Origin of the sequence: Actinopolyspora sabaoui (assembly GCF_051225635.1) — a bacterium.
In the GTDB taxonomy this organism is placed as follows: domain Bacteria; phylum Actinomycetota; class Actinomycetes; order Mycobacteriales; family Pseudonocardiaceae; genus Actinopolyspora.
In genome coordinates, this window is the sequence record NZ_JBMIHH010000001.1 from 459,810 (window position 1) to 516,509 (window position 56,700).

Below are 56,700 nucleotides of genomic sequence, written 5' to 3' on the forward strand. Positions count from 1 at the left end.
CGGGCTGTTTCCCGTCGCCGGCATGTCCTCTCCCGACGTTCCCGCGGGCGTGGTTGCCCGGGTGTTGGACGTGGCCCACCACCTGGTGCTGCCGTGCCTGACGCTCGTGGCGGTGATCTACGCGCAGTTCATGATGGTCATGCGCACCTCGTTGCTCGAGGAGATGGGGGCCGAGTACCTGACCACCGCCCGTGCCAAGGGGCTGCGCGAGGATCTGGTGCGGCGCAGGCACGCCGTGCCGAACGCTCTGCTTCCCACCGTGACACTGATCTTTCTGCACCTCGGGTTGGTGGTTGCCGGGGCGATCACCGTGGAGACCGTCTTCTCCTGGCCCGGCCTCGGGTTGCTGACCTACGAGGCGCTGCGGGTGCCCGATCTGCCGTTGTTGCAGGGAACGTTCATTGTGCTGGCAGGGAGCGTGATCGTGATGAACGTGCTGGCCGAGCTGATCTACCGATTCCTGGACCCGAGGGTGCGTGACTCGTGAGCGCCCCGCCAAACCCCACCGGACTGCGGGGGCGGCGGCTCGCCGCCCTGGCCGAGGGATGGCGTGTCTACCGCGCCGATCGGGGCGGAACGTTCGGGCTGGCCGTGCTGCTGGTGGTCGTGGGGCTGGCGCTGCTGGCTCCGGTACTCACCCGATCCGGCGAGCTCGACGTCACCAGGGTGCAGGGGGCACCGCTGCGACCGCCGAGCGCGACGAACTGGTTGGGAACCGACGAGTCGGGGCGTTCGGTGCTGCTGCTGACCTGGTGGGGAGCCCGGATGTCGCTGCTGGTCGGGTTGTCCGCGGCCGTGCTGTCGATGGTGATCGGAACCGTGGTCGGGTTGCTGGCCGCCCACTTCGGTGGTTGGGTCTCCACTCTGCTGCTGCGAGTGACCGATTTCTTCCTGGTTCTGCCCGCCCTGGTGCTGGCCATAGCCCTGTCCACCGTGTTGTCGAGAGGCGTGTTCACCATTGTGCTCGCCATCGGGGTGACGTCCTGGCCGCAGACCGCCCGGTTGGTGCGGGCACAGACGCTCACGGTGGAAACGCGTCCCTACATCGAGCGAGCCAGAGCACTCGGCGGGGGGCATCGGCATCTGCTCGGGAAACACGTGCTGCCCGCCGTGCTGCCGCTGGTGTTCGCCACCACCACGCTCACCGTGGCCAGCGCGATCATCGCCGAGTCGACGCTCTCCTTCCTGGGGTTGGGAGATCCGTCCATGATCTCTTGGGGGGCGATGCTCAAGTCCGCCATGGACACCGGAGCTGTCACGGCGGGTGCCTGGTGGTATCTGCTGCCGCCCGGTGTGGGCATCGCGATCGTGGTGTTGAGCTTCACGTTGTGCGGCCGTGCGCTGGAAACCGTGCTGAATCCGAAACTGCGGGGAACACGCCGATGAATCCGAAACTGCGGGGAACACGCCGATGAATCCGATACTGCGTATGGACGAGGTTTCGGTCACCTACCGCGGTTCGGCACGGCCGCACGAGGCCGTGACCGACGCGAACCTGACGTTGGAACGCGGTGCGACACTGGGACTGGCGGGCGAGTCCGGTTGCGGCAAGACGAGCCTCGCCCTGGCGGTGCTGCGGCTGTTGCCGCGTTCGGCCGAGGTCGGCGGCACGATTCTGCTCGACGGTCAGGACATCGAGCGACTCACCTGGGGCGGGTTGCGCGCGGCACGGTGGGCGAGCGCCTCGGTGGTTTTCCAGGGGGCCATGCACGCGCTCAATCCGGTTCGCACCATCGCCGACCAGATAGCCGAACCGATCCGGTTGCACTCCTCCGAACATCTCTCGGCGGCGGTCTCGCGTGCCCGGGTCGTCGAGCTGTTGGAGCAGGTCGAGATCCCCGGTGGTCGTTGTGACGCCTATCCGCACGAGCTGTCCGGTGGGCAGCGGCAACGTGTGATGATCGCGATGGCCCTCGCCTGCGAGCCGCGCCTGATCATCGCGGACGAGCCCACGACCGCGCTGGACGTGGTGGTCCAGGCGCAGGTGCTGTCCCTGCTGCGGCGTCTGGTCGCCGAGCGCGGTATCGCACTTTTGATGATCAGCCACGACCTATCGGTGCTGGCGGCGAGCTGTCGGCGGCTGGCGGTGATGTATCGGGGACGGCTGGTGGAGGAAGGCCCCGCCCGCAGGCTCGCGAGCACCCCGGAGCATGAGCACACCCGAGCGCTGGCCGCGGCGTTTCCCACGATCGGGGATACCGGTTCCCGCTATCCGGGGGCCGGGGAGCCGCCCACCGGGGCGACCGGCTCCGCCCGGCGAGCGCTGCTCTCGACCGAGGGGGTGAGCGTGACGTTCGAGGACCGCTACCGCAACCGGGTGCCCGCGGTGCGGGGAGTCGATCTGGACGTGACCGGTGACGAGATACTCGCCCTGGTCGGTCAGTCCGGCTCCGGGAAGACCACGCTGGCCCGCACGCTGCTCGGGCTGCGCCGCCCGGATGCCGGGGTGGTTTACTACGACGGGCGACCACTTCCCACTTCCGGGCGGCGACTGCGGGACTTTCGCGGCAACGTGCAGCTGGTGCTGCAGGATCCCACGGGCGCGCTGAACCCCCGCCACACCGTTTACGAGGCGGTGGCGGAGGGAGTACGGGTGCACGGCGGGGCGGCCGACGAAGCGGTCCGTGTTCGCGAGGCGCTGGAGGCGGCCGAGCTGCGGCCCGCCGACGAGTTCATCGGGCGATTCCCGCACGAGCTGTCCGGTGGGCAGCGGCAACGGGTCGTCATCGCGGGCGCGCTGGTGCTGCGTCCGCGTGTGCTGGTCGCCGACGAGCCGGTCGCCTCGTTGGATGCCACGGTGCGCGGGGAGATCCTGGCACTGCTGCTGCGGCTGCGACGCGAGCGGGGTGTGTCCAGCCTGGTCATCACGCACGATCTCGGACTGGCCTGGAACATAGCCGACCGGGTGGCGGTGATGCGGGCAGGCGGGATCGTGGAGACGGGGCCGGTCGAGCGGGTTCTGCTCGAGCCCGAGCACGAGTACACCACGGAGCTGCTCGCGGCGGTCCCCTCGTTCGAGCGAAGCGTTTCCTGAAGGGGCCGTTGCGGGCTCGTTTCCGGCGTTTCCGCCGGGCGGCGAGGAACCGAGCTCCGGAACCGGTCTTCCCGCGGGCGGATGTGGAATCTCAGCGCAACGAGTCCACTATCGCGGGACGTTCCGGACGGTCCATCCGGACCAGGCGGTCCGCCAGCAGCTCGGGGCGGATCTCCCGCTGGTAGTCGTCGAAGGCGGGTAGCTGCCACTCGTGTTCCTCGGCGACCCGTCGCAGCAGTACTTTCCCGGACATCCAAAGGTGCACCGCGAAATCCGTTTCGAGTTCGCCGCCGAGCAGGAACGGGCCGTCGACGAGCACCACGCCGCCCTCGGTGAGGCGCACGCGGTCCATGCGCGGGGAACGGTCCAGCTCCGCGTCCCACAATGCCGGGAGCACGAGACCGCTGCCTCCCGGCCGCAGCGGCGCGAGGACCTCCCGGGTCAGGGCACCGAAGTCGAACCAGTCGAACCGGAAGGCGTCCGGGTCCTCGCGTCCCCGCTCCAGCCGGAGTGAGGCCGGCCGGACGTAGTCCCAAAGGCGGACCCGCAGCACGTGCCGTCCCCGCAGCCGCAGTTGTTCGGCGAGCGAATCAGCCAGCTCGTCCGTTCCGGTGAGTGGATGGCCGTCGAGTGCCACCCTGCACCACGGTTGTCCGGTGCCGTCGGGCAGCAGCTCGCTCAACTCGACCGCCAACAGCTCCCGGCTGGTGGTGCGTACCCGCATCCTCGTGTCGCCGCCTCTCGCGAGGTGGCCCGCCGTTGCGGGCCATGTTCAGCCCGGGCCGGTTCCGCCGATTGTGAGGGTGCCTGCCTCGGCGTCGAGCTCGGCGTTCACCCCGAGCGGCACCGTGAACTGACCGTCGCAGTGACCGAATCCCAGTTCCCACAACACCGGTATCCCGAGATCGCCCAGGATGTCGAGCAGCGTGGCGCGCACACCCTCGGCCGGTCCGCAGTCCTGCCAGGAGCCCAACACCACTCCGGTGGCGGCCTCGAACCACCCCGCCCGTTTCAGCTGGGTGAGGTAGCGGTCCAGTTGGTAGGGCTGCTCGGTCACGTCCTCCAGCAGCGCCAGCCCGGGTTTCGGTGGTGCGGGCAGCTCTCCGGAGCCGAGCAGACCGGCCAGCACACTCAGGTTGCCGCCGTGGGTGATCCCCGCCGCACGTCCGCTCCGCAGCGCTCCGGAGTTCGGGCTGCTCAGGGGACGCGTGTCCGTCGGCTCGAACAGGGCGCGGCGCAGGTGCTCCCGGGCGGTGGCGTCCTCGGTGAAGGATTTCGTGGCGATCATCGGCCCGAACAGGCCTGCCAACCCCAGCCGCGGGCCGATCGCTTCGTGCAGTGCCGTCGTGTCACTGGAGCCCACCAGGAGCTTGCCCGGGGCTCGTTCCATGGCTCGCCAGTCGAGCCGCGACAGGATCCGAACACTGCCGTAGCCGCCGCGTGCGCACAACACCGCGCTGACCTCGGGATCGCACCACGCTCGTTCCAGGTCTGCCGCACGATCGGTGTCCGAACCGGCCAGGTAGGCCAGCCGGGGATGTCGATCCGTCACGTGATCGCCGACTCTGACCCGCAACCCCCATGATTCGAGCAGCTCTACACCGACCCGCAGTTGCTCCTCCGGTACGGGGCCCGCGGGGGCAACCACCGCGACCGTGTCCCCCACGCGAGGCGGGGGCGGAACGGTGCGTGCTGCTGTGATCGTCGGCATGCTCTCATGGTGCACCGCTTCGGGCGTGGCGAACTGCGCACGGCTGCGATCACTTTCGGTTTCGATTTTGCTACGTTTGGTGAAAGCGGTCCTTCGTGGGAATATCCGAACTTCGTTCGGGTTATGGCCGTGCAAAAGGACGGCCGCTGTTCGCGGGCGGCGAACATCCTCCCGCTGGGGTGGTCGCGGCGCGTTCCGCCTCGGCGAGTGAGATCGATATCCACGCTGCCAGGAACGATCCCCTTCGCGCGCGAGTGGAAGGGGCTGCATGATCAGCACCGCTGTGACTTAGTGTCGAGGGTGTCATGGCTCGTGTCATCCACGTATTCCGTCAGCCCGACCGTTTCATCGTGGGAACGGTCGGTGAGCCCGGCGATCGCACCTTCTATCTGCAGGCCACCGAGGACTTGCGGACGGTGAGTGTTCAACTGGAAAAACAGCAGGTCTCGGTGCTGACAGAACGCATCGACGCCCTGCTGGAGGAGGTGCAGCGCCGGTTCGACACCGAACTGCCCTCCGAACCGCCGGACGAACTGGTCGACTCCGGCCCGCTGGAGGTGCCCGTAGAGGAGGAGTTCCGGGTCGGCACGATGGGGCTCGGTTGGGATGCCGAGACCGAGGCGGTCGTCGTGGAACTGCTCGCGGTCACCGAGGAGGAGGTCGACGAGTCCGTCGTGCTCGACGACACCGAGGAAGGGCCGGACGCCGTTCGAGTGTTCCTCAGCGCCGCGCACGCGCGTGCCTTCGCCGAGCGCGCGCAGCGAGTGATCGAGGCGGGCAGGAAACCGTGCCCGCTGTGCTCGGAGCCGCTCGATCCGGAGGGCCACATCTGTCCACGGCAGAACGGTTACCGCCGTTCGGAAGAGGAGTAGCGGTTCGTGCTCGCCGACGACGTCGCTGTCGAGCTGCTGCGCGAGGGGAGTCTGGAGGTCCGGGGACGTCTCGTCGAGGCCTCCAACGCCACCCTGCTGTGCACGGTGGAGAACGACGGGTTGCGGGCCGACTGCGTCTACAAGCCGGTGCGTGGGGAACGGCCGCTGTGGGACTTTCCGGACGGCACACTGGCCGGTCGTGAGGTCGCGGCCTATCTCCTTTCCCAGGCGCTCGGATGGCATCTGGTGCCGCCGACACTGTTACGGGACGGCCCCCACGGCCCGGGCATGGTGCAACTGTGGGTGGAGACCGAACAGGATTCCGAACTGGTCGACATCCGCACTCCCGAGGACGTGCCCCCGAACTGGCTGACCGTGTTGCACGCGCAGGACGATCAGGGTGATCCGGTTGTGCTCGCCCACTCCGACCACGACGAGCTGCGTAAACTGACCCTGTTCGACGTGGTGCTCAACAACGCGGACCGGAAGGGCGGTCACGTGTTGTGCACCTCGCGGGGCCGGGTGCTCGGTATCGATCACGGTGTGAGTCTCAACGCCGACGACAAGTTGCGTACCGTGTTGTGGGGCTGGCTCGGCCAGTCCCTCCACGGAACGGAGATCCACTCCCTCGAACGGTTGCGCGCCGAGTTGGACGGCGAGTTCGCCGCCGAGCTGGTCGAACACATCACCCCGAAGGAGATTCAGGCCCTGCGGGACCGGCTCGATCGGTTGTTGCGGGGTGGGGTGTTCCCGGCGCCCTCCGGCGAGTGGCCCGCCATACCCTGGCCCCCCTTCTGATGACGGCGCCGGCGGTTGCCTGCCTGGCCGGTTAGCCGTCACGTGAGTCGGCGCCTTGCTGTGTTGGGCCGGCTCTTGAGTAGCGGCCTACGCGGCGAGCGGCCCGGCCTCGCAATGCATCCGACTCACGCACCGGGGACACGCGCGCTGCTTACTCGCAGGGTCGCCTCCCGATGGAGCGGCACCGGGGGGGGGCGATTTCCGCTTCGCTTCAACCGGTGTGGGTTGCGTGGGTGGTGGGAGTTCGGCCTCCGTCGAAGCGGCGCGGCGATTTCGCGAGAAATTGACGCCGACCCTGCCGCACCGCCGTACTGGCGCGGCGATTTCGCGGGAAATTGACACCGGAGGCTTCGGCGCGGGAAAGCTCCGGCCCGTCACGGGTCACTCAACCGTGGCGGCTAGGGTCGGACTCATGCAACCCTGGTCATCGGTTTCCGTGCCCAGCCTGCCCGGTACTGCGCATCCGTTGCGACTGTTCGATACCGCCACCGGCGAAGTAAGACCGGTCGGTACCGGTTCCGGGGTGCGGATGTACGTCTGCGGCATCACTCCCTACGACGCGACCCATCTTGGTCACGCCGCCACCTACATCGCCTACGACCTGGTGCACCGCATCTGGTTGGACAACGGCAGCGATGTGCACTACGTGCAAAATGTCACAGACATCGACGATCCGCTGCTGGAGCGCGCCACGCACGACAACGAGGACTGGGTCGTGCTCGGGATGCGCGAGACCGCGCTGTTCCGCGAGGACATGGCAGCCCTGCGTGTACTGCCACCGCGGGACTTCATCGGGGCGGTGGAGTCGATCCCGGAGATCGAACAGGCCGTGACCAAACTGCTTTCCTCCGGCGCGGCCTACCGGATCGACGCCGAGTTTCCGGATATCTACTTCCGGCACGACGCCACCGGCAGGCTCGGCTACGAGTCCCGATACAGCAGAGCCGAGATGACGGAGGTGTTCCCGGACCGGGGTGGCGACCCGGACCGGCCGGGCAAGGAGCATCCGCTCGACGCCCTGCTGTGGCGCATGGCTCGTCCCGACGAACCCTCCTGGGACTCCGAGCTCGGCGCGGGGCGTCCCGGCTGGCACCTGGAGTGCTCGGTGATCGCACTGAACAGGCTCGGGATCGGATTCGACCTGCAGGGTGGCGGCTCGGACCTGGCTTTTCCGCACCACGAGTTCAGCGCCGCGCACGCGGAAGCGCTGACCGGGCAACACCCCTTCGCGGGCCACTACTCGCACGCCGGGATGGTGGGACTGGACGGGCAGAAGATGTCCAAGTCCAAGGGCAACCTCGTGTTCGTCTCCAGGTTGCGCGGCGATCGAGTGGACCCGATGGCCATTCGGTTGGCGTTGCTGAGCGGTCACTACCGGGCCGATCGTTCGTGGAACGCCGATCTGCTCACCACCGGTGCTGCCAGGCTCTCCCGCTGGCGGCAGGCGGCGGAGCTCTCGGCGGGGCCCGCCGCCGACTCGACGCTTGACCGGTTGCGTGAGCGGCTCAGTGACGACCTCGACTCCGAAGGGGCGTTGCGAGCCGTGGACGCCTGGGTCGACGAGGCGCTGTACGACGGGGGCGAGGACACGAGCGCCCCCACGACGATCCGCCGGGCGGTGGACGCCCTACTGGGTGTGACCCTGTAACCTCGCCCGCTCGAAAACCAGGGGAACGGAAGCACGTTCGGCGCCCCCGTCGTCGCGGGGGCGCCACTTCCCATTCCGGTCGAGAAATCCCCTCGGTCGCGGTGGTCGACCCGACCATCCACGACTGGCGAAATTTCGTCGCCAGGACGGTATTCTCCGTTTCCGGTGGCAATAGGAACCCCGTACCGTGTCCTTCCGGCGTTTTTCACGGCATTCCGTGGTTGTCGACTTCGGCGTGTGCGACACGTTTCCGAGAGTTTCCTCGGTCTCTCCTCGGTTGTCCTGTCCTGCGTGGATACCGCGCGGTGTAGTGCGGCCGTGCGGTGTTTTCGCCGCTCATCCCGGTGCTCCTCCCCGGCAGGCCAGGCCTGGTGAGGGAACGGTGATCACAACATTCGGTTCGGGGTTTTGTTCCGGTGAGCTGGGAAAATGCTCTTGATCGTCGAATTTTCGGTAATATGCGACAACCACCGGCCACCCCAACCGGCCAATAGGAACACCACGTAGACTTCCGCCAACCGATCTGATTGGATCTCGTGACACGAGTCCGCACGAAGCCCGGATCGGTAATAGGTGCTTTGGTTGCGAGGTGGGATGGTGAGTCGGGTATGGGAGATGCTCGAACGCTCGCGCAGATCGTTACGGGACGGTGCGGCGAGACAGCGGTTGGAGGGTTCGACCAGACAACTGCTGCAGCGTTCACGGGACACCGTGGCGCAGATTATCGGCCCTTCGCCGTCGCGTGAGCCGAGTTCGCAGGATGTGCTGGCAGGGGTCTGCTCCAGTGTCGCCCTGCGTGATCTGAACCTTGTGGACTCGCTGCTCGAACAGCTGGAACAGATGGAGTCCGAAGAGGACGATCCGGAGTCGTTGGATCGCCTCTATCGGCTCGACCACCTGGCCACCCGGCTGCGGCGCAACGGTGAGAATCTCCGTGTGCTGGCCGGGCGTGACGCAGGTGGTACGAAGCCCGAGACGGCTTCACTGGTCGACGTGATCCGTGCGGGTATGTCGTCCATCGAGCACTACAACAGGGTGGAACTCGGCAGGGTGACCGAGTTGGGTGTGGTCGGGTTCGCCGCGGACGATGTCAGCAGGCTGCTCGCGGAATTGCTGGACAATGCCACGGCGCATTCCCCGCCGAACTCGTCCGTGACCATCAGCGCGCATCTGACCGAACAGGGCAGCATGATGGTGCGTGTCGAGGACGCCGGTATCGGCCTCCCCGCGGCGAGGCTCTCCGCGCTCAACGAACGGCTCGCGAGCGCCCCGGTGCTCGACCGCAACGCGGTGCGTCACATGGGGCTGGCCGTGGTGCGCAGAATCTCGGGCAAGCACGGTATTCGAGTGTGGTTGGCGCGTCGTGCGCCCCACGGGACGACCGCCTCGGTGCTGCTGCCGAACTCCCTGGTGCACGAGTACGCGGCTTCCGGCGCCGGTGTGTCGAGGCAGCCTCCGGTGTCCGAGGAACCGGCGATCCCGAGCATGCGTTCCGCGCGGGCGAGTACGGAATCGCGGGCGAACGCGGAGTCGCGGGGAAGCACGGAGTCACGGGGTACCACGGAACCGGGGACGAACGCGGCAGCCGAAACCCCGTCCGAAACCACGGAGGCCGATGTGGACACTCCCGCGATCGCGGTCGAACCCGTTTGGCCCTCCGAGGAGCAGGCGGCGGCACAGCAGGACCAGTCACAGCCCGCCACCACGGCCAACGGATTGCCACGCAGGGTTTCGCAGAGTCTGAAGGGCTCCGCGGGCGGGAGTAGCCGGTCCGCCGCACCCGCTCCGGAACCCCATTCGGACGAGACGGAACGCGACATTCGCGAGAGCCATCAGCAGCTGCTCGCCGACCTGGGAGATTTCGCCGAGGGCGAGTCGGAAGCCAGGAAGCACAACGACACCGACGACGCCGAGAGGTCACAGCAGTGACGGCTGCAGAGAACAATGCCCAGTCCGCGAATTTCGACTGGCTGGTCGACGATTTCGTGTACCGGGTGCACGGTGCCACCCACGCGTTGATCCTGTCGGCGGATGGCTTGCCACTGGCTGCTTCCTCCTCGGTCACATCCGATGAGTCCGAGCAGCTCGCGGCGATCTCCAGCGGCATGCTCAGTCTGGCGCACCACGGTTCCTCGTTGTTCGAGAAGGGTGAATGCGAACAGATCATTCTCCGGCTGCGGCACGGGTACTTTCTGTTCATGGGGATCGGTTCCGGCGCAGGGTTCGCCGTGCTGACCTCGGCCGAGGCGCAGATGCGCGTAGTCGCCTACGAGATGACCCAGTTCGTGGAAAACACCGGGCACGCGTTGACACCGGAGGTCCGTGCCGACTTAAGGCGCGTCGTAACCGCGCGAAGGCCGCGTGACTGATCGGTTAAAGGAAGACCCATGGTCACACATTCACAGAACCAGCGGGAAAGCCGCAGTAGCCGGGTGCGGCCCTACGCGCTCACGCACGGACGGACCCGAACCCGGCACCAGCTTCTCGTGGAAACGATGATTTCGGTGTCCGACTACGACACCGAGGTCGCCGAAAAGCTGCTCCCGGAATCCCGGTCGGTTTACGAACACGCCCGACGGCCGATATCGCTGGCCGAACTCTCCGCCTCGCTGAACATCCCGCTCGGGGTGATTCGAGTGCTGGTCAGCGACTTGGCGACGGAAGGGGCGATCGTCATTCATCCCACCGGACAGGCTTACAGTTACGATCACAATATCCTCGAGAGGATTCTCGATGGCCTCAACAAGCTCTCCGCGTGACCAGTCCGAGCTGATGCTCTCGGCGAAGATCGTGGTCGCGGGTGGATTCGGAGTCGGCAAGACCACATTCGTATCGTCGGTGTCCGAGGTCGCTCCCTTGAATACCGAGGCGTGGATGACCGAGGCCAGCGAGGGCGTGGACGATCTCGATCCCGCCGGGGAGAAGACGACCACCACCGTGGCGATGGATTTCGGGCGTATTCAGTTGCACCCGGACCTGATGCTCTACCTGTTCGGGACCCCCGGTCAGTCCCGTTTCTGGTTCCTCTGGGACGACCTGGCCAGAGGCGCGTTGGGCGCGGTCGTGCTGGTCGACACCAGACGGATAGCGGAGTCGTTCGCCGCGATCAACTACTTCGAGCACGACTCGGACATCCCGTTCGTAGTGGCAGTCAACCTCTTCGAGGGAACGTTGACCCACGAGCTGGAGGAGATCCGCGAGGCGCTCGCGATCGCTCCGGACGTTCCATTGATCACCTGCGACGCACGTGATTCATTGTCCACTGTAGATGCTTTACGGACGCTGGTTACCCACACGATGCGGTTGAACGTGACACACGGCGCCGCGTGATCTGTCGCCGTGTCCCGCGGGGGACCGGCGTCGTCGTGGAAGGGTCTCGTCGGGTGAAAGGAAGGATGCGATGCGCAAGATCCTCATAGTCGGAGCCGGTCAGGCCGGTTTGCAGACCGGTCTGTGCCTGCTGGAACACGGCTATGACGTCACGATCATGTCCGCGCGAACGCCGGAGGAGATCCGTGGTGGCCGTGTCATGTCGACACAGGCCATGTTCCACACCGCGTTACAGCACGAACGGGACTACAAGCTCAACCTGTGGGAGGGACGCGCACCGCGGATCCAGGGGTTGGGTGTCTCCATCGCGGCCGAGGACGGCGCCAGGGCGCTGGACTGGGTCGGCATGCTGGACAACTACGGTCAGTCGGTCGACCAGCGTGTCAAGATGGCAGGCTGGTTGGAGCTGTTCGAGGACAACGGCGGCAAGGTCATCTTCCACGGGGTGACCACCTCGGATCTGGACTCGCTGACCAGGCACTACGAACTGGTGCTCGTCGCGGCGGGCAAGGGCGAACTGGTCCAGCTGTTCGGACGCGATCCCGATCGCTCGCCCTACAACACCCCGCAGCGGATGCTGTCGGTCAGCTATGTCCACGGTGCGGATCGCAGGCCGGAGCACCCGGACATGGACGCGGTGCGGTTCAACGTGGTCCCCGGTGTCGGCGAGCTGTTCGTCATCCCCGGCCTTACGTTGAGCGGGCCGTGTGAGATCCCGTTCTTCGAGGGCATACCGGGTGGTCCGTTGGACTGCTGGTCGGACAGGCCCGCTCCGGGCGAGCACTGGAAGCGCATGTTGGAGCTGATGCGGCAGTACATCCCCTGGGAGTACGAGCGCTTCAAGCACGCCGAGCTCACCGACTCGCAGGCCACTCTTTCCGGCGGTTACGCACCGGTGGTGCGTCACCCGGTGGGCGAACTGCCCTCGGGCGGCGTCGTTCTCGGTATGGCCGACGTCGTGGTGGCCAACGATCCCATCACCGGTCAGGGCTCCAACAACGCGAGCAAGTGCGCCGCGTCCTACCTCGAGAGCATCCTGGAGCGGGGTGACGAACCGTTCGACAGGGACTGGATGAGGCGAACCTTCGAACGCTACTGGTCCGAAGTCGAGCCCGTTACGACCTGGACCAACGCGATGTTGCAGCCGCCGCCCGCGCACGTGCTCGACATCTTCTCCCGTGCCGAGCACAACGCGACCATCCGCAGGCGCTTCGTCAACGGATTCGACGATCCGGCCGATTTCGGCAACTGGTTCCTCGATCCGGAACTGGCGGAGCAGTACCTGCGCGAGGTCGACGGCTGAGCGGTCTCCGCGCCCGATGCGACGGCTCGGCCGGGTCCTCACCCGGCCGAGCACGCGGCCCGGATCCGGCTAAGGATTCTTGCCGGGCCCGGTGGGTCCTTTACCGCGTCCTCCACCCTCCCCGGGGCCACCGGGGCCCCTGCGGCGCAGGTAACGCTCGAACTCCGCCGCGATCGTCTCACCGCTGGTCTCACTCAGCGTGTTCTCGGCGTCACCACGCTCCTCCAACGCCCGCACGTAGTTGCGGACGTCCTCGTCCTCCTCGGCCATCTCGCTGACGGTGTTCTCCCACTCCTCCGCCTGCTCGGGGAGGTTGTTGAGCGGGACCTCCAGGTCCAGCGCCTCCTCCACGCGGTGCAGCAGCGCCAGGGTGGCCTTCGGCGAGGGTGGTTGCGAAACGTAGTGCGGCACCGCGGCCCAGAACGAGATAGCCGGGATGCCGGCCTGCACGCAGGCGTCCTGGAAGATGCCGAGGATGCCGGTGGGGCCCTCGTAGCGGGAACGCTCCAGGCCGAACCGGCTCGCGGACTCGGCGTCGTAGGCGCTGCCGGTCACCGGGATCGGCCGTGTGTGCGGGGCGTCGGCCAGCAGCGCCCCGAGACTGACCACGGTACTGGCGCCCGCTTGCTCGATGTGGGACAGCAGTTCGGAACAGAACGCGTTCCAACGCATGTTCGGTTCGATGCCGTGTATCAACACCACGTCCCTGCTGCAACCGGGTGGGCGGCACACCGAGAGCCTCGTGGTCGGCCAGGAGACTTCTCGCGTCACACCGTCGACCAGCTTGACGGTGGGCCGGGACACCTGAAAGTCGTAGTAGGGATCCGGATCGATCTCCGTCCAGCTGGTAGCGTCCCAGGTGAGCTGGAGGTGTTCCACGGCTGTACTGGCGGCGTCGCCGCCGTCGTTCCATCCCTCGAAGGCACAGATTACGATGCTGTCCTCGAGGGTGAAACCGGCAGGTGGGGCAGGTACGGACACACGGCGAGGGTACTACCCACCTCGTGCGCTGTCGGAGATGATTGATGCCGAGGGCTGTAGCCGCTCGGTAACCGCCCTCGTGGCTGTGCTCACATCGCGTACTGCGCACCGTGAACGAGCCAGTAAGCTGGACGCATGTGTAACGATCTTCGACGGTCGTCCTGCCCGGGCCGTCCCGGAGCCTGGTCCCGGGAGCGGGCGGGGGGTCCGCTTCGATGACCGAAACCGATCCTCGCGCCGCCGCGTCCCCTCGGCCTGCTGCCCCGGAGTTCCCCGCCGCCGTGCTCTTCGACATGGACGGCACCCTGGTCGATTCCGAAAAGCTCTGGACGGTCGCCATGGACGACTACGCGGCGGCCAACGGTGCCGAGATCAGCGATGCCGCGCGTGCGAGCATGGTTGGTTCGAACATGTCCCGCAGCATGCGGTTGCTGCTCACCGACATCGGCATGTCCACCGGCCCGGCCGACATCGAGGCGGCGGGGCAACAGGTGATCGAGCGGATGGCGGAGATGCTCGCCAACGATCTCACCTGGCGTCCCGGCGCCGAACAGGCACTGCGCCGGGTCAGTACCGACGGTGTGCCGGTCGCGCTGGTGACCTCCACCATACGTTCGCTGACCGACATCGCGCTGCGAACCATCGGTGCCGAGATGTTCGACGCGACCGTCTGCGGCGACGAGGTGGACGGTTACAACAAGCCCGATCCGGAGCCCTACCTGCGCGCGTGTCGCGAACTGGGGGTCGACCCGGCTCACTGCGTCGCCATCGAGGATTCCCCCACTGGTGTGAGCTCTGCCGTGTCGGCGGGGTGCGCGGTGCTCGGGGTGAGTTGTGAGGTCCCACTGGCGCCCGAACTGGGATGCACCGTCCGGGATTCCCTGGAAGGACTCGACACCGCTGAGCTCGGTACGTTGCAGCGCGGCGGCTGAACTCGTCGCGTCCGGCGCCGGGCGGTGTTCGGCCGAGCGCGGCGGGATGCAAGGATCACCGGTCGTGAAGACCTTCGACGAGCTGTTCAGTCAGCTTCAGCAGCGTGCGCACAGCCGACCCGAGGGATCCGCCACTGTCGCCGCCCTCGACGCGGGGATCCACTCCCAGGGCAAGAAAGTCCTGGAGGAGGCGGGAGAAGTCTGGTTGGCCGCCGAACACGAGTCCGACGAGCAACTCGCCGAGGAAGCCTCCCAGCTGCTCTACCGGTTGCAGGTGATCCTGCTCGCGCGGGGGCTTTCCCCCGAAGACGTTTACCGTTATTTGTGATCGAGGTTTCCCGCCCGGGTGGCGAGGGTGCTCGGGTGGCGAAACCTCTCGCACGGCTCTCGCTCCGGGGAGACCCGACATCGGGTAGCGACCTACACAACGTCGGGTCTTCCTCGCGAGAGCCGCACGGGAGAACCCGCGGCGGTGCCGACCGCATGAGCGGCAGGAGCTCGGCCCGCGGGAGTGGTAGGAGTTCGGCTCTGCGTTGTAGCGGCGCGGTGATTTCGCGAGAAATTGAGGCCGCCCCGGCCACACCACCGCCCCGGCCCGGCGGTTTCGCGTTCCGGAGGGGTGATCGGATCGTGATTCGAACGGCACATACAGCGCGCGTCGTGGCGGATAATGATGGCCGGAAGACGCCAAGTACTAGCGGGAGGGCCCATGGGTGTGGTCCCGGTGGACTCCGCGCCGCCGAAATGGCAGCTGTACGCGGGGATGCCCTGCTGGATCGAGTTGGTAACTCCGGATCTCGACCGGGCATGCGAGTTCTACACGGCACTGTTCGGCTGGCGGTACGAAAAGCGCCAGGCATCGGACGGTAGGGAACACCTGATCGCCACGCACGACGGTTTTCCCGTCGCGAGCCTGCAAACCGCGGGTGAGGACGTGGCCGGTTGGCGGTTGTTCCTGGCCACAGGGGACTGTCGAACGGCCTGCGAACAGGCCGAGAGCAACGGTGCCAGCGTGACCGTGCCGCCCGGACATCTCAACGGTATCGGCACCAAGGCCGTGCTCACCGATCCCTCCGAGGTCGAGTTCGGACTGCTCGAACCGGAGGACTCCTGGCAGTTCGACGTGGGGCTGCCCGCCACCCTCATGTGGGCGGAACTGCTCACCATCAAGGCGCAGACGGCCGATCTGTTCTTCCAGGAGCTGTTCGGTTACACCGCCACGCAGTTCGGCACCGAGAACCAGCTCGACTACTCGGTCTGGTATCTGGGCGAGGAGTCGGTGATGGCCCGCGTCAGCATGCTCCGGGATCACATCAACGGCGAGACCGAGCCGCACTGGTTGATCTATCTCGGAGTCGACTCGAACATCGGCACCGACGAGACGGTCCGCCGTGCCATCGCCGCCCACGGCAGGGTGCGGGCCAACCCTTACGACTCGTCCCTGGGCAGAATGGCCGTGCTGCGTGATCCCACCGGGGCGAGGTTCGCGCTGGTGGACGCTTCGGAGGCGTCCCGCGGCCACGGGATTCCCGGCAACTACGACCCCTACGAGGACTGAACGAGTTTGCCCGCTCCGGCCGCCGAGCGCTGCTCACCGCGCGGGGGCCGACGCCGAGCGCCAGGCACGACGTCGGGCCTGGCGCTCGGAAACACACTCGGGAGCGGAGGAGCGGTGTTCGTGCTCCCCGTCGAAGTCGGGCGGAAAGCTCAGAGTCTGGTGGGAAGCAGCGCCTGCGCGCTCTGGCCGACGGGGCCCGCCGCGTCGTGCAGCGTGGTCCGGGTCAGCCCCGCGCCGTCCGGACCGAGTGTCATGCGCGCGTCGAGACCGACCCACTCGCCATGCGGTTCCCGGGCCAGGTGCACGGTGAGGTCGGTGTTGGCGAACGCCCACTGCTCGAACGGGAGACTGCTCGATACGCCGCTGGCGCAGTCGGCCACGGCGAACAGTCGCTGCAACGGGCTCGGTTCCTCGCCTGCCACCAGCGGCATGCGCTGCCTCGCCCACACCTCCGCGTGACCCGGTTCCGGAGCCGCTGCGTTCGCCGTGCGCCATTCCAGTGCGTTGGCGTAACCGCCCGCCCAACCGGCCGGTAACGGCATCGGGGGGCACTCGGCCGGATCCGCGAGTCGCCGCGCGTCGTCGCGGGCCACGTCGGCGGTGTCGGAGCGCAGCATCCGCCAGGCCCGGGCGGTGGCCGCGATCCGGCCCGAGGCCGCGATCTCGGCGGTTACCAGCTCCACGGAACGCCCCGGACGTGCTACCTCCGCTCGTACAGTCACCTCGTCCACCGGAACCGGTCCGAGCACGTCCACACTCACCCTGCGGACGGAGCGGCGTTCGTCGGGTTCACAGCACTCGATGCCGCGCACCAGCAGCGCCGCCACCGGCCCCAGGTGCTGGGCCTTGTCCGACCACGGTCCTACGGTGTGCTCCGTGGCGCGGAAAACACCGTGGTCGAGCTGTTCGTAGAACACTTCCTCCGTCGCTGCCAATGCGGTTCCCTTCACCGTTTCGTCATTCCGCAGGGTGATCAGTGCCGCCGTGTGGTCCCTTCCGCACGGCACTCGTCCTCGTGTGGACCGTTGTCGGAGTTCAGGCGCCGTGTTCGGCAGAGGCGGTTCGCTGTGCCGCTTCCGGCCAACCGGGATAGGGCGGGGGCGTCCCACCGTGGGCGGGGCACAGCGGTTTGAAGTCGCAGAAGTCGCACAACCGGGACGGGGTGGGGCGGAAGTCGCCGCTGCGTCCCGCGCGCAGGATGGCCTGCCAGATGGCCTCCAGCGTCCGTTCGAACCGACGCAGCTCCGCCTCTTCGGGCGTGTAGGCCAACGACTGCTGGTCCTTCAGATACATCAGCAGCAGCTGCCGGGGCAACTCCCCTCGGGCTCGCCACAACACCAGGGCGTAGAACTTCATCTGGAACAGCGCCTTGTTCTCACCGACCTGTCGGGGCGCGGAACCGGTCTTGTAGTCGACCAGCCGCACCTCCCCGGTGGGGGCGACATCGACCCGGTCGATGAACCCCCGCAGCAGTACGCCGCTGTCCAGTTCGGTTTCCACCCGCATCTCGCACGCCTCGGGGTCGAGCCGCCGCGGGTCCTCCAGCTCGAAGTACGACTCGAGCAGCCCGCCGGTAGAGTCCAGCCACTCGGTCAGCTCGTGCTCGTCGGCGAACAGCTCGGCCAACTCGGGCTGCTCGGTACGCAATTCTCGCCAAGCGGGTGTGAGGAGTTCGGCGGCCGTGGCACGGTCCCGACGATTGGCGGGCAGCTGGAACAGCCGTTCCAACACCGAGTGCACCACGGTCCCGCGTGCCTGCGCCTTCGTGGGGGTTTCCGGAAGCCGGTCCACCGCGCGGAATCGGTACAGCAGTGGGCACTGCTTGAAGTCGCTCGCACGGGACGGTGAAAGCGCCGGACGGCGCCCACCGGTTCCGCCATGCGCGGAACTCGCGAACTCGCCGCCTGTTTCGTTCCGGGCAGATTCCGCCATGACCGGCAACCCTAGTAGGACTCCGTGGTTCCGGTTCGCCGAGGTGCTCACGTGGTGGGATTCCTGTCCGCCCTCCGCACGGGCGGGATCCGTGCCGGGAAGGCGGGCCGGGAAGGTCCCACACACCGGAGCGTTCGCACCGAGCACAGTGCTGCGAGGAAGCCGAGAGCCACGCCACGCCGTGTTTCCGGCACCGTGATCCGCTCGTTGTCGCCGTGGCATTCTAGGCTGCTTGATATGGCCACCACCGAGGAGAGGCGAGCGGGTTCCGGCGGTGCGGGGCTGCGGCTCTGCCGGGTTGTCGGGGTTCCGGTACTGCTGTCCCCGTCCTGGTGGGTGGGTGCCGTCCTCATCGTGCTGCTCTACACCCCGCTGGTGCGCGGCCTGCTGCCGAACGCGGGGATATGGGCGAGCGCGTTCGTCGCGGCGGCGTTCACCGTGTTCCTGGCCGGTTCGGTGCTGCTGCACGAGCTCGGACACTGTCTCGTGGCGCTGCGCCTGGGCCTGCCGGTGCGCCGGGTACGGCTGTTCCTGCTCGGCGGGATATCCGAGATCGCCCGAAGTCCTCCCACCGCGTTCCGGGAGGGGCTGATCGCGGCGGCGGGACCCGTGGTTTCGCTGGTGCTCGCCGGTTTCACCGGGATCGGTTGGTTCGCGCTGCAGCCGCACGGTGCGGTGTGGCTGCTGGTGGCGCAGACCTGCGTGGCCAACCTCGCCGTCGGGGTGTTCAACCTGCTCCCCGGGCTGCCGCTGGACGGCGGCAGGATGCTGCGTGCGGTCACCTGGCGGTTGACCGCCGACCGGCACCGCGGAACCGTCGCGGGGGCGCTGGGGGCGGTGGTCGTCGCACTCGGACTGCTCGGGTGGGCGTTCGGTGGTGCCCTGGGCGACGCTCCCGGGCGGTGGCTGCGGCTGGCAGTGGGCGCGCTGATGGCCTGGTTCGTGCTCGCCGGGGCCTACTCGGAGTACACGGCGGGGCGGGGAGAGCGCTGGCCCAGCGGGACGGGGTTGGAGGACCTGTTGCGGCCCGTGCTGCAACTGCCCGCGGAGAGTCCGGTGGGTGACGCGTTGTCGGCCGCCGCGGGCCGCGGCGTGGTGCTGGTGCGCGCCGACGGGGTGGCAGTCGGACTGTTGGAGCAGTCACGTGCCGCCGAGCTGGCCGCGACCTCACCCGGAGAGCCCGCCGAGCGGGCGTCCGAAGGGGTGCTGCCCGAGACCGTGCTGCTGCGCGACGAGCCCTCCGAACAGGTGCTGCACCGACTGCGCACCGTCTCGGCGGAGCAGTTCCTGGTGGTCGACTCCGAGGGCAGACCCTGCGGCGTGTTGCGCCGTACCGCCGTACGGGACGCGGCGCGGCGGTACGGGCCGGAGTCCTGACCCACCGCCAGGTGTTGCTCCGCCGTGCCGCCGGGGCGCGGTGGTAGGGGTCAACGGCAAGGGGCTCAGCTGTAGGGGTGCACGGCGCGTCTGGCAGGATGAGCCGCCGTGTCCGCATCGGTCCAGTGGACGCATTCGCGGGAGGTTTGCACAGGTGAGCAGCGTCAGCGGTCCGTTCGAGGCGGGAGACCGCGTCCAATTGACCGATCCCAAGGGACGGCGTAAGACGATCGTGCTGCAGTCCGGCGGCGAGTACCACACCCAGCACGGTGTGTTGCCGCACGACGAGATCATCGGTCGCGACGAGGGGTCGGTCGTCAGCTCCAACGGCGGAACCTCGTATCTGGCGGTCCGCCCGTTGCTGTCCGACTACGTGCTGTCCATGCCGCGCGGAGCGCAGGTCATCTACCCCAAGGACGCCGCGCAGATCCTGATGTGGGGCGACATCCGGCCAGGAGCCCGAGTGCTCGAGGCCGGTGCCGGATCGGGCGCGTTGACGTGTTCGCTGCTGCGCGCGGTGGGTGACGGCGGATCGGTGGACTCCTGGGAGGTGCGCCAGGACCACGCCGACCACGCGGAGCGCAACGTGGAACGGTTCTTCGGCGAGCGGCCGGACAACTGGACACTGCGGGTCGGCGACGTCACCGAGTACGACGGTGGTGAGGTGGACAGGGTCGTGCTCGACATGGTCTCGCCGTGGGAGTCCCTGCAAACGGTGCACCGCGCTCTCGTGCCCGGTGGTGTGCTCGTGATCTACGTGGCGACCACGACCCAGCTGTCCACGGTCACCGAGGCGCTGCGCGAGCAGCAGGGCTGGACCGAACCGCAGTCCTGGGAGACGTTGCTGCGGCCGTGGCACGCGGTGGGGATGGCGGTGCGCCCCGAGCACCGCATGGTCGCCCACACCGCGTTTCTGCTGGTGGCGCGCAGACTGGCGGACGGCGTGACGCCGCTGCGGGTGCACCGCAGGCCGAGCAAGGGCTGACGGTGGCCGCGCGGGCGGGTGCTCGCGCGGCCTCAGAGCCGGTGATTCGTCCCGCTTGCCTGGTGGCGGCGCCAGAGGCTCAGCCGGTGGAGGATCCCACGCTCTCGCACACCTTCCACTCGCCGTCCTCGACGATCATGTTGAATTTCTGATCGTATTCATTTACCTCTTTCGAGGACCCCGCGATATCGGGGTTTATCGTCATCGTGCCGGTCACGTGGGCAACGGCTTTCCGGTCGGCTTCCTCGGTGACACCTTCCAGGCTCATGTCGAAACTCAGCCCGTCGTATATTTTTCTCGCCAGTTCCGTGGTGGCGCCCTTGTTTTTCATCGTCTCGATGAAATTATTTTCCGCGTATTGTGAGATGTCGCCGTCCTCGCTGTTTTTTATTTTTTCGCAAGTGAGTGAGGAAACCGATTTGAAATCCTTCTCGTTGATCTTGTTTACGTACTCCTGCGCCGTGTCCTTCGGGTCGCCGGGGCCGCCCAGCACCATGAACAGCAGCACGATGATGCCGCCCAGCACCAGGATGCCGCCGCCGGTGCCGCCGAGGATCCACGGGAGCTTGGACTTCCGCTGCTGCGGTGGGTATGGGCCGCCGGGTTGGGCGTAGGGCGGGTAGGCGTTGGGATCGCCCGGGAAGCCCTGTTGCGGTTGCCCCCAAGTTTGTTGCTGGCCCCAGGCTTGCTGCGGTCCGCTCTGCGGGTACTGTCCGCCGGGTTGTTGTCCGTAGGGGTTGGGTTGGCCGTATTGCTGTCCCCACGCGGGCTGCCCGCTGCTCTGGGGATACTGGCCGCCCGGTTGCTGTCCGTAGGGATCCTGGCCGTACTGCTGTCCCCAGGCCGGTTGTTGGCCGGATTCTGGGTATTGGCCGCCGGGATAGCCGCCCTGCTGCCCCCAGTTCTGCTGCTGCCGGGGATCGTTCGGGTCGGGATTCTGCGGAGGGTGGGTCATCGCTCCTCGCGTTTCGAAGGGGTGTACTTTTCGCCGAGCGGTGCGGTCACCGGCGTGCTCCGTTGGGATACCGGGCCGTTTCGGCGGTGAGCGGATTCAGGAGGGATAGCAGATCTTCCAGTCGCCGTTCTCCTTGACCAGGTCGAGTTCGTTGGTGATCGGTTCCTCACCGGGCGTGCTTATCCGCACCGTGAATGTGCCGCTCTTGTCGTCGTGCTCGACGTTCCGCGTGGTCACGGTTGTCCGGCGCAGATCGGACAGCTCCTGCTCACCGAGTTGTGCGGTCCGCTCCGTTTGGTTGCGTAGAGTTTCCTTCATGGCCTGCCGCTGCTCTTCGCAGAGCAGCTCGTCGTACTCCGACATTGGTGGCTGCTCCAGCGGGTTGGAAATCTGCTGCTGCGCGGCCTTCTCGTATCGGGTGACCACGTCCTCGGGGCCGTTGCCGCCTGACAGGGTCACAAACAGCAGCGTGCCGACGCCTCCCAGAACGAGCACACCGCCGATGCCACCGCCGAGGATCCAGGGGAGTTTGGATTTCTTCGGGGGTGGCGGATAGGGGCCGCCGGGTTGTGCGTGGGGCGGGTAGGCGTTGGGATCGCCGGGGAAGCCCTGTTGCGGTTGCCCCCAAGTTTGTTGCTGGCCCCAGGCTTGCTGCGGTCCGCTCTGCGGGTACTGTCCGCCGGGCTGTTGGGCGTAGGGGTTGGGTTGGCCGTATTGCTGTCCCCAGGCGGGCTGCCCGCTGCTCTGGGGATACTGGCCGCCCGGTTGCTGTCCGTAGGGATCCTGGCCGTACTGCTGTCCCCAGGCCGGTTGTTGGCCGGATTCTGGGTATTGGCCGCCGGGATAGCCGCCCTGCTGCCCCTGGTTCTGCTGCTGCCAGGGATCGCCCTGTCCGGGATGTTGTGGATATGTCATGTCGTTCCTCGATCCGAAATACTGCGCGATCACACGCCGGATGGGTGGAAAAGTCTCGGAATCGTTGCCTCCGCGTCATCGGCCGTTGTCGGGCCGGTGACGGGGTGGCCCGTCCGGAGGAGCGGGGAGGGCGGGTTCGTCGGCTCCGGCCGCCTCGTGGGAGAGCGCTGCCGTGAGGTCCTCATCCGGCCAGGTCGCACAGTCGCCATCGGCTGTCCTCCCATCGCAGGCCAAGCGTTTGATCGACCCCATAGGACGCACTGCCCGCCGAGTAGGTTCCGGTGACCCGGACCGTGGCGCTGTCGCCTCGTGCACTGATCTCCCCCAGATTCAGGTCGAACTCGCCCGCGCTGAGCTGTTCCAGCTGCCGGAGCAGCTTCGCGCGATTCGCCGAACACAGTTGCTGTTCGAGCGTCTCGAATCGGCCGTCGTTGATTCTGTCCAACAGGTTCGCGGCGGCGGGGCGGGGGTCGTCCGGACCGGTGAGGAACAGGAAGTAGCCGCCCGTCGCGACACCGGCGAGCAGTGCACCGAGCAGCGCCGGAAGTATCCACCGTCGTCGTGAGCGGTGTTCGACCGGCGGAGCGGTCTCGAACGGTTCCCGGGACTCGCTTTCCGGTAGACCGCGGTTGAACGCGGGATCACCCCAGTCCGGAGGTGGGGGCGGAGTGCCGGGAACGTGCCGTTCCGAGGGTGGTGGGCCCCGACGCCCCGGGGGCAACGGTTGCCCCACGGGTTGGCGTTCCGGGCTGGAGTGTTGCCACGAGGCGGACGGGTCGGCCCGGTGTGCGGTTCCGTTCTCCGGTGGCCGGGCCTGTCCGCCGGGTCCGGATCTTCGTGGCGGCTGGGTCATCGGGGCCTCCCGAGGCACGTGCCCTTCCGTGCGGTTCCGAAACGACTCCTGCGGCGGTACTCGAGCAGCAGCGGTACTCAAGTAGATCAGAACAGGCCGTCCCGGAGTCGGGTAGTGCTCGACAGTTGTCCGTGGCTCGGCTCTTCCCGTGCTGTGGGACTCCCGTCGTTGGCCGCACGCTCGTGTGGGGGTCACGAATCGGTTACCACACGGATGCCCGTGTGCCCCCCTTGCGGTGCGGTGATCGCGACAGCAGGTGTGCGAACAAGCCACGCGATCGGCGTCCACCAGGAAACTCTCTCCCGAACGGACCAACGGGACGAAACGCACCGTGGTCATCCGGCGAACCGCGTAACGAATCGGAACAATGCCGGAGTGGCTCAGTTCATGTGATGCCGCCGATTCGTGTGGCACGCTGGGTCGTCTAGCGGGATTCGACGACCTCGCGTTGTCGTTGATCGCCGGTACCGTGGTGGTACGAACACGGGAGGAGGGTGCCGATATGCAGCACGACCGTCCCGACAACCGGCCTGAAGAGGGCGTTGGCCAGGGAGCCCGCGGCAGTGCGGAAACGAACAAGCAGATCCGCGAGCTGGAGGACGAGGTCGCCTCGCTTCGAGACAGGCTCAACGAGTCCCCGCAACAGGTGCGGTTGTTGGAGCAGCGGCTGGCCGAGGCATCCGAGAGAGTGAGTCAACTCACCGAACGGAACGCCAAACTCACCGAAACCCTCAAGGAAGCGCGGAGCCAGCTGACCGCGCTGCGCGAGGAAGTTGACCGACTCGCTCAGCCACCGAGTGGGTACGGCGTTTTCCTCAGCCGTTACGAGGACGGCACGGTCGACGTGTTCACTTCCGGCAGGAAGATGCGTGTGGCCGTGTCACCCAACGTGAATGTGGAGGAGTTGCAACTCGGCCAGTCGGTGCGCCTCAACGAGGCGTTGACGGTGGTCGAGGAAGGAACATTCGAACGTACCGGCGAGGTGTGCACCTTCCGTGAGATGCTTCCGACCGCCGAGACGGACCAGCCTCGACGAGCGCTGGTGACCGGGCACAGCGACGAGGAACGCGTGGTGTGGCTGACGCCGCCCATGGTCGAGTCCGGTCTGAAGTCCGGTGACTCGGTTTTGGTGGACAGCAAGGTCGGCTACGCCTACGACACGGTTCCCAAGGCCGATGTCGAGGATCTCACGCTGGAGGAGGTGCCCGATGTCGGTTACCAGGACATCGGTGGCCTCGGCGGCCAGATCGAGGAGATCCGGGACGCGGTCGAGCTGCCGTTCCTGCATTCGGAACTCTACATCCAGTACAAGCTGGCACCTCCCAAGGGTGTGCTGCTGTACGGGCCACCCGGTTGCGGCAAGACCCTGATCGCCAAGGCGGTGGCCAACTCGCTGGCCAAGAAGGTCGCCGCCTCCCGAGGGGACGACGACGGTCAGGCCAAGTCGTACTTCCTCAACATCAAGGGTCCCGAACTGCTGAACAAGTTCGTGGGCGAAACCGAGCGCCACATCCGGCTGATCTTCCAGCGCGCCCGGGAGAAGGCGTCCGAGGGGACACCGGTGATCGTGTTCTTCGACGAGATGGACTCGATCTTCCGCACCAGGGGCAGCGGTGTGTCCTCCGATGTGGAGACCACCATCGTTCCCCAGCTGCTCAGCGAGATCGACGGTGTGGAGGGCCTGGAGAACGTCATCGTCATCGGTGCCTCCAACCGGGAGGACATGATCGATCCGGCGATCCTGCGTCCCGGCAGGCTCGACGTCAAGATCAAGATCGAGCGGCCCGACGCCGAGTCGGCCAAGGACATCTTCTCCAAGTACCTCACCAGCGACCTGCCGATCCACGAGGAGGACCTGCGGGAGTTCGGCGGGGACCAGCCGTCGTGTGTGGACGCGATGATCCAGACCACAGTGGAGCGGATGTACGCCGAGACCGACGAGAACCGCTTCCTGGAGGTCACCTACGCCAACGGCGACAAGGAGATCCTGTACTTCAAGGACTTCAACTCCGGCGCCATGATTCAGAACATCGTGGACCGTGCCAAGAAGGCGGCGATCAAGTCCGCCATCGACACGGGTCAGCCCGGCTTGCGGGTGCAGAACCTGCAGGACGCCATCGTCGACGAGTTCGCCGAGAACGAGGATCTGCCCAACACCACCAACCCGGACGACTGGGCACGTATCTCGGGGAAGAAGGGCGAGCGCATCGTCTACATCCGGACTCTGGTCAGCGGTAAGAACCAGGAGTCGGGCAGGGCGATCGACACCGCCACCAATACCGGTCAGTACCTGTAGTCGTCCCGGTTCCTCCGGTCGTCCGAGTACCAGCAGTCAGCGGTACCAGCGGTCGACGGTCAGCCGCGTCACCGTGTCGGAGAACCGCTCTCCGACACCTGGCCACTGATCACAACCTGACCACTGGCCAACCGGGGCGTCACTCGTTCGAGTGGCGCCCCGTAGCCGTGTCACGGCGCGGTCGGCATCCCCGGTGTCGTCATCGCCGCGGGGCCGATAGGTTACGGCGCATGACGGATGCCTCGACCGGTCCGGTGGACCGCTTCGGTGTCGGATTGGCCGCGCTGGGCAGGCCCGCCTACATCAACATGGGGCGTGTCGACGTGCTGCCGGAGGACCGCACCGTCGACGCCATGCGCACCCGCACCAGACAGGTGCTGGACGAGGCCTATGCCGCGGGGATCCGTCGGGTGGACACGGCACGTTCCTACGGCAGTGCCGAGCAGTTCCTGGCCGAGTGGCTGCGCGAGCGCGGGCACGAGGACGTGATCGTGTCCAGTAAATGGGGCTACGCCTACGTCGCCGAATGGCGGATCGAGACCGAGGTCCACGAGATCAAGGAACACTCGCTGGAGCGTTTCCGACAGCAGTGGCCCGCCAGCCGGGAAGCGCTGGGAGATTACCTGAAGCTGTACCAGGTGCACTCGTTGACCACCGACAGCCCACTGTTCGAGGACACCGAGTTGCAGCGGGAACTCGCCCGGCTGCGGGACAGCGGAGTGTTGCTGGGAATCTCCACGACCGGAGCGGCCCAAGCCGCCGCGATCGAGGCGGCCTGGGAGCTACGGGTCGGTGGGGAGCAGTTGTTCGGTGCTGTGCAGGCCACGTGGAACTCCTTGGAGCCGTCGGTCGGCAGGGCGCTGTCGCACGTTCACGAGGATGGTTGGCGGGTGCTGGTCAAGGAGACCCTGGCCAACGGCAGGCTGGCGTCGCGGCCGCCGGAGCCGCTGGCCGCCGTGGCGGGCAGGCATGGTGCGGGCGCCGACGCGGTCGCCCTCGCGCACGTACTGGCGCAGCCGTGGGCGGACACGGTGCTGCTCGGTGCGGCCAGCGTGGGGCAGTTGCGCAGCAACCTGGCCGCGGGATCGGTCTCGCTGAGCAGCCGTGATCTCGACGAGCTGGCGGCCGTCGCCGGGGATCCGGCCACCTACTGGGGAGAACGTTCCGACCTCCCCTGGCACTAGTGATTGTGAGGCGGTTTGCGGGGCTGGTTGCGTAGCCGTCACGTGAGTCGGCGCCTTGCTGTGTTGGGCCGGCTCTTGAGTAGCGGCCTACGCGGCGAGCGGCCCGGCCTTGCAATGCATCCGACTCACGCACCGGGGACACCCGCGCTGCTCACACCGCATGGTCGCTTCCCGACGGCGGCCCCTGGGGCGGCGCGATTTCGCGAGAAATTGACGCCCCAGCACGGCGGTGTGGCCTCAGCTCCGTCAATTTCCCACGAAATCGCCGGGCCGTTTCGGTGCAGGGGGCGCCCCCGATATCGGGGCACCCGCGGCGAGGTGCCCCGAATGTTCCGCCGCGGGAGGATGATGTCGCCGGGTGAGAGGCAAAGCCACGTTACGAGGAGTCCCTGCGGGGCCGGGCCCGCAGGTGGGCGCGCTCGCCCTGCTTGCCGAACAGGCTGATGAATTCCACGGACTCCGAGCCTGCGCAGCCGAACCAGTGCGGTGTGCGGGTGTCGAACTCGGCGGCCTCACCGGGGGAGAGCTCCAGGTCGTGTTCGCCGAGCACGAGCCGGAGACGCCCGTTGAGCACGTAGAGCCATTCGTAGCCCTCGTGGGTCTGCGGATCGGGGACGGCGGGCCGGTCGCTCGCCGGGATCACGAGCTTGTACGCCTGGATGCCGCCCGCGCGGCGGGTCAGCGGCAGCATGGTCATGCCGTGCCGGTTGACCGGCCGCAGGTGCACGCGCGGGTCGCCGGTGGGCGGGGCGTCCACGAGTTCGTCGAGCGTCACGCCGTGCGCCCTGGCCAGCGGAAGCAGTAGTTCGAGGGCGGGCCTGCGCTCACCCGATTCCAGCCGGGACAGCGTACTCACCGAGATTCCGGTCGTCTCCGACAGCTCGTTGAGCGTGGTTTCGCGCTGTCTGCGGAGTGCTCGTAGTCGGGGACCGACCGTGTCGAGTGTCTGATCGAGGTCGTCGTCCATGCCGCCAGTTTGCCATTGCGGCAATAAAACTTGCAGATGTTGCCGGTGGATTCGCATGGTGGTCGTGGAGGTGGTGGTAATGACCGACGAATCGGGTAAGCACTACGAGGTAGCGGTGATCGGTGGCGGAGCCGCCGGTTTGAACGGGGCGTTGCTGCTCTCGCGGGCGCGGCGCTCGGTGGTCGTGATCGACTCGGGCGAGCCGCGCAATGCTCCGGCAACCGGAGTGCACGGTCTGCTCGGCCGCGAGGGAGTCCCTCCGGGGGAGCTCCTGGAAAGCGGTCGGGAGGAGGTGCGTGATTACGGCGGCCACGTGGTCTCCGGCGAGGTCGTCGCCGTCACTCGTGACGGCGAGGAGTTCGTGTTGGACCTCGGCGACGGCCGAAGCGTTCGTGCGCTCCGGTTGCTGGTGACCACGGGCCTGGTCGACGAGCTGCCCGAGGTGGCCGGGTTGCGGGAACGCTGGGGTGCGGACGTGGTGCACTGCCCGTACTGCCACGGCTGGGAGGTTCGGGACCGGACCGTCGGTGTGCTGGCCACCGGTCCGATGTCGGTGCACCAGGCGTTGCTGTTCCGGCAGTGGAGCTTTGATGTCAAGTTCTTCTCCCACAACCTGCGGACGCCCACCGGTGAGGAGGCGGAACGGCTCGCGGCACGCGGCATCCAGGTGGTCGACGGTGCGGTCGAGTCGCTGGAGGTCGGTGAGCAGGGGATCACCGGGGTACGACTCGTCGACGGCACCGTGGTCGGTCGCGAAGTGCTCGCGATCGCGCCACGGATGACCGCGCGTGCCGCGTTCCTGGCCGAGCTCGGACTGCGTGCGGTGGAGCATCCGTCCGGGATCGGTGAGTACGTCCCGGCCGAGGGGACCGGTGCCACCGAGGTCGAGGGCGTGTGGGTGGCGGGCAACGTTACCGATCCCTCGGCCCAGGTCGGCCCCGCCGCCGCTGCTGGTGCCACCGCGGCGGCACGCATCAACGCCGACCTGGTCGAGGAGGAGACGGCCCGTGCGGTCACCGCCCGCCGGGACCCGTTCTCCGCCGAATCCGAGGCTCGTGGGTGTGAAGCGGTGCTGGGCGAGCGCCGCCACGGCCTGTGAGCAGGGAGAGTCCGGGAATCGAAGTCCCGTGAATCGAGAGAGCTCCGCACCGGGGAACGGCTCCTGCTGGCCGAGTGGGTGCTAAGCGGACGCACCGGGAAGAGCGTTGCCCGCAGCCTCAGCTGGGGCGTCCCGGCTGATCCTCGGGAGGACCTCGCGCAACGCCGCACGCAGTAGGGTACCGGCCCGCTCCGGCCCGGGAGCGTGCTCGGCGGTGTGCTCCACGGCCACCCGCAGTGCCGTGTTGACCATCGCGGCCTCCGTCTTCACGCTCAGCTCGTCGGTCCGGCGGCCGGTTCGGTGGGCGATCCCCGCGGCGAACGCGGGTTCCGCGTCCCGGTGGGCCTGCAGCCACACCGCCCTGATCTCCGGTTCGTCCTTGGTCAGTCGGACCAGCGCCAGCGTGGTCTCCATGTCCGTGTTCTCGTCGGTTCCGGCCTGCCCGCGCAGTTGGTCGGGCAGCGCCTCGCCGGGTGCCCAGTCGGCCAACGTTCGGGCGACGTCGTCGATCCCGTGGGTCAGCAGTGGGCGTATGAAGCTTTCCTTGCCCGGCCCCGGGCAGTAGCGCCACAGCGTCCGAACCGACAACCCGGCCGCCTCCGCTATCTCATCGGCCGAGGTCTCGGCGACCCCTTTGCTCGTGAACAGTCGCACCGCCTCGCGTGCGATGTCCATACGCGTCGCCGCCTTGCGGCGTTCGGTCAGCGGCGGGCGTCCGGTGCGTCCGTTGGACGTCTCCTGCTCGCTCGACATCCTGAACTTCCTCCTCGTGGCGGCGGTCACTCGATTCTAGGCCGTTCATTTTTCGGCGCATGATGTAAATATGGCATGATGTGCCTATAAGTATCGAACGGTTCGGCCGCGTCGGTCGTTCGGCGGGATCCGGACCAGGCGGGATCCGGACCCGGGTGGAAAGGAGTTCGGGATGAGTGGAACCGGCCTGGAAGGGCGCTGTGTCGTGGTCACCGGCGCCGGAGCGGGTATCGGGCGGGCCGCCGCGCTGCGGTTCGCCTCCGAGGGAGCGCGGGTACTCATCGCGGACCTCGATGCCGAAGGTGCCTCGACCACCGAACAGCTGATCCGGGAGCAGGACGGCACGGCGACCACCGTGATCGGCGATCTGGGCGATCAGGTCGTGGTCGACGAGATCGTCTCCACCGCGGTGGACCGGTTCGGCGGCCCGGACGTGCTGGTCAACAACGCGGGCATCATGGACAGCTTCGCCGCGGTGGCCGATCTGACCGAGGCCGAGTGGGAACGCGTCCTGCGGGTCAACCTGAGCGCTCCCTTCCTGCTCACCCGCGCGGCGCTGCCGCACATGCTGGCCAAGGGCAGCGGTGTCGTGGTCAACACGGCCTCGGAGGCGTCCCTGCGGGGCAGCGCGGCAGGGGCCGCCTACACCTCCGCCAAGCACGGCCTCATCGGGCTCACCAAGTCGTTGGCCGTCATGTACCGCGACAGCGGTGTCCGTGCCAACGCGATCGCTCCCGGCGGTACCGCCACCGGTATCACCGTCGACGCCGATCCCGAGGCGCTCGGCCCCAACGTTCTCGGCAGCTACGGCAAGAACATCGGCCGCGTCGCCGAGGCCGAGGAGCAAGCGGCAGCCATCGTCTTCCTTGCCTCCGAAGCCGCCAGCAATGTCAACGGAGTGGTGTTGCCGGTCGACAACGGTTGGTCCGCCGTCTGAGGTGCGCTCTTGAAGCGGCCGATGGTGGAGAGCTCCGGCGGGGTTCGCCACGCGACGTCGCGGCCTCCCGAGGCACTACGACCAGGGCCGGCGGGAGGTCCGCCGAGCGAGTACCTCGCCCACCCGACCGAAAGACTTCAATCAACCTTCCCGGAAGTCGAACCACTCGGTGAGGAACTGTCTGCCGTCCGGCACGAACGGCCAGTCCGGATCCCGCGCGTGCTCCCGCAGCTCGGCCAGCGGCATCCACCAACCCGCGGCTATCTCCTCCGGCTGGTGGATCACCCGCCCGTCCCAACGGATCTCATACACGAAAGCGTGAAATCGTACCGGCCCCCGTTCGTGGGTGGTCCGGAACAGGAAACGCGGCTCCGCACGGATTCCCAGCTCCTCGGCCAACTCCCGCCGTGCTGCCTCGTCCGGGGCCTCACCGGCCGCCACGACACCACCCGCCCAGCAGTCGTACATGGCCGGGTAGACGTCCTTGTCCGCGGTGCGTCGGTGCACGTAGACCTTCGTCAGGTCCGTGGAACGCACCAGCACCGAGGTGGCCGCGTGCCACAGCCCTTCGGAACGCATCCGGGCTCGCGGGGCCGAACCGACCACTGAGCCGTCCCGGTCGTAGACGGCGACTAGTTCCTCTCCGGCGGTCACCACCCGAGGATGTCAGTTCCGTTGTCGGCACCGGGGCGACAGTTCTCGCGGTGCCCCGTCGACCCGGTTGGGGCAGGGAGCCGGTCGGAGCGGGAAGCCTGTTGGGGCGGGGATCGAACCGGCACCGGCGGTGTGTGCGGGCTCGCTCTCCTCGTCCGCACCCGGCACCGGAATGTGACCGTTACAGGGAGTCGTACACCGCGTTGAACCCGTAGGCTGAACATTATGCGTCGGATCATGGGAACCGAGGTGGAGTACGGGATCACCGTGCCGGGTGACGCGACCGCGAACCCGGTGCTGACCTCCACCCACATCGTGCTGGCCTACGCGGCGGCGGCCGACATCCCCCGAGCGCGGCGTGCCCGGTGGGACTACGAGGTGGAATCGCCGTTGCGCGACGCCCGCGGCTTCGACATGGGCGCCTCGTCGTCATCGTCGAACGGCTCGGAGGGTGACGATCTCGGTGCGGCCAACGTCATTCTCACCAACGGTGCGCGACTCTACGTCGACCACGCCCATCCGGAGTACTCCGCTCCCGAGGTGACCAATCCGCGTGACGCCGTGCTCTGGGACAAGGCCGGGGAGCGGGTGATGGAGGAGGCCGCGCTGCGCGCCGCCAGCGTACCGGGTACCACCCCGATCCAGCTGTACAAGAACAACATCGACGGCAAGGGCGCCAGCTACGGCACCCACGAGAACTACCTGTGTGCCCGCGACACTCCGTTCACGGCCGTCATCGCGGGACTCACGCCCTTCTTCGTCTCCAGGCAGATCGTGTGTGGTTCCGGTCGGGTGGGTATCGGCCAGGTGGGGGAGAAACCCGGCTTCCAGCTCTCGCAGCGCGCCGATTACGTCGAGGTCGAGGTGGGCCTGGAAACCACCCTCAAACGCGGCATCATCAACACCAGGGACGAGCCCCATGCCGATGCCGACAAGTACCGCAGGCTGCACGTGATCCTCGGTGACGCCAACCTCGCCGAGACGGCCACCTACCTCAAGCTCGGCGCGACCGCCCTGGTCCTGGACATGATCGAGTCCGGACGTCGTTTCGACGATCTCCGGTTGGCCGATCCGGTCAAGGCGGTGCACCAGATCAGCCACGACCCGAGCCTCAATCAGAAGGTCGAACTCGCCGACGGGCGGCACTTCACCGGTCTCGACCTGCAGCGGGCCTATCACGAGCGGGCCGTGGAGTACGTCGAGGCGCACGGCAGCCACACCTCGGGCGAGGTGGTGCGAACGTGGGGAGAGGTGCTCGACCTGCTCGCGCGGGATCCGATGGAGTGCGCCGACCGGCTCGACTGGCCCGCCAAGTTGAAGCTGATGGAGAACTACCGCAGCCGCGACAACCTCGCCTGGGGATCGCCCCGATTGCACATGATCGACCTGCAGTACGCCGACGTGCGCATGGACAAGGGACTGTACAACCGGTTGGTCAGCCGTGGTTCGATGCGGCGCATCCTGGCCGAGGAGGAGGTTCGCGAAGCCGTTACGACCCCGCCGGAAGACACCAGGGCCTACTTCCGCGGTCGATGCCTGGAGCGCTACCCGAACGAGGTCGCCGCCGCCTCCTGGGATTCGGTGATCTTCGACCTGGGACGCGAGTCGCTGGTGCGTATCCCGACCCTGGAACCGTTGCGGGGGACGAAGGCACACGTGGGTGAACTGCTGGAGGCGGCCACCAGCGCCGAGGAGCTGGTGGACTCCCTCACCGGTGGGTGATGCGAAGGGCGCCCGGGCCCGGTGACCACTCGGTCGCGGGACCTTCGGAGCGCGACAGATCCAAAACAACCACTTTTGGATCTGGGCGTGGGGTCGATTGACTAGGTAGTGTTCACACCAGGATGTTTTGTTGCCCGTCCGGCCCGGGACGGTGTCGGGTTCACCCGGCGGAAGCCGCGGTGCCGGTTACGGACAGGCATCCTCGATGAGACCACCGGGAGGCGAGATGTCCCAGGAAAAGGTTGAGCGGCACGGCGGCGGAGACGAAGGCGACGACGAGCAGAACGGTGCCGAATCCGCTGGTCAGGATCGTCGGGAGAAGCTCGGCGAGGATGTGGACACCATTCTGGACGAGATCGACGACGTCCTGGAGGAGAACGCCGAGGACTTCGTCCGAGCCTACGTCCAGAAGGGTGGTCAGTAACCCGGAAGGGCCAGTAACGGAGTCCCGCGGGACGGTTCGCCCGGATGCTCCCGGTCGATGCCGGGACGAGACGTCCGAACCGTCCCGTTGGGGCTTTCGTGCACGGTCGGCGCGGGCGGCACCGGGCCGACCAGCGCGGCCGTGCACGCCCTAGAGTGTGCACAACCGATCATGTGACGCCAGTTACTTCGAGCAGGAGACGATGTCGCCCATGGAATCCAGCTCGACTCGGAGCCATCCGGGTCAGGCGCTGCCCCCCGAGTACTTCACTCCCGGATCCTCGTCGTTCACGGACTTCCTTCGAGCCGCGGCACCCGAGATGCTGCCGCGGGTAACGGAGAACACCGAGGGATCCATGGACGTGCCGCACGGGACGACCATCGTCGCGCTGACCTTCCGTGGAGGTGTGCTGCTCGCGGGGGATCGTCGCTCCACGATGGGCAACATCATCGCCCAGCGGGACATGGACAAGCTCTACGTGACCGACGACTACTCCGCCGTGGGGATCGCGGGTACCGCCGGGATCGCGCTCGAGATGGTGCGGCTGTACGCAGTCGAACTCGAGCACTACGAGAAGATCGAGGGCGTTCCGCTCTCGCTGGACGGTAAGGCCAACAAGCTCGCGACCATGCTGCGCAGCAACCTGCAGGGAGCGATGGCCGGGCTCGCGGTGGTGCCGCTGTTCGCCGGTTTCGACACCGCTGCCGAGGATCCCGACCGTGCGGGGCGCATCGTCACCTACGACATCACCGGCGGACGCTACGACGAGAGCGCGGGATACAACGCCGTCGGTTCGGGCTCGTTGTTCGCCAAGTCGGCGTTGAAGAAACGCCACGATCCGGAGGCCGACGTCGACTCGGCTGTGCGCAACGCGATCGAGGCGCTCTACGACGCGGCCGACGACGACAGCGCGACGGGTGGACCGGACGTGGCCAGGAAGATCTATCCCACGGTGGTCACGATCACCGGTGCGGAGGGGGCCGTCCGCATGTCCGAGGAACACACCGCCGCCGTCGCCGAGGAGGTCGTCGCGGGTAGGCAGCAGAACCCCGGAGGCTGAGGCCGAGGGGCCGCGCGGGGCCGGATCGCCACGACGGGGGACGGGGCGATCCGGCAGGCCCGGTGTCCGTCGCCGCGTGCGAAGCAAGCGCCATGTGCCAAGTCGGTACAGCACGATTCGAGCCAGGAGTGCACAACCGTGACGATGCCCTTCTACACCTCGCCAGAGCAGCTGATGCGCGAACGCTCCGAGCTCGCCCGCAAGGGTATCGCTCGGGGGCGTAGCGTGGTGGTGCTCAAGTACGCGGGCGGGGTGCTGTTCGTGGCCGAGAACCCCTCGACCACCCTGCACAAGATTTCCGAGATCTACGACCGCATCGGCTTCGCCGCGGTGGGGCGGTACAGCGAGTTCGAGAACCTGCGTATGGCCGGTATCAGAATGGCCGACGTCAAGGGGTACTCCTACGACCGGCGGGACGTCACCGGTCGGGCGTTGGCCAACTCCTACGCGCAGACGTTGGGGGCCATCTTCACCGAACAGGTGAAGCCCTTCGAGGTGGAGATCTGTGTCGCCGAGGTGGGCAGCACACCGGACGCGGACCAGCTGTACCGGTTGACCTACGACGGTTCCATCGTCGACGAACCGCAGTACGTGGCGATGGGCGGGCAGGCCGAGACCGTCACGTCCGCGCTGAAGGACTCCTTTACCGACGGCATGGAACTCGAACCCGCGATACGGGAAGCGGTGCGCGCCCTGGTGGCCGGCGGCGAGGGTTCCCGCCAGTTGGGAGTCGGGCAGCTCGAGGTGGCGATACTGGAACGGTCCAGGCCGCACCGCACGTTCCGTCGCATCACCGGTGCGGCACTGCGCCAGCTGCTTCCCGCCGAGTCCGAGGAGTCCGGCTCGGGTACGGAGGAGACCAGCTCGGGTGCCGACTCGGAGCGGTCGGAAAACGGCGGCTCGCCCGAGTGACGCGCCGGTCCCGGGCGGTTCGTGCCGGGACGCGGCCGCGCTGTGACGAACGGAACGGTGGTTTCGGTGCTCGGTCCCTGAGCGTCGAAACCACCGGTTCCGACTCGCGTGTGGCTACGTTGTGTGGTGTTTTCGACCGAATTTTTTCGCGTCCGACCCCGAACGGCGGACCGCCGAGTTCCACGAAGACGCCTACTGTGGAGGCATGCAGCGGAGGATCTTCGGCATCGAGACCGAGTTCGGGGTGACCTGTACCTTTCACGGGCAACGCAGGCTCTCCCCGGACGAGGTTGCCAGATACCTGTTCCGGAAGGTCGTTTCGTGGGGCCGTTCCTCGAACGTTTTCCTGCGCAACGGCGCGAGACTCTATCTGGACGTTGGTTCGCACCCCGAGTACGCGACGGCCGAGTGTGACGATCTCGTCCAGCTCGTCACCCATGACAAGGCGGGTGAGCGCATCCTGGAGGACCTGCTCACCGATGCCGAGCGGAGGCTGGCTGACGAGGGTATCGGCGGGGACATCTTCCTGTTCAAGAACAACACCGACTCGGCGGGCAACTCCTACGGCTGCCACGAGAACTACCTCGTGGGGCGCTCGGGAGAGTTCTCCCGTATCGCCGACGTGCTGTTGCCCTTCCTGGTCACCCGACAGTTGATCTGCGGTGCGGGCAAGGTGTTGCAAACCCCACGCGGTGCGGTCTACTGCCTGTCCCAGCGGGCGGAGCACATCTGGGAGGGGGTCTCCAGCGCCACCACCCGTTCCCGCCCGATCATCAACACCAGGGACGAGCCCCACGCCGACGCGGAGCGCTACCGCAGGCTGCACGTGATAGTGGGCGACTCGAATATGTCCGAGGTCACCACCCTGCTGAAGGTGGGCACCGTCAACCTGGTGCTGGAGATGATCGAGCAGGGGGTGCAGTTCCACGACTTCAGTCTGGACAATCCGATCCGTGCGATCCGGGAGATCAGCCACGATCTCACCGGAAGGCGCCCCGTACGGCTGGCCGGTGGCCGTGAGGCGTCCGCGCTCGACATCCAGCGGGAGTACTACGGCCGTGCTGTCGAGTACGTGGCTCGTCGCGGTTCCGACCCGATGACGGACCGGATCATGGACCTGTGGGGCAGGGCGCTGGACGCCGTGGAGTACCAGGACTACTCGCTGATCGACCGGGAGGTCGACTGGGCCATCAAGCATCGTCTGCTGGAGCGCTACCGCGACAAGCACGGTCTGGAGCTGTCCAGCCCGCGCATCGCGCAACTCGACCTGGCCTACCACGATCTGCGACGCAACCGGGGCCTGTTCGAGATGTTGCAGCGCAAGGATCTGGTGGACCGTGCCACCAATGACGGCGACATCGAGGCGGCCAAGGACACCCCGCCGCAGAGCACCAGGGCAAAGCTCCGTGGCGACTTCATCGCGGCCGCGCAGACCGCGGGCAGGGACTTCACCGTCGACTGGGTGCACCTCAAGCTCAACGACCAGGCGCAGCGGACAGTGCTGTGCAAGGATCCGTTCCGTGCGGTGGACGAGCGGGTGGAACGTCTGATCAGCTCGTTGTGACTCGTTCGTGTCAGATCCGCGTGGCCGGACGCGTCGAGGCTGCCGCGACGGAAGGGTGGGCATGGACTATTCGGAGTACCGCGAACACGACGGGGTGGGGCTGGCCGAGCTGGTCGCCGGCGGTGAGGTATCCGCGACCGAACTGCTCGACGCCGCCTTCGATCGCTACGAGAAGGTCAACGACCGCATCAACGCGGTGGTCCGTACCGACCGGGCGGCCGCGGGGGAGTTGGCGGGCGAGCTTCCCGCCGGTGGTCTGCTCGCGGGGGTTCCGTTCCTGCTCAAGGACCTGAACCAGGAGTGGGCGGGGCATCCTTCCAGCGCGGGGACAGGCGCGCTGTCGCGGGTGGTGGCAACGGAAACAGCCGAGGTGGTGTGCCGCTGGCTGAACGCGGGACTGCTGCCGTTCGGTCGCACCAACACTCCCGAGTTCGGCGCCAAACCGGTCACCGAGCCCGAAGCCTTCGGGCCCGCCCGCAACCCGTGGTCGCCGGACCGCACTCCGGGGGGTTCCTCGGGTGGTTCGGCAGCCGCGGTCGCCGCGGGAATCGTTCCGGTGGCCGGAGCCAGCGACGGCGGCGGTTCCATCCGGATCCCGGCCGCGTGCTGCGGCCTCTTCGGGCTCAAACCGGGGCGTGGTCTGGTGCCCGCGGGGCCAGCGCGTGCGGAGAGCTTTCACGGGGCCGCTTCGGACGGCGTGCTCTCGCGCACGGTTCGGGACAGCGCTGCCGCGCTGGACGCGATCGTGGGGGCCGATCCGGCCGGTCCGTACTCGCCCGCCGTTCCCGGTCGTGATTTCACCACCGAGATCGCCTCCGAACCCTCTCGGCTACGTATCGGTTTCACCGCGCAGTCGGCCCTGGGACGGCCGCATCCCCACGCGACCGAGGCGTTGAGCGACGCCGCCCGGTTGTTGGAGTCGTTGGGGCACCAAGTGGAACCGGTGAGCTCGCCGGTGGATCTCGATTCGCTGGCCGTGGACTTCCTGCGTGCCTGGTCGGTGAAGCTGGCAGCCTCGATCGACGACGCGATGGCGGCCACCGGAGCATCGGAGGCCTCGTTCGAGCTGGACAGCCGACTGCTGGCCGCCGTGGGCCGTGCCATCAGTGGCCCCGAGTACAGTGCGCTGCTCGACCGGTGGCACGGCTACACGCGCAGGCTGGCCGAGTTCCACCGTGACTACGACCTGCTGTTGACTCCAGGGCTCGCCGGGCCACCGGTGCGCGTGGGTGAGCTCGCGACCGGCGAGCCGTTGCGCGCGGCGGGCAGAGCCGCGCTCGGGCTGGGACTGGGGCGAATGCTGCGCGCCAGCGGAATGGTGGATCGAGTGGCCCGGGAGAACCTGCGCCACGTGCCCTACACCCAGCTGGCCAACATCACCGGTAGGCCGGCCATGTCCGTCCCGCTGTACTGGGATCCCGACGGGCTGCCGCTCGGTGTGCAGTTCGTGGGGCCATTGGCGGGCGAGGGGATGCTGTTCCGGCTGGCTGCCCAGCTGGAACGTGCGCGCCCCTGGGCGCGGCGCGAACCGCCACTGTGACGGTGGGCCGCACGTGTCTCCGTTGTCGGTGCCGAGCGGGTCCGCCGGGTAATCTGGATCTTTTCCAGATTTCTCGGAGGTGGCCCGCCGCGCCGTTTCATCAGGTCACGACGTCGGGCCGCGAACGTGACCGCCGTTACTGTCACTAGACTCGGCAAAGTGGGCATTCCGCGCGCAGAACGCCTGGTCAACCTGGTGCTGTGTCTGCTGTCGACTCGCCAGTACCTCACCGCGGAGCGAATCAGAGGGATCGTTCCCGGTTATTCCGACTCCGCCAGTGACGAAGCGTTCTACCGAACATTCGAACGTGACAAGGCCGAACTCCGCGACCTGGGCATCCCGCTCGAGACCGGGCGCAACTCGGCTTTCGACGGTATCGACGGCTACCGGATAGCACGCCGTGACTACGAGATCGGCGACATCGCGCTGGAGTCCGACGAGGCCGCCGCCGTGGCGTTGGCGTCCCGACTCTGGGAGGCACCCGAATTCGGCACCGCCGCGCGCGGCGCGCTGCACAAACTGCGCGCCGCCGGTATCGACGTCGACGACGGCGCCGCCGGGCCCATCGAACCCAAGGTGCGGGCGGACGAACCGGCCTTCTCTCCGTTGCTGACCGCCGTACGCGAAGGGCGGCCGGTGACCTTCGACTACCGCAGGCCCGCCAGCAGTTCCGCGCAACCGCGGACCGTGGAACCGTGGGGGGTGGTGTCCTGGTGCGGCCGCTGGTACGTGGTCGGCCACGACAGGGACCGGCAGGCCGCGCGTTGCTTCCGACTCTCCCGCATCAGCGGGGAGGTGCGCGCCTTCGGCACGCGGGGACAGGTGAACTGTCCCGAGGACGTGAACCTGATGAGCCTGGTCACCGGATTCGAGTCGACGCCCCCACCGCGAACTCCGGTGCGCCTGTGGGTGGCGCGGGGACGTGCCCAGGGAGTGCGCCGGGACGCGGAAGTCCTCGCCGAACGCGAGCTGGACGGCGTCGCCGGTGAGGAGCTGCGTCTCGAACTGAGCTATCCCGAATCGGCGACGGGATGGCTCGCGGGCTACGGCCCCGATGTGGTGGTCCTGGAACCGGAAACGCTGCGAAAGTCCGTCCGCGAGGCACACCTGGCGACGTTGCGGACCCTTCGGGAGGGAGAGCGGTGAGCAGTACGAGTGAGCGGCTGCCTCGATTGCTCGCGATGATTCCGTACCTGGTCAACAGGCCGGGAATCGAGGTGGCCGAGGTCGCGGCCGATTTCGGGGTCAACGCGCAGCAGATTCGTCGGGACCTGGAACTGCTCTGGATGTGCGGTTTGCCGGGATACGGCCCCGGGGACCTGATCGATCTGTCGTTCAGCGGGGACACCGTCACGGTGGTCTACGACGCCGGGATGCGCAAACCGTTGCGCCTGACCGGGCAGGAGGCCACCTCGCTGCAGGTGGCGTTGCGCGCGCTGTCCGAGACACCGGGAATCGCCGACACCGACGCGGTGCGCAGGGCGTTGGCGAAGGTCGAGAACGCGGTGGGCGCCGCGCGGCGCCAGGGTGTCGTGGTCGGGTTGGCCGACGAGTCCCGGCCGGTGGCCACCGAGGTCGGCTCGACCGTTGAGGAAGGCACCAGACTGGGCAACGCACTGCGCATCAGGTACTACACCGCCTCCAGGGACGAGATCACCGAACGTACGGTCGACCCGATGCGGCTGGTGCTCGTGCAGGGGCACAGCTACCTGGAGGCCTGGTGCCGGCGCGCGGGTGGGGTAAGGCTGTTCCGGTTGGACCGGATGGACGACGCCGAGGTTCTCGACGAGCCCACGCGTCCCCCCGCCGAGGCTACCGGCACCGACCTCTCGGGAGGACCGTTCCGCCCCACGGAGCCGCAGCCGAGCGTCGAACTCGAACTGTGCCCCGAGGCCCGCTGGGTGGCCGAGTACTACGCCGTCGACGAGGTAACCGATCTGCCGGACGGATTCACCAGGGTGGTGCTGCGTTACTCCGACCGCGCGTGGTTGGTGCGGCTGGTGCTCGGACTGGGCGGGCGAGGAAGGATCCTCGCCCCCACGGAACTGGCGACCGAGGTTCGACAGCGCGCGGACGAGGCGTTGGAACGGTCTCTTCACTCGCCGGTCACCTGAGGGGGATACGGTGTCACCGTGCCGTACGCGTTGATGGTGGGACTTGTGCTGGTGGCCCTGATCGCCCTGATCCCCGTGGTGCTGACCACACTCCGCTCGGTTCGCCGTACGCGGGCCGCATACGCCCGGGTCTCCGGTGAGCTTTCCGACCGGATCGGGCTGCTGCGGGCACGCGGGGCCGGAATCGGAATCGCCCTGAAGCGTCATTGATCCGATCGAACCTGTCGAAACCGGCCACGTGCGGCGTAATATCCCCGTTGCAGCAGGCTCGAGAAGAGGTGTACAAGCATGAGTTTCCCCGGTGGTTGGGAGCTGGTCCTCATCGTCGGTGTGTTGGTGTTGCTCTTCGGAGCAGCCAAACTGCCGCAGCTGGCCAGGTCGCTCGGTCAGTCCGCACGGGTCTTCAAGGCCGAGACGCGTGGCATGAAGCAGGACGAGCAGGCCGCCTCCTCCCAGGGCGAGTCCGAACGGAGCGAGCCGCAACAGCTCACCACGGGTGAGCAGCACTCGACCGGGTTCACGGCGACCAGCGCGGAGCGGTTGAACGGCGAACGTCCGGCCGAGGACAAGCACCGTAACGACGCCACGAACTGACGCGGGGGCTGTGACGGTGGAAGGCAGTCGGCTTCGCCGCCTCAACCCGTTCGGGCGTGATCGCACCAAGTACAGTCGCCGCCGGAACCCCGACGGCACCATGACACTGGTCGATCACCTCTACGAACTGCGCTACCGGTTCGGGGTGGCCCTGCTGGCGGTGATCAGCGGCGGGATCTTCGGTTTCTGGTGGTTCTCCCACCAACTGTTCGGCCTGCCGAGTCTCGGTGACTTCGTGACCGGCCCGTACTGCTCGTTGCCCTCCGACATGCGGCTGAGTCCGAACGGCAAGTGCCAGCTCATGCAGACCCGTCCCTTCGAGGTCTTCATGATCCAGCTCAAGGTCGGCCTGTCGCTGGGTGCGGTGTTGCTGAGCCCGGTCTGGTTGTACCAGTTCTGGGCGTTCATCGCGCCCGGACTGCATGCCAGGGAACGCAAGTTCGCCAGGGTTTTCGTGGGCATCGGCAGTCTGCTTTTCGTGGCGGGTGCCGCGCTGGCCTACTTCGTAGCACCGAAGGGGCTCGCCTTCATGTCGGGTTTCGGCGGTGGTGCGTTCTTCACCGCGCTGACCGGCGGGGAGTACATCAACTTCGTGCTGCTGATGCTGTTGTTCTTCGGTATCAGTTTCGAACTGCCCCTGGTCATGGTGATGCTGAACCGGGCCGGGGTCGTGAGCTACGCCAAGCTGCGCAGCTGGTGGCGTGGCAGCGTGTTCGCGCTGTTCATCTTCGCCGCCATCGCCACTCCGGGGCAGGATCCGCTGTCCATGCTGGTGCTGGCCGCCGCGTTGTGTGCGCTGTACGGAGTCGCCCTGGTGATCTGTCGGGCCCACGACAACTCCAAGGCGCGCAAGGAGGCCTCGGCACAGCAGTTCGACCCCGATCAGCCGTCCGAGCTGGATACCAGTCCCTCCGAGGTCGACGTCGGTAGTCGGGCCGGATCCGGTGTCGAGGAGGACGACGCGACCTGACCGCTTCCCCGGGTGGCCTCGGTGTCAGCATGGTGGACACGTTCACGGCCGAGATATGAAAGTCTGGGAGAGTGGCTGACAGCCGTACCGAAACCACGGAGACGAGCACCGGGCCCGTTGGTCCCGCCGAGGCGTACGCCGCGCATCAGGCGCGCAGTGCGCATCCGAGACTACGGGCCTTCACGGTCGACCTGTCCTTCGAGTTGGATCCGTTCCAGCGGACCGCCTGCCAGGCACTCGAGGACGGGCACGGGGTGCTCGTCTGTGCTCCCACCGGCGCGGGCAAGACCGTTGTCGGCGAGTTCGCCGTCAACCTCGCCCTCGCCAGTGGGCGCAAATGCTTCTACACCACGCCGATCAAGGCGCTTTCCAATCAGAAGTACACCGACCTGTGCGAGCGTTACGGCACGGGTGCGGTCGGGCTGCTGACGGGCGACACCTCGATCAACGGCAACGCCCAGGTGGTCGTGATGACCACCGAGGTGCTGCGCAACATGCTCTACGCGGGTTCCAGCAGCCTGGACGCGCTCGGCTACGTCGTCATGGACGAGGTGCACTACCTCGCCGACCGCTTCCGGGGGGCGGTCTGGGAGGAAGTGATTCTGCACCTGCCGCAGCAGGTGCAGGTCGCCAGCCTCTCGGCCACGGTGAGCAACGCCGAGGAGTTCGGTGAGTGGCTGGTGGAGGTGCGCGGCGACACCACCGTGGTCGTCGACGAGCACCGGCCCGTGCCGCTGTGGCAGCACATGCTGGTGGGCAACCGCATGTTCGACCTGTTCGGTGGTGAGGACGAGAACCGCGAACTCAAGATCAATCCCAATCTGCTGCGGCACACCAGTGAACTGGGGCGTACCAGAGAGCCACCCGGCAAGGTGCGTCGTGGCCGGGACGGTAAGCGGCGCGTGCAGAACCGGGGCGGAAAATTCTTCCAGCCCTCGCGGGTGGACGTACTCAGCCAGCTCGACGAGGCCGAACTGCTGCCCGCCATCGTGTTCATCTTCAGCCGCGCGGGGTGCGACGCGGCTGTCGGTCAGTGCGTGCGTTCCGGCCTGCGGTTGACCACCGAGGAGGAACTGGACGAGATCCGCGCGGTGATCGACGAGTACACCAGCACCCTGCCGGAGAGCGACCTGGAGGTGCTCGGCTACTGGGAGTGGCGGGAGGCCCTCGAACGGGGCGTCGCCGCCCACCACGCGGGACTGCTTCCCGCGTTCAAGGAAACCGTCGAGGAGCTGTTCGTCCGCGGCCTGGTCAAGGCGGTGTTCGCCACCGAGACGTTGGCGCTGGGCATCAACATGCCAGCCCGCACCGTGGTGCTGGAACGGCTGGTGAAGTTCAACGGGGAGTCGCACGTCGATCTGACGCCCGGCGAGTACACCCAGCTCACCGGGCGTGCCGGGCGTCGGGGTATCGACGTGGACGGGCACGCCGTGGTGATCTGGCAGCCGGGTATGGATCCCAAGCAGGTGGCGGGTCTGGCCTCCACGCGTACCTATCCGCTGCGTTCCTCGTTCCGGCCCGGCTACAACATGGCCGTCAACCTGGTCGGACGCCTCGGGACCGACTCGGCCCGGGAACTGCTGGAGCAGTCGTTCGCCCAGTTCCAGGCGGACCGTTCCGTGGTGGGCCAGTCCAGGCGGGTGGAACGCAACACGGCCGCGCTCGACGGTTATGCCGAGGCCATGCACTGCGACCAGGGCGATTTCGCCGAGTACTTCGATCTGCGGCGTCGTATCTCCGACCGGGAGAAGGAACTCGCGAAGCAGAACAAGGCCGCCAAACGTGCCGAGGCGGCCAAGTCGCTCGAAAAGCTGCGCAAGGGCGACGTGATCACGATTCCGTCCGGAAAGCGCTCCGGGCTGGCCGTGGTGGTGGATCCGGGTCTGGACCCGATGGGCGAGGCACGGCCGCTGGTGGTGACGGAGGACCGTTGGGCCGGAAGGGTCTCGGTGGCCGACTTCACCAGTCCCGTCGAACCCCAGGACAGGATCAAGCTGCCCAAGTACGTCGACGTCCGTTCGCCCAAGTCGCGGCGCCAGCTCGCGAACACGCTACGGGAGAGCGGTGTCGCCCCGGTGGGCAAGCGCCGTGGCGGCAAGGGATCCCAGGCTGGGGACGACCGGGAACTGGCCAGTCTGCGTCGGGCGATGCGGTCGCATCCCTGCCACGGCTGCGATGAACGCGAGAACCACGCCAGGTGGGCGGAACGCCACGAGCGACTGCGTCGCGAGACCGAACAGATCAGGAACAAGGTGGCCGCCACGACGAACTCGTTGGTGCGTTCCTTCGACCGGATCACCGCGCTGCTCGGGGAGCGCCACTACCTGGATCCGCACAGTCCGGATGACCCGGTCACCGGCCACGGCAAGCGACTGGCGCGTCTCTACAGCGAGTCGGACCTGTTGCTCGCCGAGTGCCTGCGGGTGGGCAAGTGGCGCGCCCTGCAACCGGCACAGCTCGCCGCGGTGGTCTCGTCGCTGGTCTACGAGGCCAGAGGTGACGCGCCCATGGTTCCGGAGGTCCCGCCGGGGGCGGTGTCCGAAGCTCTTTCGGCGACCTGGGAACTCTGGGCGGAGCTGGAGGACGACGAGCGCAGGCACAAGCTGGACAGAACCCGGGAACCCGACGCGGGATTCGCCTGGCCGGTGTATCGCTGGGCTCGAGGGGACTCGCTGGAGAAGGTACTGACCGCTTCCGCTTCGGCGGGGCACGAACTCCCCGCGGGGGATTTCGTGCGCTGGTGCAGGCAGGTGATCGACCTGCTGGACCAGATCCGAGAGGTTCTCGGCCGGGAGGATCCGGTCGGTTCGGCCGCGAACAAGGCGATCAACGGGATTCGACGGGGCGTGGTGGCCGCGGGCTCCGTGTGACCTTCTGCGGGGGCGTACCCCGGGCGACCGTGTGCGCGGTGAACCGCGTTCTCCCGGAACGGGGCGAGCCGTTCCGGGAGAAACCCACCCCCGATCATTCTTCTTCGGTTGTGGTTGGATCGGCTTCCGACGTCGGCCGAGCCGATGCGAGCTGATTCCCGTCGAAAGGCGCACATGAGCAACCCCTACGGCTCGTCGCCGCACAGGCAGTCGAACGAACGGCATCGGTACGGCTCTCCGGCGGGCCGTTCGCCGGGTGGTTGGGACGGTGCCAGTGCTTTCGCGGGGCGGCGCCGACGTCGTGTGTGGCCCTGGCTGCTCGGCTCCGTGACGCTGTTATCGGCATTGGTGGTGGCCGTGCTGGGATTCGTCACCCCCGGCTGGTTCTACCGCACCGTGCTGGAGGCCGATTCGGTGCAGCAGGGGGTGCGCCAGATCGCGCGGGATTCCTACGGCGTGGACGGTATCGAGTCGGTCATCTGCCCGGAGGGGGAGCCGCTGCGCGCCGGGCACAGTTTCACTTGCGAAATGCGGGTCGGCGGGGTAAGCAAGAACGTGCGGATCGTGATCCGGGACGAGAAGGGGACCTACTCGGTCGGCAGACCCGACTGATTGTTCCCGTACCTCCTTGTTGGGTGGACGCGTGCTCCTCGCGCAAGCGAGTGGTGCTTCGTGAGCCTTCGCAAATCATTCGACCGAGTGGTGCATCGGCGGCATCATGAAGGCGTGATCGAACACGATGTCAGGCCGTTGGCGGAATCCGAGTATCGCGCCGCGCACGACCTCTTCCGAGGTGCCCTGCACATGCCCGCCGCGAGCGACGCCGCCTGGCGGCGGATGGCACCCCCGTACGAGGTCGGCCGGGTCTGGGGAGATCACCTCGACGGTGAGCTGGCGGGAACCGCGATATCGTTTCCCTCCTCGGTGGTAATGCCGGGTGGGGCCGAGTTGTCCGCAGCGGCCGTGACCGCCGTCGGTGTGCGAGCGGACCGGACTCGGAAGGGTGTGCTGACCCAGCTGATGCGCGCCCAGCTGCACGAGGCGTGGCAACTCGGTGAGCCCTTCGCGATGTTGCACGCCTCGGAGACGGCCATCTACGGGCGTTTCGGTTACGGGATCGCCACCAGGGCACGCACGGTTCACCTGGAGACGGCAGCCGCGAAGCTGCGTGACAGTGCTCCCGGAGGTGGAGAGGTGCGACTGGTCGAGCCCGAAACAGCCGGTCGACTGCTCCCCGAGATCCACCGGAACCTGCCCGCCTGGCCGGGTGCGATCGCTCGTCCGTGGGCCTGGTGGCAGACCCAGCTGCGGCGGGACGGTACGAGTGAGGAACACACCTCCACGGCCGTGCACCGCGACGCGGCGGGCAACGACGACGGGTTCGTTCGCTGGATGGCTCACAGCAACGACTACAGGTTCGGTGACGGCCGCACCACGCTGCGGGTGATGGACATGCGAGCGGCGAACTCGGCCGCTGCCTGTGAGCTGTGGCGGTTCCTGCTCGGCATCGATTTGGCCGACGAGGTGGTGGCGATCGAACGACCGCTCGACGAGCCGTTGGAGTGGTGGTTGACCGACAGCAGACAGTGTCGGGTACGGGACGTCTACGACGATCTGTGGGTTCGTCCGGTGGACGTGGACGCCGCCCTGCGGGCGCGTGACTACGCCGGTGCCGGTGCCGTGGTGCTCGAGGTGCACGACGCCACGTTGCCGCACAACGAGGGCCGGTATCTGGTCGGCCCCGAAGGGGTCGAACGCGGTGCACACGAGCCGCAGCTGAGCCTCGACGTCGCCCAGCTGGCGCCGCTGTTGTTCGGCGAGGTCGAGCCGTCCACCCTCGCGGACGCGAACCTGCTCACCGTGCACGATCCCGCCGCGCTGCCGGTGGCCGACGCGTTGTTCGCCACTCGGGGCCGCGCCTGGTGCGGCACGCATTTCTGATCGAGGTTTCGGGGCGGGTTGTCGGGTTACCCGCTCGACGGGACCTCCCGTCGCCTCTCATTACGGGAGGCCGCGACAGCGGGCAGCGACCTTCCGAGGGAAGGGTGTCGGTCAGCAGTGGTGGTTCCCGGATCCCGCCGGTCAGGACTCACGCCGACAACGCGTCGAGCAACCGGTCCACTGTGCTGCCGAGCCCCCACTCCTGCTGTAGCTCTCGGACCCGCTCGGTGTCGACGGCGGTGGCGAGTCCCGCGTTGGAGACCCTCGTCTCGGAGAGCCTTTCCTCGCGGGGCAGCACGTCGGAGGGCAGGCTGTGGGTCACCGGGGCGTCGGGCACCGTGTTGACCACCGTCGGCGCGGCGTCGAGGTAAGCCGCGGCCTCCGAGAGCTGCTCCCGGTTGCGTTTCGTCAGTCCCTGTTCCCCCGCTTCGGCCGCCGCGCGCAGTTCGCTCAGCGAGCCGAACCGCGTGATGAGTTTGGCCGCCGTCTTCTCCCCGATCCCGGCCACCCCGGGCAGTCCGTCCGACGGATCTCCGCGCAGCATCGCCATCTCGGCGTAGGCTCTGCCCGCGTTCTCGGTGGGCAGTTCGTACCGCTCTGCCAGTTCGGCCGGGCCGTAGTCCTGCGCCTTGGCCAGTCCGCCCCCGATGTAGACGACCCGGCAGGTGGTGGGAGACTCCCGCACGAGTTGGAACAGATCGCGGTCGCCCGTGATGACCTCGATCGGATCGGTGTGCTCCCGTGCCACCAGGGTCGCGATGACGTCATCGGCCTCGTAGCCCTCGGCCTCGGCGGTGTCGATGCCCAACGCGGCAAGCAGGTCGAGGATCACCGGAATCTGCGGTTCCAGCGTGTCGGGAACCGCTTCTTCCGCCGTGTCCGTACCCGTTGGCCCGTCCGCCGTTGTTCCGGACTTCGGAGCGGGTTCGGCCACCCGGTGTGCCTTGTAGGAGGAGAGCGCACGCACCCGGAACTCGGGACGCCAGTCGTTGTCCAGACACGCCACCACCCGGCGCGGCGCGCGTTCGGTGAGCAGTTTCGCGAGCATGTCGCAGAATCCACGGACCGCGTTCACCGGAGTTCCGTCCGGAGAGGTCAGTGACTCCGGCAGCGCGTAGTAGGAGCGGAACCAGATTCCGGCCGAGTCGAGCAGCATCACCGATGACTTCACGGGGTCCAGCTTGGCACGCTTCCGGCGCGGCACGCCGTCCGGTACGTGGCCAAACGGCTCGCGTGCTCCGGGGGCACCGAGCTCGGCCCCGGGGGAAGGCGGCGTGTGCCGTTTTCCACGCCGTGGCGGTCGCGTCCGGTTCGGAGCCGCACACGTGTGCCGTGCTCCGTGACATCCTTCGCGGGTGGATGATGAGAAATCTTCGAACAACGGTTTTCCGTGGCAGCCGAGGAAAGTGCTCGCCGGAACCGCGGTCGCCCTGCTCGTCGTGCCTACCGTCTTCTTCGTCCTGGGTATGGCCAGTTCGGGGAATTCCGGCTGGAACGCCGTCACGGGGGAGACGTTGCGGGGGACACTCCGAATCACTCGTGCTTCCGGGCTGATGGTGTTGTTTCCGGGGCTGCCGCTCGCCCTGCTGACGGAACGGCTCTGCGCGCGAGCCCGACTTCCGCTGACGCTGTTGGCATTCGCGTTCGCGGGTGTGGTGGCGGGACTCATCGCTTCGCTGGTGCTCACCAGCGGTGGTTTCTTCTTCGTCATCGTTCCCTTCGCCGTGCTGAGCGCGGTACTCGGAAGGGCGTTCGCCACTCCGGTGGCGCGCAGGCCCGTGCTGTGCTGGGGGCTCGTGCTGCTCGCCGCGGCGGTACTCGCCGGTGCCCTGCTCACAAGGCTGTTCTGAGCGGATTTCGCTCCACCGGCAGGAGCATGTCCTCGGTACACCTCGGATGCAGTCAAACCAACAAGGGAACTTGGCAGAGTTTTCTTGGTGGCTTACCGTGTGCCGGGTGACCGAGGACCACAGCTACGAGCTCGACGCGGCCGGGCTGCGAGCACTGGCTCACCCGTTGCGCATCCGGATCCTCGGCGAGCTGCGTGCGGCTGGTCCCGCGACGGCCACCCAGCTCGCCGAGCGTTTCGAGCAGCGTTCGGGAACCACCAGTTGGCACCTGCGGCAACTCGCCGAACACGGCTTCGTCGAACAGGACACCGAACGAGGTAACCGCAGGGAACGCTGGTGGCGGGCCACCCACGCCGAAACCGCGTTGCACCCCGAGAAGTTCAACGCCGATGTCGAACTCGGCCCCGCGCTGAGCACCCTGCTGCACGAGATAGCCGCCAACCACCACCGCGAACTCACCGGATTCCTGGCGAGACTGTCCGAATGGTCCGGGGAGTGGCTCGAGGCCTCGGAACTGTCGGACTGGCAACTCTCCCTCTCGCGAGAGGAACTGGCCGAGTTCACCGCCGAAGCCGGCAGGCTCGTCGAACGTTACCGTCGCGCTCCCGAAGCGGGTGACGAACCGGTTCTGGTGCAGCTGCGCGCCTTCCCGCGAGGGGAGCGGGGGTGATGAACCGCTCACGGTTACTGGTGCTGTGGTTGTCCACCGGCACCGTCAGCGCCGCCAGCGCGGCCGGATTCGTGGCGATCCCGTGGTTCGTGCTCATGACCACGGGAAGCGCCGCGAACGTGGGTATGGTCACCGCGGCCGAGCTTGTGGGAATGCTGCTGGCCACCGCGCTCAGCGGCCCGCTGATCGACCGGGCAGGGCCTGCCAGGACCGCGCCGCTGGCCGATCTGGCCGCCGCGCTGTGCGTCGGCGCGATTCCGCTGGCCGAAGCCACCACCGGTCTCACGCTCTGGTCGTTGCTGCTGTTGGCAGGCGCGTTCGGAGCGTGTCGCGAACCCGGCCAGACCGCTCGCCGGGTCGCCGTCCCGGACCTGGTCACCAACGCCGGGGTGGCCATGGAACGCGGTGCGGGAGGGATGGACGCCGCCCTGCGGGCGGGGCACCTGTCAGGGGCGCCGCTGGCGGGCGGAGCGCTCGCGCTGTTCGACCCGCCGGGGGTGTTGTGGATCGCCACCGGTGTGATGGGGCTGTCGGCGCTGCTGGTCGCCTACGCCTCGCGCGGGGCGACCACATCGGACACCGAGGGGACGGACACCCCCGAGGGGTTCACGCGCCGATTCGCCGCCGGGATCGACTATCTCCGTCGCGATCGGCTGATCAGCTGGATCATGGTCCTGCTGTTGCTGACGAACACCCTCGACCTGGCGTTGACGGGAGTGCTGCTCCCGACCTACTCGGCACGGATATTGCACGACTCGCTGGCGCTCGGGGTGCTGGTCGGCGCGTTGGGCGGTGCCGCGCTCGCGGGGAACCTGCTGTTCACCTGGCTCGGCGCGCGGGTGCGACGTCGGAGGATGCTGTTCACGTTCGCGTTCGCGCTGGGGCCGATCCCGCCGCACCTCGCGATGGCGGCGGGATCCGGATTCGCGGTGTTGTTCGGCGTGGTCGTCGCGTGCGGGCTGGTCGCCGGAATGATCAACCCGATCCTGGCCGCCGTGGCCTACGAACGTATACCGGCCGAACTGCGCGGACGCGTGCTGAGCCTGACGACCCTCGTGGCGCAGGGCGGTACCCCGCTCGGCGTGTTGTTCGGTGGTCTGGCGGTGGAGGGGATCGGGCTGCGTACCACGTTGACCTGCACTGCCCTGCTCTATCTGATCGCGTTGGCGATACCGGTCCTCGGTGGTGGCTGGCGGGAGATGAACCGTCCTCGAACTCGGTCAACGGCCGAGGACGTGCCAGTGGGAAGTACATCGCACGGCGGGCAGGAGTTGGCCCACTCGTCATCTCCGGGTTGTGGTCGGCAGGCCGAGAACCCGGGATGGTGATCGTGTCGGTTCCGGAGCGTTTTCTCCCTCCCGTTGTGCGCTCCGGAACCGTCACGTTGCTTTTCCCGTCCGAGCCGAGGGCGCCCTGTGGTACGGGGAGTCGTCGGCAGTTTCCGCGTCGGTACGGTTTTGTCGGCCTCCCGGCCGGCTGATCTCGTCGTAGTCGGGGCACTTAGAGTTGGGCCATGTCCACCGTTGCAACGAAGCAGGACCCCACAGTGCTCTCGGCGCGGCTACAGCACGCGGCCGAGAAGGCTGCAGACGCGGACATCGACGCGCTGCTGATCTCGCCCGGATCCGACCTCGGCTACCTCATCGGGGTGGACGGCGAGTCCTTCGAACGTCTCAGCTGCCTGGTGTTGCCCGCGGCGGGCGGCACGGCTTCGCCCGTGCTGGTCGTTCCCAAACTCGAGGAACTCGGTTACTCCGAGGTGCCCGCGCGGGAACTCGGGCTGGAGATCGTCACCTGGGTGGACGGGCAGGACCCGCACGGCATGGTCGCGGATCTGCTGTGCCGTGACGGTGCCGCACCCTCCCGGGTGGGGGTGGCGGACGTGATGCCCGCTCTGCACACCCTGCCGCTGCGCACCGCCCTGCCGGAGACCGAGCAGGTGCTGGCCAACCCGGTGCTGCGCGCTCTGCGGATGCGCAAGGACCCCGCCGAGATCAGTGCCCTGCGTGAGGCAGGGGCCGCCATCGACCGGGTACACGCCCGGATGGGCGAGTTCCTGCGAGTCGGTCGCACCGAGACCGAGGTGGGCGCCGACATCAGCAGGGCGATTATCGAGGAGGGGCATGCCGAGGCCGAGTTCGTGATCGTCGGTTCCGGCCCGAACGGGGCCAGCCCGCACCACGCGCTTTCCGACCGGGTGATCCGAGAGGGCGACGTGGTCGTGGTGGACATCGGCGGCCCCATGCCCAGTGGTTACAACTCGGACTGCACCCGTACCTACTCGTTGGGCGAGCCGCGCGACTCCGACGTGCGTGCCACCTACGAGGTGCTGCACGCCGCCCAACGGGCCGCGGTGGAGACGGTCCGCCCCGGAGGTACGCCCGCCGAGGTCGATGCCGCCGCCAGGGAACCGATCGCCGCGGCAGGCTTCGGTGACTACTTCGTGCACCGCACGGGGCACGGTATCGGTCTGGACGTGCACGAGGAGCCCTACATCATGGGGGGCAACGAGATCGCGCTCGAACCGGGAATGGCGTTCAGCATCGAGCCGGGGATCTACCAACAGGGACACTGGGGTGCCAGGATCGAGGACATCGTCGTGGTCACCGAGCATGGCGTCGAGAGTGTGAACAACCAGCCGCACGAGTTGGTGGTGCTGCCGACGTGACAGACCGGAATGCCGCGCAGAGTTCCGAGCTCGAGGCGACCGATCGGGCCATTCTCCGTGAACTGCTTCGGGACGGGCGGTGCAGTTTCACCGACCTCGGCGAACGGGTCGGGCTCAGTGTCTCGGCGGTGCACCAACGGGTCCGGAGGCTGGAACAACGCGGAGCGCTGCGCGGCTACACGGCCAGGGTGGACGGAGAGCAGATCGGGCTGCCGCTGACGGCGTTCATCTCGCTCACCCCGATCGACCCGGCGGCTCCGGACGACTATCCACAGCGGTTGGAGCATCTGCCGGAGATCGAGTCCTGCTTCTCGGTGGCCGGTGACGAGTCCTACATCCTGCAGGTGCGGGTGGCCTCTCCACTGGCGCTGGAGGATCTGCTGCGGCAGGTCCGCGAGTCGGCGAAGGTTTCCACCCGGACCACCGTGGTGCTGTCCACCCCGTTCGAGAACCGCGCCCCGGAACTTTAGGGGGTTTCGCGTCCCGGTCTGCCGGGATGGACGCTTGGCGGAACCTCCGGCACGGCTCTCGCTGCGGGTGCCCCGACATCGGGTAGTTACTACACAACGTCGGGGCCGTCCTCGCGAGAGCCGCACCGGAGAACCCGCGGCGGTGCCGACTGCGTGAGTGCTCGGGGTTCGGCTCGCTGGAGTGGTAGGAGCTCGGCGTGTGAGAGTGCTCGGGGTTCGGTCTGCGGGCGTAGGGACTCGGGACTGAGGGGGATGTCGAAGCGGGAACGGGCTACACGTTCGGGTGAGTAAAAGCGGGACACGCCGGGGTTCGGCGTGTCGGTGTGGGAAGGCGTGGTGCGTGGGAGGAAGATCGCCGGAAAATCCACTACCGTAATCGAGTGGCACGCAATACGATCTACGATCAGTTCGCGGAAGCCTACGCCCTGCACTCCGAACACAGCCCGGCCAACGCCTACTACGAGCGTCCTGCCGTCCTGGACCTCGCCGGTGACGTCGCGGGCAAGCGGGTGCTCGAACTCGGATGTGCCGCCGGTGTGCTCTCCGAGCAGCTCGTCGAGCGTGGTGCCGCGGTGTTCGGAGTGGACCGCGAGCCCAGGATGGTCGAACTCGCCCGGCGCAGACTCGACGGTCGTGCCGAGTTCGACGTGGCGGAGCTGTCCGAACCACTCGATCTCGTGGCCGACTCCAGCGCCGATCTGGTGGTGGCCTCGCTGGTGCTGCACTATCTGGCGGACTGGGAACCGTTGCTGACCGAACTCAACAGGTGCCTGGTGGCAGGCGGCGAACTGGTGTTCTCGGTACACCATCCCGCCGCCGACTGGCAGTGGTTCGGGCGTCCGGACTACCTGCGCACCGAGCTGGTCACCGAGACGTGGCCGGTAGGCGGGCAGGATGTTTCGGTGTCCTTCTACCGCAGACCCCTCTCGGCGGTGTTCGACCAACTGCACCGCTCCGGCTTCGTGGTCGACACCATCGGTGAACCGCGTCCGCTGCCCGAGCTCAACGAGCTCTCCCCCGACGCGTACGTGGAACTGAGCAGCAAGCCCGTGTTCCTGTTCGTCAAGGCCTTCACCGTGGGCTGAGGGTCGCGGAGTTCTCCCGCTGGGCGGGTTCGGCGCTGTTTCCGTCGAGTGGAGCCACGCGCAGGGATCCGTCACCGGTGGTGACGCACCCGGCCTGTTGCCTGCCGGACGGCAGGAAGTCCTCCAGACAGCCCGCTATGCGCTCGTATCCGGCCGCGTTGGGGTGGAACGACTCCTGCATCGCGTGCGGGGCGCGTTCGTCGTGTTCCAGATCCTGCCAGTCCACGGCGAGGCGGCGGAACCATTCCGTATCGGCCGACTCGTTCGGGGCGGTACACGCCTCGTGTCCGTACCCGGCGCGCGCGAGGTCGAGGAACCGCACGTCCTGTTGTTCAGCCACTTCGCGCAGTCCCTCCGACAGTTGCGGGACGGCGGTGTCGCGGACCCAACGCACGTCGACGGTGCGTAACGGACAGCCGGACAGCCCCCGCAGGTCGGGGCGAATACCCGGCGCGACCGGGGAAGCATAGGACTGCAGCACCAGCGAGTAGCTGTCCCGCGAGTAACCGGCACGGCGCATGACGTTTTTGATGTCGGCCAGCGCGTCGGCGACCTTGGGTTGCATCTCCGCCACGCGGTCGGGCCACTCGTCCCGCAGCCGCTGCGAGCAGCCCCCCGAATTCTTGGTGAACCACGCGCGGACACAGGAGTTCAGCACACCCACGAAATTGGGGGCGTTGTTCGCGCCGACAGCCACCACGATGTCGGTGACGCGGTAGCGCTCGGCGATCCGGGCGAGTTCGCCCGCCTGCGAGGGTCGGTCTTCGTTCGAGGCGGGGTCGAGCCCGACCGTACCCGCCTTCGCGCCGGAACAGGCCAGATTGAAGCGTTTCACGTCGGCGGGCAGTCGCAGTTGGTGCACCATGGCTTCGGAGGAGCGGTGACACCAGTTGCCGTCGCGCCCGTCGGTGCCGGGGGCGTAGTCGCCCGCACCCTCGCCGGAGATCGTGCTGTCGCCCATGGTGACCACCGCCCTGGGCAGTTCCGGTGCCGGTGGTTGGGGCACCCGTACCGGTCTGTCGCCGACGAGCAGTACCAGTGCGAACACGCTTACGATCAGGAACAGGGTGATCAGTTTGGCTGTGCGTGTTCGCATCACCCAGAAGTCTATGGCCTCGTGGGTGGTGGGTGGCACGGTGCCCGACCCGAGTTCGGGTAACGTTTCGGACACCACCGTCTCGACACGTCACCGGTCGGTTCCGGAGGTGGGTCGACGGGGGATGAACCGAGCTCCGGGAGTAATTCGGTTTGCTCGCGCGTTGTTGTCTGCGGAAGGTTCTGTTAGCGGAGGTGCCAGCGCGACGTGCCGATACTGATCCTGCTGCTCGTCGGGTTCGCCGTCGAGGTCAGCGTACTTGTTCTTGTCGGTCAGCTCATCGGGGTTTTTCCCACTATCGGGTTACTGCTCGCCGGTGCGCTGATCGGATCCTGGCTGCTGCGCCGCGAGGGGCGCAGGACACTGCGCGAGTTCTCCGAAGCAGCGCGATCGCGTCGACCGCCCGAGCGGGAGATCTCGGACGGCGTGCTCGTGAGTGGCAGCGGATTCCTGATCATGATCCCCGGTCTGATCAGTGATCTGTTCGGTCTGCTGTTGCTGTTGCCTCCGGTCCGGTCGGTACTACGAACCCGGATGCGGCGCAGCGCCGAACGCAGGCAGCGGTTGATGCGGGAGCGCATGGCCGGTTTCGGTCCTGCCGGTTTCGGCACCGCGGCATTCGGCCCGGAGGCGTTCACCGCCCCGGGCTTCGGAACCGGTCGTGGGCAGTCGACCGGGGGCGGTGACGAGGACGTGATCGACGGCGAGGTCCTATCCGTGTCGGAGGACGACGATCACGAGCGGTACGATCACGGTTCCAACCCGCTCCGCGGGGGTGGAACGGACGAGGAAGAAGGGCAGGACCGGCGACAGTCCTGAGTGGGTCGGCTGTGGTCGGGCAAGTACAAGCAGCGGGTTAAGCTACTCGGGGGCGACCGCGACCGACGGCGACGAACCGTGCCGGTAGTGCCGCACAGCGGTACGACCGAAGACGCGGCTCGGAACAGGCCGAGTGACGGTCGGGCGGTTCGCGCAGGTTGCACACGCGAGGGTGAACTACAGGGGCCAGGTCCGATACATGTCCGACACCACGCTCTTGCTCGGCGGGCGAATCCATTCGCCGGGCACTCCGGATGCCACCGCGATGGCCGTCAAGGACGGCACCATCGCCTGGGTCGGCACCGACACGGTTGGCCGTGCGTTGCATCCGGATGCCGACATCGTCGAGCTGGACGGCGCATTCGTGGCGCCCGCCTTCGTGGATTCGCACGTGCACGCGACCTCGAGCGGTCTGCTGCTCAACGGACTCGACCTCACCGGGTGCGCCTCGCTGACCGAGTTCCTGCACGCGCTGCGCGACTACGTCGCCGAACACCCCGGCAGGCTCGTCTGGGGGCACGGCTGGGACGAGAGCTGGTGGCCCGAACAGCGTCCTCCCACCAGGGCAGAGGTGGACGAGGCCGCCCGCGGGGCGCCGGTCTACTTGTCCCGCATCGACGTGCACTCGGCACTCGTCTCCAGCGCGTTGCTCGACCGCGCGCCGCTGGCGAAGGGGGCCGAGGGGTGGGACGAGCAGGGGCCACTCACCCGTGTCGCGCACCACCACGCCCGCAGCGCCGCTCGGGAATCACTCAGCCCGCTGCAGCGCAGGGAGGCCCAGGCCGCTTTCCTGCGCCACGCGGCGTCGCAGGGCATAGCCAGCGTGCACGAATGCGCGGGACCGGACATCTCGGGTGCCGACGATCTCGCGGATCTGATGATGCTCTCCGGGCAGGGCGGAGTTCCCGACGTCGTCGGCTACTGGGGGGAACTGGGGGCGCTGGAGACCGGGCGCGAACTCGGCGCCAAAGGGCTCGGCGGTGATCTGTTCGTGGACGGTGCGTTGGGATCGCGCACCGCGGCGCTGCGGGAGCCCTACACCGACTCGCCCACCACTTCGGGGGTGCTCTACCTCGATGCCGATGCCATCGCCGAGCACCTCGTGGACTGCACCCGCAACGGCGTGCAGGCAGGCTTCCACGTGATCGGTGACGCCGGGGTCGCCGAGGTGGGTGAGGGGTTCCGACGCGCCGCTCAGGTGGTGGGCACACCCGCGCTGGCGAGCAGCAGGCACCGGCTGGAACATCTCGAGATGAT

Annotated in this window: 55 protein-coding genes (2 of these 55 running past the window's edge); 42 read left to right on the forward strand and 13 right to left on the reverse strand. The window is 67.6% G+C overall.

Going from position 1 to position 56,700, the window contains the following annotated elements; translation table 11 throughout:
• The 3 genes in view from ACOQFL_RS02035 to nikE are tightly spaced (at most 25 nt apart) and all read left to right on the forward strand, a layout consistent with a single transcriptional unit that may run on beyond the window.
• Positions 1-487, forward strand: partial view of an ABC transporter permease gene (locus ACOQFL_RS02035; RefSeq protein WP_435542351.1) — the end only. Its footprint begins 548 nt before the window's first position; the window shows 487 of its 1,035 coding nt (coding positions 549-1,035); its start codon lies off the left edge, out of view; it ends in the stop codon at positions 485-487.
• The gene (locus ACOQFL_RS02040) at positions 484-1,386 is read left to right on the forward strand and encodes an ABC transporter permease (RefSeq protein WP_435542352.1); all 903 of its coding nucleotides are present in this window, start codon (positions 484-486) and stop codon (positions 1,384-1,386) included. The genes ACOQFL_RS02035 and ACOQFL_RS02040 overlap by 4 nt, the downstream gene beginning before the upstream one ends.
• Before the next feature lie 25 nt (positions 1,387-1,411).
• Positions 1,412-3,034 carry a nickel ABC transporter ATP-binding protein NikE gene (gene nikE / locus ACOQFL_RS02045; protein ID WP_435542353.1) on the forward strand — a complete coding sequence of 541 codons (1,623 nt, stop codon included), beginning with the start codon at positions 1,412-1,414 and terminating at the stop codon, positions 3,032-3,034.
• A gap of 91 nt (positions 3,035-3,125) precedes the next feature.
• Here the strand turns inward: nikE and ACOQFL_RS02050 are convergent, their stop codons facing one another.
• Positions 3,126-3,758 carry a nucleoside/nucleotide kinase family protein gene (locus tag ACOQFL_RS02050; RefSeq protein ID WP_435542354.1) on the reverse strand — a complete coding sequence of 211 codons (633 nt, stop codon included), beginning with the start codon at positions 3,756-3,758 and terminating at the stop codon, positions 3,126-3,128.
• A 48-nt stretch (positions 3,759-3,806) separates the two neighbouring features.
• Positions 3,807-4,745: a S66 peptidase family protein gene (locus ACOQFL_RS02055; RefSeq protein ID WP_435542355.1), complete on the reverse strand. Its 939-nt coding sequence runs from the start codon at positions 4,743-4,745 to the stop codon at positions 3,807-3,809.
• A 305-nt stretch (positions 4,746-5,050) separates the two neighbouring features.
• On the opposite strand from ACOQFL_RS02055, the gene ACOQFL_RS02060 reads away from it, so the two are divergent.
• From ACOQFL_RS02060 to ACOQFL_RS02095, 8 genes are all read left to right on the forward strand, one after another.
• Entirely contained in the window at positions 5,051-5,617 is a 567-nt protein-coding gene (locus ACOQFL_RS02060; protein ID WP_043574797.1) for a DUF3090 domain-containing protein, read from the forward strand.
• 6 nt (positions 5,618-5,623) lie between these two features.
• Entirely contained in the window at positions 5,624-6,415 is a 792-nt protein-coding gene (locus ACOQFL_RS02065; RefSeq protein WP_435542356.1) for an SCO1664 family protein, read from the forward strand.
• Between the two features lie 412 nt (positions 6,416-6,827).
• Positions 6,828-8,063 carry a cysteine--1-D-myo-inosityl 2-amino-2-deoxy-alpha-D-glucopyranoside ligase gene (gene mshC / locus ACOQFL_RS02070; RefSeq protein WP_435542357.1) on the forward strand — a complete coding sequence of 412 codons (1,236 nt, stop codon included), beginning with the start codon at positions 6,828-6,830 and terminating at the stop codon, positions 8,061-8,063.
• Between the two features lie 594 nt (positions 8,064-8,657).
• Entirely contained in the window at positions 8,658-9,992 is a 1,335-nt protein-coding gene (locus tag ACOQFL_RS02075; RefSeq protein ID WP_435542470.1) for a sensor histidine kinase, read from the forward strand.
• Positions 9,989-10,432: a roadblock/LC7 domain-containing protein gene (locus ACOQFL_RS02080; RefSeq protein ID WP_435542358.1), complete on the forward strand. Its 444-nt coding sequence runs from the start codon at positions 9,989-9,991 to the stop codon at positions 10,430-10,432. The genes ACOQFL_RS02075 and ACOQFL_RS02080 overlap by 4 nt, the downstream gene beginning before the upstream one ends.
• Positions 10,433-10,450: 18 nt before the next feature.
• Entirely contained in the window at positions 10,451-10,822 is a 372-nt protein-coding gene (locus ACOQFL_RS02085; protein WP_435542359.1) for a DUF742 domain-containing protein, read from the forward strand.
• Complete coding sequence (locus ACOQFL_RS02090; RefSeq protein ID WP_435542360.1) at positions 10,797-11,393, forward strand: GTP-binding protein; 597 nt, start codon at positions 10,797-10,799, stop codon at positions 11,391-11,393. Before ACOQFL_RS02085 ends, ACOQFL_RS02090 begins: the two co-directional genes overlap by 26 nt.
• 70 nt (positions 11,394-11,463) lie before the next feature.
• Complete coding sequence (locus ACOQFL_RS02095) at positions 11,464-12,696, forward strand: styrene monooxygenase/indole monooxygenase family protein (protein WP_435542361.1); 1,233 nt, start codon at positions 11,464-11,466, stop codon at positions 12,694-12,696.
• Positions 12,697-12,765: 69 nt separating this feature from the next.
• Here ACOQFL_RS02095 and ACOQFL_RS02100 read toward each other — a convergent pair whose 3' ends face one another.
• On the reverse strand, positions 12,766-13,677 hold the full coding sequence (locus tag ACOQFL_RS02100; protein WP_435542362.1) for a PAC2 family protein: 912 nt from the start codon (positions 13,675-13,677) through the stop codon (positions 12,766-12,768).
• A 215-nt stretch (positions 13,678-13,892) separates the two neighbouring features.
• On the opposite strand from ACOQFL_RS02100, the gene ACOQFL_RS02105 reads away from it, so the two are divergent.
• The 3 genes from ACOQFL_RS02105 to ACOQFL_RS02115 all read left to right on the forward strand — a co-directional run bounded on the left by ACOQFL_RS02105 (position 13,893) and on the right by ACOQFL_RS02115 (position 16,167).
• Entirely contained in the window at positions 13,893-14,609 is a 717-nt protein-coding gene (locus tag ACOQFL_RS02105) for an HAD family hydrolase (protein ID WP_435542363.1), read from the forward strand.
• 64 nt (positions 14,610-14,673) lie between these two features.
• The gene (locus tag ACOQFL_RS02110; protein WP_092928048.1) at positions 14,674-14,937 is read left to right on the forward strand and encodes a phosphoribosyl-ATP diphosphatase; all 264 of its coding nucleotides are present in this window, start codon (positions 14,674-14,676) and stop codon (positions 14,935-14,937) included.
• A 381-nt stretch (positions 14,938-15,318) separates the two neighbouring features.
• The gene (locus ACOQFL_RS02115; RefSeq protein ID WP_435542364.1) at positions 15,319-16,167 is read left to right on the forward strand and encodes a VOC family protein; all 849 of its coding nucleotides are present in this window, start codon (positions 15,319-15,321) and stop codon (positions 16,165-16,167) included.
• Between the two features lie 149 nt (positions 16,168-16,316).
• Here the strand turns inward: ACOQFL_RS02115 and ACOQFL_RS02120 are convergent, their stop codons facing one another.
• On the reverse strand, positions 16,317-17,102 hold the full coding sequence (locus ACOQFL_RS02120; RefSeq protein ID WP_435542365.1) for a thioesterase family protein: 786 nt from the start codon (positions 17,100-17,102) through the stop codon (positions 16,317-16,319).
• A gap of 100 nt (positions 17,103-17,202) precedes the next feature.
• A complete protein-coding gene (locus ACOQFL_RS02125) occupies positions 17,203-18,099 on the reverse strand; it encodes a RecB family exonuclease (protein ID WP_435542366.1) in 897 nt (298 codons plus the stop codon).
• Positions 18,100-18,336: 237 nt separating this feature from the next.
• On the opposite strand from ACOQFL_RS02125, the gene ACOQFL_RS02130 reads away from it, so the two are divergent.
• Positions 18,337-19,476: a site-2 protease family protein gene (locus ACOQFL_RS02130; RefSeq protein WP_435542367.1), complete on the forward strand. Its 1,140-nt coding sequence runs from the start codon at positions 18,337-18,339 to the stop codon at positions 19,474-19,476.
• A 154-nt stretch (positions 19,477-19,630) separates the two neighbouring features.
• Positions 19,631-20,461 (forward strand): tRNA (adenine-N1)-methyltransferase, encoded by an 831-nt coding sequence (locus ACOQFL_RS02135; protein ID WP_435542368.1) that lies wholly within the window; start codon positions 19,631-19,633, stop codon positions 20,459-20,461.
• A gap of 79 nt (positions 20,462-20,540) precedes the next feature.
• On the opposite strand, the gene ACOQFL_RS02140 is transcribed toward ACOQFL_RS02135, so the two are convergent.
• From ACOQFL_RS02140 to ACOQFL_RS02150, 3 genes are all read right to left on the reverse strand, one after another.
• Positions 20,541-21,416: an Rv0361 family membrane protein gene (locus ACOQFL_RS02140; protein WP_435542369.1), complete on the reverse strand. Its 876-nt coding sequence runs from the start codon at positions 21,414-21,416 to the stop codon at positions 20,541-20,543.
• 96 nt (positions 21,417-21,512) lie between these two features.
• Positions 21,513-22,331 carry an Rv0361 family membrane protein gene (locus ACOQFL_RS02145; RefSeq protein ID WP_435542370.1) on the reverse strand — a complete coding sequence of 273 codons (819 nt, stop codon included), beginning with the start codon at positions 22,329-22,331 and terminating at the stop codon, positions 21,513-21,515.
• 181 nt (positions 22,332-22,512) lie between these two features.
• Positions 22,513-23,184 (reverse strand): hypothetical protein, encoded by a 672-nt coding sequence (locus tag ACOQFL_RS02150; protein WP_435542371.1) that lies wholly within the window; start codon positions 23,182-23,184, stop codon positions 22,513-22,515.
• Positions 23,185-23,686: 502 nt separating this feature from the next.
• On the opposite strand from ACOQFL_RS02150, the gene arc reads away from it, so the two are divergent.
• Together arc and ACOQFL_RS02160 are read left to right on the forward strand one after the other, a co-directional pair.
• Complete coding sequence (arc, locus tag ACOQFL_RS02155; protein ID WP_435542372.1) at positions 23,687-25,480, forward strand: proteasome ATPase; 1,794 nt, start codon at positions 23,687-23,689, stop codon at positions 25,478-25,480.
• Positions 25,481-25,710: 230 nt separating this feature from the next.
• Complete coding sequence (locus ACOQFL_RS02160) at positions 25,711-26,664, forward strand: aldo/keto reductase (protein ID WP_435542373.1); 954 nt, start codon at positions 25,711-25,713, stop codon at positions 26,662-26,664.
• Positions 26,665-27,040: 376 nt separating this feature from the next.
• Here the strand turns inward: ACOQFL_RS02160 and ACOQFL_RS02165 are convergent, their stop codons facing one another.
• The gene (locus tag ACOQFL_RS02165; RefSeq protein ID WP_435542374.1) at positions 27,041-27,631 is read right to left on the reverse strand and encodes a helix-turn-helix domain-containing protein; all 591 of its coding nucleotides are present in this window, start codon (positions 27,629-27,631) and stop codon (positions 27,041-27,043) included.
• A 79-nt stretch (positions 27,632-27,710) separates the two neighbouring features.
• Here ACOQFL_RS02165 and ACOQFL_RS02170 point away from each other — a divergent pair, with 79 nt between their 5' ends.
• Complete coding sequence (locus ACOQFL_RS02170) at positions 27,711-28,730, forward strand: NAD(P)/FAD-dependent oxidoreductase (RefSeq protein ID WP_435542375.1); 1,020 nt, start codon at positions 27,711-27,713, stop codon at positions 28,728-28,730.
• 81 nt (positions 28,731-28,811) lie between these two features.
• On the opposite strand, the gene ACOQFL_RS02175 is transcribed toward ACOQFL_RS02170, so the two are convergent.
• Positions 28,812-29,483 carry a TetR/AcrR family transcriptional regulator gene (locus ACOQFL_RS02175; protein WP_435542376.1) on the reverse strand — a complete coding sequence of 224 codons (672 nt, stop codon included), beginning with the start codon at positions 29,481-29,483 and terminating at the stop codon, positions 28,812-28,814.
• A 172-nt stretch (positions 29,484-29,655) separates the two neighbouring features.
• Between ACOQFL_RS02175 and ACOQFL_RS02180 the strand changes: the two genes are divergently transcribed.
• On the forward strand, positions 29,656-30,420 hold the full coding sequence (locus tag ACOQFL_RS02180) for an SDR family NAD(P)-dependent oxidoreductase (RefSeq protein WP_435542377.1): 765 nt from the start codon (positions 29,656-29,658) through the stop codon (positions 30,418-30,420).
• A 141-nt stretch (positions 30,421-30,561) separates the two neighbouring features.
• On the opposite strand, the gene ACOQFL_RS02185 is transcribed toward ACOQFL_RS02180, so the two are convergent.
• Positions 30,562-31,074, reverse strand: a complete 513-nt coding sequence (locus tag ACOQFL_RS02185; protein WP_435542378.1) for an NUDIX hydrolase — start codon at positions 31,072-31,074, stop codon at positions 30,562-30,564.
• Between the two features lie 225 nt (positions 31,075-31,299).
• On the opposite strand from ACOQFL_RS02185, the gene dop reads away from it, so the two are divergent.
• From dop to ACOQFL_RS02255, 14 genes are all read left to right on the forward strand, one after another.
• Positions 31,300-32,796: a depupylase/deamidase Dop gene (gene dop, locus ACOQFL_RS02190; protein WP_435542379.1), complete on the forward strand. Its 1,497-nt coding sequence runs from the start codon at positions 31,300-31,302 to the stop codon at positions 32,794-32,796.
• A 226-nt stretch (positions 32,797-33,022) separates the two neighbouring features.
• Complete coding sequence (locus tag ACOQFL_RS02195; protein WP_092627739.1) at positions 33,023-33,220, forward strand: ubiquitin-like protein Pup; 198 nt, start codon at positions 33,023-33,025, stop codon at positions 33,218-33,220.
• 211 nt (positions 33,221-33,431) lie between these two features.
• On the forward strand, positions 33,432-34,280 hold the full coding sequence (gene prcB / locus ACOQFL_RS02200; RefSeq protein WP_435542380.1) for a proteasome subunit beta: 849 nt from the start codon (positions 33,432-33,434) through the stop codon (positions 34,278-34,280).
• 138 nt (positions 34,281-34,418) lie between these two features.
• The gene (prcA, locus tag ACOQFL_RS02205) at positions 34,419-35,192 is read left to right on the forward strand and encodes a proteasome subunit alpha (protein ID WP_435542381.1); all 774 of its coding nucleotides are present in this window, start codon (positions 34,419-34,421) and stop codon (positions 35,190-35,192) included.
• 205 nt (positions 35,193-35,397) lie between these two features.
• A complete protein-coding gene (pafA, locus tag ACOQFL_RS02210) occupies positions 35,398-36,756 on the forward strand; it encodes a Pup--protein ligase (RefSeq protein WP_043574844.1) in 1,359 nt (452 codons plus the stop codon).
• 61 nt (positions 36,757-36,817) lie between these two features.
• The gene (locus ACOQFL_RS02215; RefSeq protein WP_435542382.1) at positions 36,818-38,296 is read left to right on the forward strand and encodes an amidase; all 1,479 of its coding nucleotides are present in this window, start codon (positions 36,818-36,820) and stop codon (positions 38,294-38,296) included.
• Between the two features lie 159 nt (positions 38,297-38,455).
• The gene (locus tag ACOQFL_RS02220) at positions 38,456-39,442 is read left to right on the forward strand and encodes a helix-turn-helix transcriptional regulator (protein WP_435542383.1); all 987 of its coding nucleotides are present in this window, start codon (positions 38,456-38,458) and stop codon (positions 39,440-39,442) included.
• Positions 39,439-40,410, forward strand: coding sequence for a helix-turn-helix transcriptional regulator (locus ACOQFL_RS02225; RefSeq protein ID WP_435542384.1), 972 nt, complete (start codon positions 39,439-39,441; stop codon positions 40,408-40,410). Before ACOQFL_RS02220 ends, ACOQFL_RS02225 begins: the two co-directional genes overlap by 4 nt.
• 18 nt (positions 40,411-40,428) lie before the next feature.
• Positions 40,429-40,620, forward strand: coding sequence for a bacteriophage holin (locus ACOQFL_RS02230; protein WP_435542385.1), 192 nt, complete (start codon positions 40,429-40,431; stop codon positions 40,618-40,620).
• A 78-nt stretch (positions 40,621-40,698) separates the two neighbouring features.
• A complete protein-coding gene (tatA, locus tag ACOQFL_RS02235; RefSeq protein ID WP_435542386.1) occupies positions 40,699-41,004 on the forward strand; it encodes a Sec-independent protein translocase subunit TatA in 306 nt (101 codons plus the stop codon).
• 100 nt (positions 41,005-41,104) lie between these two features.
• Complete coding sequence (gene tatC, locus ACOQFL_RS02240) at positions 41,105-41,974, forward strand: twin-arginine translocase subunit TatC (RefSeq protein WP_435542387.1); 870 nt, start codon at positions 41,105-41,107, stop codon at positions 41,972-41,974.
• Positions 41,975-42,045: 71 nt separating this feature from the next.
• Positions 42,046-44,844, forward strand: coding sequence for a DEAD/DEAH box helicase (locus tag ACOQFL_RS02245; RefSeq protein WP_435542388.1), 2,799 nt, complete (start codon positions 42,046-42,048; stop codon positions 44,842-44,844).
• A 174-nt stretch (positions 44,845-45,018) separates the two neighbouring features.
• On the forward strand, positions 45,019-45,456 hold the full coding sequence (locus tag ACOQFL_RS02250) for a DUF4333 domain-containing protein (protein WP_435542389.1): 438 nt from the start codon (positions 45,019-45,021) through the stop codon (positions 45,454-45,456).
• A gap of 114 nt (positions 45,457-45,570) precedes the next feature.
• Positions 45,571-46,785 (forward strand): GNAT family N-acetyltransferase, encoded by a 1,215-nt coding sequence (locus tag ACOQFL_RS02255; RefSeq protein WP_435542390.1) that lies wholly within the window; start codon positions 45,571-45,573, stop codon positions 46,783-46,785.
• Positions 46,786-46,933: 148 nt separating this feature from the next.
• On the opposite strand, the gene ACOQFL_RS02260 is transcribed toward ACOQFL_RS02255, so the two are convergent.
• A complete protein-coding gene (locus ACOQFL_RS02260; protein WP_435542471.1) occupies positions 46,934-47,941 on the reverse strand; it encodes a 5'-3' exonuclease in 1,008 nt (335 codons plus the stop codon).
• 199 nt (positions 47,942-48,140) lie between these two features.
• Here ACOQFL_RS02260 and ACOQFL_RS02265 point away from each other — a divergent pair, with 199 nt between their 5' ends.
• From ACOQFL_RS02265 to ACOQFL_RS02290, 6 genes are all read left to right on the forward strand, one after another.
• Positions 48,141-48,635 (forward strand): hypothetical protein, encoded by a 495-nt coding sequence (locus ACOQFL_RS02265; protein WP_435542391.1) that lies wholly within the window; start codon positions 48,141-48,143, stop codon positions 48,633-48,635.
• Between the two features lie 106 nt (positions 48,636-48,741).
• The gene (locus tag ACOQFL_RS02270; protein ID WP_435542392.1) at positions 48,742-49,305 is read left to right on the forward strand and encodes an ArsR/SmtB family transcription factor; all 564 of its coding nucleotides are present in this window, start codon (positions 48,742-48,744) and stop codon (positions 49,303-49,305) included.
• Complete coding sequence (locus ACOQFL_RS02275; protein WP_435542393.1) at positions 49,305-50,633, forward strand: MFS transporter; 1,329 nt, start codon at positions 49,305-49,307, stop codon at positions 50,631-50,633. Before ACOQFL_RS02270 ends, ACOQFL_RS02275 begins: the two co-directional genes overlap by 1 nt.
• 185 nt (positions 50,634-50,818) lie before the next feature.
• Complete coding sequence (locus tag ACOQFL_RS02280; protein ID WP_435542394.1) at positions 50,819-51,973, forward strand: M24 family metallopeptidase; 1,155 nt, start codon at positions 50,819-50,821, stop codon at positions 51,971-51,973.
• Complete coding sequence (locus tag ACOQFL_RS02285) at positions 51,970-52,443, forward strand: Lrp/AsnC family transcriptional regulator (RefSeq protein ID WP_435542395.1); 474 nt, start codon at positions 51,970-51,972, stop codon at positions 52,441-52,443. The genes ACOQFL_RS02280 and ACOQFL_RS02285 overlap by 4 nt, the downstream gene beginning before the upstream one ends.
• A 380-nt stretch (positions 52,444-52,823) precedes the next feature.
• Complete coding sequence (locus tag ACOQFL_RS02290) at positions 52,824-53,528, forward strand: class I SAM-dependent DNA methyltransferase (protein WP_435542396.1); 705 nt, start codon at positions 52,824-52,826, stop codon at positions 53,526-53,528.
• Here ACOQFL_RS02290 and ACOQFL_RS02295 read toward each other — a convergent pair.
• Entirely contained in the window at positions 53,515-54,624 is a 1,110-nt protein-coding gene (locus tag ACOQFL_RS02295) for a GDSL-type esterase/lipase family protein (protein ID WP_435542397.1), read from the reverse strand. The genes ACOQFL_RS02290 and ACOQFL_RS02295 overlap by 14 nt on opposite strands.
• 207 nt (positions 54,625-54,831) lie before the next feature.
• On the opposite strand from ACOQFL_RS02295, the gene ACOQFL_RS02300 reads away from it, so the two are divergent.
• Both ACOQFL_RS02300 and ACOQFL_RS02305 read left to right on the forward strand, forming a co-directional pair.
• Positions 54,832-55,443, forward strand: coding sequence for an FxsA family protein (locus tag ACOQFL_RS02300; protein ID WP_435542398.1), 612 nt, complete (start codon positions 54,832-54,834; stop codon positions 55,441-55,443).
• 199 nt (positions 55,444-55,642) lie between these two features.
• A protein-coding gene (locus ACOQFL_RS02305; protein WP_435542399.1) for an amidohydrolase crosses the window boundary here: on the forward strand, positions 55,643-56,700 show its 5' portion. Its footprint extends 559 nt past the window's final position; 1,058 of the gene's 1,617 nt are visible here — the first part of the coding sequence; its start codon is at positions 55,643-55,645; its stop codon lies beyond the right edge, outside the window.

Coding starts and splice junctions, on each gene's coding strand:
- ACOQFL_RS02165 (WP_435542374.1), bottom strand. CDS start 27,631: ATGGACGACGACCTCGATCAGACACTCGACACGGTCGGTCCCCGACTA.
- ACOQFL_RS02145 (WP_435542370.1), bottom strand. CDS start 22,331: ATGACATATCCACAACATCCCGGACAGGGCGATCCCTGGCAGCAGCAG.
- ACOQFL_RS02160 (WP_435542373.1), top strand. CDS start 25,711: ATGACGGATGCCTCGACCGGTCCGGTGGACCGCTTCGGTGTCGGATTG.
- ACOQFL_RS02195 (WP_092627739.1), top strand. CDS start 33,023: ATGTCCCAGGAAAAGGTTGAGCGGCACGGCGGCGGAGACGAAGGCGAC.
- dop (WP_435542379.1), top strand. CDS start 31,300: ATGCGTCGGATCATGGGAACCGAGGTGGAGTACGGGATCACCGTGCCG.
- ACOQFL_RS02125 (WP_435542366.1), bottom strand. CDS start 18,099: ATGGCGGAATCTGCCCGGAACGAAACAGGCGGCGAGTTCGCGAGTTCC.
- ACOQFL_RS02260 (WP_435542471.1), bottom strand. CDS start 47,941: ATGCTGCTCGACTCGGCCGGAATCTGGTTCCGCTCCTACTACGCGCTG.
- ACOQFL_RS02170 (WP_435542375.1), top strand. CDS start 27,711: ATGACCGACGAATCGGGTAAGCACTACGAGGTAGCGGTGATCGGTGGC.
- pafA (WP_043574844.1), top strand. CDS start 35,398: ATGCAGCGGAGGATCTTCGGCATCGAGACCGAGTTCGGGGTGACCTGT.
- ACOQFL_RS02250 (WP_435542389.1), top strand. CDS start 45,019: ATGAGCAACCCCTACGGCTCGTCGCCGCACAGGCAGTCGAACGAACGG.
- ACOQFL_RS02295 (WP_435542397.1), bottom strand. CDS start 54,624: ATGCGAACACGCACAGCCAAACTGATCACCCTGTTCCTGATCGTAAGC.
- arc (WP_435542372.1), top strand. CDS start 23,687: ATGCAGCACGACCGTCCCGACAACCGGCCTGAAGAGGGCGTTGGCCAG.
- ACOQFL_RS02085 (WP_435542359.1), top strand. CDS start 10,451: ATGGTCACACATTCACAGAACCAGCGGGAAAGCCGCAGTAGCCGGGTG.
- ACOQFL_RS02140 (WP_435542369.1), bottom strand. CDS start 21,416: ATGACCCACCCTCCGCAGAATCCCGACCCGAACGATCCCCGGCAGCAG.
- ACOQFL_RS02055 (WP_435542355.1), bottom strand. CDS start 4,745: ATGCCGACGATCACAGCAGCACGCACCGTTCCGCCCCCGCCTCGCGTG.
- ACOQFL_RS02130 (WP_435542367.1), top strand. CDS start 18,337: ATGGCCACCACCGAGGAGAGGCGAGCGGGTTCCGGCGGTGCGGGGCTG.
- ACOQFL_RS02280 (WP_435542394.1), top strand. CDS start 50,819: ATGTCCACCGTTGCAACGAAGCAGGACCCCACAGTGCTCTCGGCGCGG.
- ACOQFL_RS02175 (WP_435542376.1), bottom strand. CDS start 29,483: ATGTCGAGCGAGCAGGAGACGTCCAACGGACGCACCGGACGCCCGCCG.
- ACOQFL_RS02215 (WP_435542382.1), top strand. CDS start 36,818: ATGGACTATTCGGAGTACCGCGAACACGACGGGGTGGGGCTGGCCGAG.
- mshC (WP_435542357.1), top strand. CDS start 6,828: ATGCAACCCTGGTCATCGGTTTCCGTGCCCAGCCTGCCCGGTACTGCG.
- ACOQFL_RS02180 (WP_435542377.1), top strand. CDS start 29,656: ATGAGTGGAACCGGCCTGGAAGGGCGCTGTGTCGTGGTCACCGGCGCC.
- ACOQFL_RS02090 (WP_435542360.1), top strand. CDS start 10,797: ATGGCCTCAACAAGCTCTCCGCGTGACCAGTCCGAGCTGATGCTCTCG.
- ACOQFL_RS02060 (WP_043574797.1), top strand. CDS start 5,051: ATGGCTCGTGTCATCCACGTATTCCGTCAGCCCGACCGTTTCATCGTG.
- ACOQFL_RS02050 (WP_435542354.1), bottom strand. CDS start 3,758: ATGCGGGTACGCACCACCAGCCGGGAGCTGTTGGCGGTCGAGTTGAGC.
- ACOQFL_RS02095 (WP_435542361.1), top strand. CDS start 11,464: ATGCGCAAGATCCTCATAGTCGGAGCCGGTCAGGCCGGTTTGCAGACC.
- ACOQFL_RS02105 (WP_435542363.1), top strand. CDS start 13,893: ATGACCGAAACCGATCCTCGCGCCGCCGCGTCCCCTCGGCCTGCTGCC.
- prcB (WP_435542380.1), top strand. CDS start 33,432: ATGGAATCCAGCTCGACTCGGAGCCATCCGGGTCAGGCGCTGCCCCCC.
- ACOQFL_RS02075 (WP_435542470.1), top strand. CDS start 8,658: ATGGTGAGTCGGGTATGGGAGATGCTCGAACGCTCGCGCAGATCGTTA.
- ACOQFL_RS02115 (WP_435542364.1), top strand. CDS start 15,319: ATGGGTGTGGTCCCGGTGGACTCCGCGCCGCCGAAATGGCAGCTGTAC.
- nikE (WP_435542353.1), top strand. CDS start 1,412: ATGAATCCGATACTGCGTATGGACGAGGTTTCGGTCACCTACCGCGGT.
- tatC (WP_435542387.1), top strand. CDS start 41,105: ATGACACTGGTCGATCACCTCTACGAACTGCGCTACCGGTTCGGGGTG.
- ACOQFL_RS02275 (WP_435542393.1), top strand. CDS start 49,305: ATGAACCGCTCACGGTTACTGGTGCTGTGGTTGTCCACCGGCACCGTC.
- tatA (WP_435542386.1), top strand. CDS start 40,699: ATGAGTTTCCCCGGTGGTTGGGAGCTGGTCCTCATCGTCGGTGTGTTG.
- ACOQFL_RS02150 (WP_435542371.1), bottom strand. CDS start 23,184: ATGACCCAGCCGCCACGAAGATCCGGACCCGGCGGACAGGCCCGGCCA.